45 protein-coding genes (1 of these 45 running past the window's edge) are annotated in these 57,671 nt (G+C 72.0%); 18 read left to right on the plus strand and 27 right to left on the minus strand.

The features are described 5' to 3' along the window. Positions 1-421: the 5' portion of a hypothetical protein gene (locus ACFRIC_RS01085; protein ID WP_382778858.1), read on the minus strand. The gene continues 686 nt to the left of window position 1, outside the view; 421 of the gene's 1,107 nt are visible here — the first part of the coding sequence; its start codon is at positions 419-421; its stop codon lies beyond the left edge, outside the window. 590 nt (positions 422-1,011) lie between these two features. Here ACFRIC_RS01085 and ACFRIC_RS01090 point away from each other — a divergent pair. After that, on the plus strand, positions 1,012-2,514 hold the full coding sequence (locus ACFRIC_RS01090) for an FG-GAP repeat protein (RefSeq protein ID WP_382778366.1): 1,503 nt from the start codon (positions 1,012-1,014) through the stop codon (positions 2,512-2,514). Positions 2,515-2,618: 104 nt separating this feature from the next. On the opposite strand, the gene ACFRIC_RS01095 is transcribed toward ACFRIC_RS01090, so the two are convergent. The 3 genes from ACFRIC_RS01095 to ACFRIC_RS01105 form a co-directional block, all read right to left on the minus strand. Continuing rightward, positions 2,619-4,301 (minus strand): protein kinase, encoded by a 1,683-nt coding sequence (locus ACFRIC_RS01095; RefSeq protein ID WP_382778367.1) that lies wholly within the window; start codon positions 4,299-4,301, stop codon positions 2,619-2,621. A gap of 163 nt (positions 4,302-4,464) precedes the next feature. Continuing rightward, positions 4,465-6,951, minus strand: coding sequence for an ABC transporter permease (locus ACFRIC_RS01100; protein ID WP_382778368.1), 2,487 nt, complete (start codon positions 6,949-6,951; stop codon positions 4,465-4,467). Beyond that, a complete protein-coding gene (locus ACFRIC_RS01105) occupies positions 6,948-7,766 on the minus strand; it encodes an ABC transporter ATP-binding protein (RefSeq protein ID WP_382778369.1) in 819 nt (272 codons plus the stop codon). Before ACFRIC_RS01105 ends, ACFRIC_RS01100 begins: the two co-directional genes overlap by 4 nt. A gap of 1,015 nt (positions 7,767-8,781) precedes the next feature. Between ACFRIC_RS01105 and ACFRIC_RS01110 the strand changes: the two genes are divergently transcribed. Both ACFRIC_RS01110 and ACFRIC_RS01115 read left to right on the plus strand, forming a co-directional pair. Continuing rightward, positions 8,782-9,663 (plus strand): phosphotransferase enzyme family protein, encoded by an 882-nt coding sequence (locus ACFRIC_RS01110; RefSeq protein ID WP_382778370.1) that lies wholly within the window; start codon positions 8,782-8,784, stop codon positions 9,661-9,663. A 185-nt stretch (positions 9,664-9,848) separates the two neighbouring features. Beyond that, on the plus strand, positions 9,849-11,615 hold the full coding sequence (locus ACFRIC_RS01115; RefSeq protein ID WP_382778859.1) for an ATP-binding cassette domain-containing protein: 1,767 nt from the start codon (positions 9,849-9,851) through the stop codon (positions 11,613-11,615). 166 nt (positions 11,616-11,781) lie between these two features. On the opposite strand, the gene ACFRIC_RS01120 is transcribed toward ACFRIC_RS01115, so the two are convergent. After that, positions 11,782-12,600 (minus strand): SAM-dependent methyltransferase, encoded by an 819-nt coding sequence (locus ACFRIC_RS01120; RefSeq protein WP_382778371.1) that lies wholly within the window; start codon positions 12,598-12,600, stop codon positions 11,782-11,784. Between the two features lie 96 nt (positions 12,601-12,696). After that, a complete protein-coding gene (locus tag ACFRIC_RS01125; RefSeq protein WP_382778372.1) occupies positions 12,697-13,218 on the minus strand; it encodes a hypothetical protein in 522 nt (173 codons plus the stop codon). Positions 13,219-13,432: 214 nt separating this feature from the next. Between ACFRIC_RS01125 and ACFRIC_RS01130 the strand changes: the two genes are divergently transcribed. Next, complete coding sequence (locus tag ACFRIC_RS01130; RefSeq protein WP_382778373.1) at positions 13,433-14,254, plus strand: hypothetical protein; 822 nt, start codon at positions 13,433-13,435, stop codon at positions 14,252-14,254. An 83-nt stretch (positions 14,255-14,337) separates the two neighbouring features. On the opposite strand, the gene ACFRIC_RS01135 is transcribed toward ACFRIC_RS01130, so the two are convergent. Further along, positions 14,338-14,847 (minus strand): hypothetical protein, encoded by a 510-nt coding sequence (locus ACFRIC_RS01135; RefSeq protein ID WP_382778374.1) that lies wholly within the window; start codon positions 14,845-14,847, stop codon positions 14,338-14,340. A 166-nt stretch (positions 14,848-15,013) separates the two neighbouring features. On the opposite strand from ACFRIC_RS01135, the gene ACFRIC_RS01140 reads away from it, so the two are divergent. Beyond that, entirely contained in the window at positions 15,014-15,817 is an 804-nt protein-coding gene (locus ACFRIC_RS01140) for an aminoglycoside 3'-phosphotransferase (RefSeq protein WP_382778375.1), read from the plus strand. Between the two features lie 196 nt (positions 15,818-16,013). On the opposite strand, the gene ACFRIC_RS01145 is transcribed toward ACFRIC_RS01140, so the two are convergent. The 3 genes from ACFRIC_RS01145 to ACFRIC_RS01155 form a co-directional block, all read right to left on the minus strand. Then, on the minus strand, positions 16,014-16,136 hold the full coding sequence (locus ACFRIC_RS01145) for a hypothetical protein (protein WP_382778376.1): 123 nt from the start codon (positions 16,134-16,136) through the stop codon (positions 16,014-16,016). A 343-nt stretch (positions 16,137-16,479) separates the two neighbouring features. Continuing rightward, positions 16,480-17,151: a transcriptional repressor LexA gene (lexA, locus tag ACFRIC_RS01150; RefSeq protein WP_382778377.1), complete on the minus strand. Its 672-nt coding sequence runs from the start codon at positions 17,149-17,151 to the stop codon at positions 16,480-16,482. Positions 17,152-17,296: 145 nt separating this feature from the next. After that, on the minus strand, positions 17,297-17,485 hold the full coding sequence (locus ACFRIC_RS01155) for a hypothetical protein (protein ID WP_382778378.1): 189 nt from the start codon (positions 17,483-17,485) through the stop codon (positions 17,297-17,299). Positions 17,486-17,584: 99 nt separating this feature from the next. Here ACFRIC_RS01155 and ACFRIC_RS01160 point away from each other — a divergent pair, with 99 nt between their 5' ends. Further along, entirely contained in the window at positions 17,585-18,646 is a 1,062-nt protein-coding gene (locus ACFRIC_RS01160; RefSeq protein WP_382778379.1) for a LuxR C-terminal-related transcriptional regulator, read from the plus strand. 111 nt (positions 18,647-18,757) lie between these two features. Here the strand turns inward: ACFRIC_RS01160 and ACFRIC_RS01165 are convergent, their stop codons facing one another. Beyond that, the gene (locus ACFRIC_RS01165; RefSeq protein ID WP_382778380.1) at positions 18,758-20,656 is read right to left on the minus strand and encodes a BTAD domain-containing putative transcriptional regulator; all 1,899 of its coding nucleotides are present in this window, start codon (positions 20,654-20,656) and stop codon (positions 18,758-18,760) included. Between the two features lie 413 nt (positions 20,657-21,069). Between ACFRIC_RS01165 and ACFRIC_RS01170 the strand changes: the two genes are divergently transcribed. The 7 genes from ACFRIC_RS01170 (at position 21,070) to ACFRIC_RS01200 (ending at position 28,368) form a co-directional block, all read left to right on the plus strand. Continuing rightward, positions 21,070-22,164 (plus strand): radical SAM protein, encoded by a 1,095-nt coding sequence (locus ACFRIC_RS01170; RefSeq protein ID WP_382778381.1) that lies wholly within the window; start codon positions 21,070-21,072, stop codon positions 22,162-22,164. Beyond that, positions 22,161-22,853: an iron-containing redox enzyme family protein gene (locus tag ACFRIC_RS01175; protein ID WP_382778382.1), complete on the plus strand. Its 693-nt coding sequence runs from the start codon at positions 22,161-22,163 to the stop codon at positions 22,851-22,853. Before ACFRIC_RS01170 ends, ACFRIC_RS01175 begins: the two co-directional genes overlap by 4 nt. After that, positions 22,846-23,055 carry an aroma-sacti cluster domain-containing protein gene (locus ACFRIC_RS01180; protein WP_382778383.1) on the plus strand — a complete coding sequence of 70 codons (210 nt, stop codon included), beginning with the start codon at positions 22,846-22,848 and terminating at the stop codon, positions 23,053-23,055. The genes ACFRIC_RS01175 and ACFRIC_RS01180 overlap by 8 nt, the downstream gene beginning before the upstream one ends. 53 nt (positions 23,056-23,108) lie before the next feature. Then, positions 23,109-26,255 carry an AAA family ATPase gene (locus ACFRIC_RS01185; protein ID WP_382778860.1) on the plus strand — a complete coding sequence of 1,049 codons (3,147 nt, stop codon included), beginning with the start codon at positions 23,109-23,111 and terminating at the stop codon, positions 26,253-26,255. After that, positions 26,252-27,112 carry a S8 family serine peptidase gene (locus tag ACFRIC_RS01190; RefSeq protein ID WP_382778384.1) on the plus strand — a complete coding sequence of 287 codons (861 nt, stop codon included), beginning with the start codon at positions 26,252-26,254 and terminating at the stop codon, positions 27,110-27,112. Before ACFRIC_RS01185 ends, ACFRIC_RS01190 begins: the two co-directional genes overlap by 4 nt. Further along, positions 27,109-27,720, plus strand: coding sequence for a GAF domain-containing protein (locus ACFRIC_RS01195; protein WP_382778385.1), 612 nt, complete (start codon positions 27,109-27,111; stop codon positions 27,718-27,720). Before ACFRIC_RS01190 ends, ACFRIC_RS01195 begins: the two co-directional genes overlap by 4 nt. 135 nt (positions 27,721-27,855) lie before the next feature. Beyond that, entirely contained in the window at positions 27,856-28,368 is a 513-nt protein-coding gene (locus ACFRIC_RS01200) for a GNAT family N-acetyltransferase (RefSeq protein ID WP_382778386.1), read from the plus strand. On the opposite strand, the gene ACFRIC_RS01205 is transcribed toward ACFRIC_RS01200, so the two are convergent. The 5 genes from ACFRIC_RS01205 to ACFRIC_RS01225 all read right to left on the minus strand — a co-directional run bounded on the left by ACFRIC_RS01205 (position 28,354) and on the right by ACFRIC_RS01225 (position 34,716). Then, positions 28,354-29,475, minus strand: a complete 1,122-nt coding sequence (locus ACFRIC_RS01205) for a glycosyltransferase (protein WP_382778387.1) — start codon at positions 29,473-29,475, stop codon at positions 28,354-28,356. The two genes, ACFRIC_RS01200 and ACFRIC_RS01205, sit on opposite strands and share 15 nt — an antisense overlap. 1 nt (position 29,476) lies before the next feature. Beyond that, positions 29,477-31,621: a prolyl oligopeptidase family protein gene (locus ACFRIC_RS01210; protein WP_382778388.1), complete on the minus strand. Its 2,145-nt coding sequence runs from the start codon at positions 31,619-31,621 to the stop codon at positions 29,477-29,479. Positions 31,622-31,673: 52 nt separating this feature from the next. Beyond that, entirely contained in the window at positions 31,674-33,140 is a 1,467-nt protein-coding gene (locus ACFRIC_RS01215; RefSeq protein WP_382778389.1) for an MFS transporter, read from the minus strand. Next, positions 33,137-34,333, minus strand: a complete 1,197-nt coding sequence (locus tag ACFRIC_RS01220) for a radical SAM protein (protein WP_382778390.1) — start codon at positions 34,331-34,333, stop codon at positions 33,137-33,139. The genes ACFRIC_RS01215 and ACFRIC_RS01220 overlap by 4 nt, the downstream gene beginning before the upstream one ends. 104 nt (positions 34,334-34,437) lie before the next feature. Beyond that, complete coding sequence (locus tag ACFRIC_RS01225; protein ID WP_382778391.1) at positions 34,438-34,716, minus strand: hypothetical protein; 279 nt, start codon at positions 34,714-34,716, stop codon at positions 34,438-34,440. 368 nt (positions 34,717-35,084) lie between these two features. Here ACFRIC_RS01225 and ACFRIC_RS01230 point away from each other — a divergent pair, with 368 nt between their 5' ends. Both ACFRIC_RS01230 and ACFRIC_RS01235 read left to right on the plus strand, forming a co-directional pair. Continuing rightward, entirely contained in the window at positions 35,085-36,347 is a 1,263-nt protein-coding gene (locus tag ACFRIC_RS01230; protein WP_382778392.1) for a cytochrome P450, read from the plus strand. Between the two features lie 213 nt (positions 36,348-36,560). Beyond that, positions 36,561-37,298, plus strand: a complete 738-nt coding sequence (locus ACFRIC_RS01235; RefSeq protein ID WP_382778393.1) for a hypothetical protein — start codon at positions 36,561-36,563, stop codon at positions 37,296-37,298. Positions 37,299-37,330: 32 nt separating this feature from the next. On the opposite strand, the gene ACFRIC_RS01240 is transcribed toward ACFRIC_RS01235, so the two are convergent. Beyond that, complete coding sequence (locus ACFRIC_RS01240) at positions 37,331-38,407, minus strand: Lrp/AsnC family transcriptional regulator (RefSeq protein WP_382778394.1); 1,077 nt, start codon at positions 38,405-38,407, stop codon at positions 37,331-37,333. A gap of 109 nt (positions 38,408-38,516) precedes the next feature. Between ACFRIC_RS01240 and ACFRIC_RS01245 the strand changes: the two genes are divergently transcribed. Continuing rightward, positions 38,517-39,731 (plus strand): M20 family metallopeptidase, encoded by a 1,215-nt coding sequence (locus tag ACFRIC_RS01245; protein WP_382778395.1) that lies wholly within the window; start codon positions 38,517-38,519, stop codon positions 39,729-39,731. Then, on the plus strand, positions 39,728-41,263 hold the full coding sequence (locus ACFRIC_RS01250) for an MFS transporter (RefSeq protein WP_382778396.1): 1,536 nt from the start codon (positions 39,728-39,730) through the stop codon (positions 41,261-41,263). Before ACFRIC_RS01245 ends, ACFRIC_RS01250 begins: the two co-directional genes overlap by 4 nt. On the opposite strand, the gene ACFRIC_RS01255 is transcribed toward ACFRIC_RS01250, so the two are convergent. From ACFRIC_RS01255 to ACFRIC_RS01300, 10 genes are all read right to left on the minus strand, one after another. Continuing rightward, a complete protein-coding gene (locus ACFRIC_RS01255; protein ID WP_382778397.1) occupies positions 41,169-44,774 on the minus strand; it encodes a helicase HerA domain-containing protein in 3,606 nt (1,201 codons plus the stop codon). The two genes, ACFRIC_RS01250 and ACFRIC_RS01255, sit on opposite strands and share 95 nt — an antisense overlap. A 93-nt stretch (positions 44,775-44,867) precedes the next feature. Continuing rightward, positions 44,868-46,160 (minus strand): hypothetical protein, encoded by a 1,293-nt coding sequence (locus ACFRIC_RS01260; protein ID WP_382778398.1) that lies wholly within the window; start codon positions 46,158-46,160, stop codon positions 44,868-44,870. After that, positions 46,157-47,881 (minus strand): dynamin family protein, encoded by a 1,725-nt coding sequence (locus tag ACFRIC_RS01265; protein ID WP_382778399.1) that lies wholly within the window; start codon positions 47,879-47,881, stop codon positions 46,157-46,159. The genes ACFRIC_RS01260 and ACFRIC_RS01265 overlap by 4 nt, the downstream gene beginning before the upstream one ends. Before the next feature lie 5 nt (positions 47,882-47,886). Beyond that, the gene (locus tag ACFRIC_RS01270; protein ID WP_382778400.1) at positions 47,887-49,932 is read right to left on the minus strand and encodes a dynamin family protein; all 2,046 of its coding nucleotides are present in this window, start codon (positions 49,930-49,932) and stop codon (positions 47,887-47,889) included. A 113-nt stretch (positions 49,933-50,045) separates the two neighbouring features. Continuing rightward, positions 50,046-51,608, minus strand: a complete 1,563-nt coding sequence (locus ACFRIC_RS01275; protein WP_382778401.1) for a hypothetical protein — start codon at positions 51,606-51,608, stop codon at positions 50,046-50,048. Continuing rightward, a complete protein-coding gene (locus ACFRIC_RS01280) occupies positions 51,598-52,173 on the minus strand; it encodes a hypothetical protein (protein WP_382778402.1) in 576 nt (191 codons plus the stop codon). Before ACFRIC_RS01280 ends, ACFRIC_RS01275 begins: the two co-directional genes overlap by 11 nt. Then, positions 52,170-52,937 carry a hypothetical protein gene (locus ACFRIC_RS01285; RefSeq protein ID WP_382778403.1) on the minus strand — a complete coding sequence of 256 codons (768 nt, stop codon included), beginning with the start codon at positions 52,935-52,937 and terminating at the stop codon, positions 52,170-52,172. The genes ACFRIC_RS01280 and ACFRIC_RS01285 overlap by 4 nt, the downstream gene beginning before the upstream one ends. 112 nt (positions 52,938-53,049) lie before the next feature. Then, positions 53,050-53,994: a sigma-70 family RNA polymerase sigma factor gene (locus ACFRIC_RS01290; RefSeq protein ID WP_382778861.1), complete on the minus strand. Its 945-nt coding sequence runs from the start codon at positions 53,992-53,994 to the stop codon at positions 53,050-53,052. A gap of 222 nt (positions 53,995-54,216) precedes the next feature. After that, positions 54,217-54,975 (minus strand): hypothetical protein, encoded by a 759-nt coding sequence (locus ACFRIC_RS01295; RefSeq protein WP_382778404.1) that lies wholly within the window; start codon positions 54,973-54,975, stop codon positions 54,217-54,219. 277 nt (positions 54,976-55,252) lie between these two features. Then, entirely contained in the window at positions 55,253-56,191 is a 939-nt protein-coding gene (locus ACFRIC_RS01300; RefSeq protein WP_382778405.1) for an alpha/beta fold hydrolase, read from the minus strand. 383 nt (positions 56,192-56,574) lie between these two features. Between ACFRIC_RS01300 and ACFRIC_RS01305 the strand changes: the two genes are divergently transcribed. Then, on the plus strand, positions 56,575-57,513 hold the full coding sequence (locus ACFRIC_RS01305) for a class I SAM-dependent methyltransferase (RefSeq protein ID WP_382778406.1): 939 nt from the start codon (positions 56,575-56,577) through the stop codon (positions 57,511-57,513). Positions 57,514-57,671 lie beyond the last annotated feature (158 nt).

Genomic DNA, 57,671 nt, shown 5'->3' on the forward strand with positions numbered 1-57,671 from the left:
CCGCCTGCCAGAGTGAGCAGTCGTCGATTCGGTTCGCCACCGGCAGGCCGCACGCCTCGCAGGCCAGGTTGGGGCTGTCTCCCCAGTCGAGGCCGCAGCAGTAGCCGCCCGCGTTCTCCGGGACGAGTACTGTGCCTCGGACCTCCCCAGGTGCGATGACTATCGCGCCGGGCGCGCCTTCGGACAGGGCGTGGACCGGTGCGTAGACGCCGCGGTCCGCCGCCTCGTCCGGATCGAGGTTCTCCCAGCTTCGCCACGGCGGCCCCCAGGGCTCCGGGTCCACGGCGAACGTGCCCGACTCCATGAGCACCGGGAGCTGAATTCCGTTCCCGTACTTCTGACGGGCGTGGGTCGGCAGTGCGACCTGGGACAGCGGGACGGTCAGACTGGCGCCACACCCCGCACACGAAAACGAACAAATGTCCTCCGCTAGAGAATCAGCGGGCATCGTCGCAGCCGAGCAGCGGACCAGCCAACGGGTTTTCGCGGACCGGCCAGCAGGCTTTCGTTCCCCGCCAACGGGCTTTCGTGCCCCGGCCAACAGGTTTTCGTGCCCCGGCCAACAGGTTTTCGTGCCCCGGCCAACAGGTTTTCGTGCGCCGGAACGCCAGGGCAGCGCGCAGCGCTTGGCAGCCGTGCGTTCGCCGACACCGATCCGCGTCTTGCTCCCGCGCTGTGTCCCCCGGCCCCGCTCCACCTCACACAACACCACACCCCACCCACGCTCTGTCCCGCCCCGCCCAGAAAGGGTCCGCGACCCACCTCCCTCGCACCGACTACAACCCTGGACGAACCTCGGGTGTCTTCTGGGTGGGCGGATGAAGGCGTCGGTCTCAACACGTCCTCCGACGGGGGGACTTGCATGACCGCAGCCGCCGTCCGGCGAGCCTGGAGTCATGCCGGTCCCCCGGCCCCATCAGCACTGTCCACCCCATGGGCACCGTCCACCCCGTCCGTCTCGGCCGAGCCGGACGCCGCAGGCAGTTCAGGAACCCAAGGAGGTTCGCTCCTGTGCGTCACATCAACAGTGCGGTCCTGACGGCCGTGGCGCTGTTCGCCCTCGGGGGCGGAGCGGTGATCGCGGCCCCCGCGGCACAGGCCGCGACGCCCTTCCCGTCCATCGGCTGGCAGCAGCACAACTGCGACTTCGACGGCAACGGATTCGACGACGTGCTCATCGGCGCCCCGGGTGCCACGGTGAACGGCGCCAAGTCCGCCGGTTACGTCTCCGTGCAGTACAGCTCGTCGAGCGGTCTCAGCACTACCAAGAAGAGCGTCCTGCATCAGAACACCTCGGGCGTTCCGGGCGCCGCCGAGGCCGGTGACGGGTTCGGCGGCGCCGTGGCCTCCGGCGACCTGAACAACGACGGTTACGACGACGCGATCGTCGGCATCCCAGGCGAAGACCTCGCCGGGCTGTCCGACGCGGGCGGTGCCGTCGTCTTCTGGGGTTCGCGGAGCGGCCTGCACGGGTCCGACAGCAGCTGGCTGGAGGACACCGACCACCTACGGGCCGGCGCGAACTTCGGTCTGGCCATCGAAGCCGCCCGGTACTTCGCCCCGGACCCGGCGAACCCGGACGCCAACCCGCGCGACAGCATCGCCTTCCTGGAGAACGACACGCTGCTGTTCTTCACTTCCGCGCCGACCACGGCGGCCCGGCAACTGAAGACCGTGGAAACACGGGTGCACGCTCGGGACCTGAGCCCGTCGGACACCGGCTTCGCGTTCCGAAGCCTCAGCCACGGCAACTACAACGAGGACTCCTGGGCCGACCTGGCGATCTCCGGTGTCACCACCGGCGACCAGCCCGGCGTCGGTGCCACCCAGGTGCTCCACGGCGCGCCCGGCGTCGACGCACTCGGTGACGGCGGCGCGTTCGAAGGCGGCCCCGCGATCGTCTCCAGCGACTTCAACCACGACGGCCAGGACGACCTGGCCATCGGTGACACAGGCGCCGGGTCGGCCGTCGGCGGATCCGTCTCCGTGTACCTGGGCAAGGGCGACCTCTCCGGTCTCGACCCGACCCCGGCGCAGACATGGACGCAGGACTCCCCCGGCGTCCCCGGCACGGCCGAGCCCGGCGACCGGTGGGGTGCCGAGCTGTCCTCAGGTGACACCGACGGCGACGGCCGCCCGGACCTCGCCATCGGGGCGCCAGGGGAGGACGTGGGTTCCGTGTCCGACGCGGGTGCGGTCTGGACGCTGCGTGGCGCGCCGGGCGGGCTGACGGCATCCGGCGTGCGCAGCTTCGACCAGAACTCCTCCGGGGTTCCCGGCACGGCGGAAGCCTCGGACCGCTGGGGCGCCCAGGTGCGGCTGATCGACGCCAACCACGACGGCCGCTTCGGCCTGCTGGCGGCGGCACCGGGCGAGAACACCGACGACGGCTTCGTATGGGTGATCCCCGCGTCGTCATCGGGCCTCACCGCCAAGGATTCCTGGACGTACGACGGGGCTCGTCTCGGGGCGCCGACGGCCAACGCACGCTTCGGATCGGCGATCGACGAGTAGCGGAAGCCGCCTGAAGGCCTGCGAGTTCGGCCCCTTCGTCTCGGAACTCACCGGCCTGGACGCGGCTTACGGGCCGGTGGGGAGTGCGCACCGGCCCGCGTTGGTCAAGGAGCGGGCGTGGGCGCGGATTTCGGACCCGACAGCCGGAACATACTCGCCACCAACGCCGCACAGCCCAGGACGAAGAACCACGAGCCAGACTGGAGGAAGCCCAGACCCCGCTCCCCCACGATGCCCAGTGTGATGTAGAGGGCGAGGAGTCCTCCCACGAACGTGGCGGTCAGGTAGTGCAGGCGCCGGACAGTACGAGGTACCGGGCCCGTCGGGAAGCGACGAAGCTGGGCGAACACGGCAACGCAACTGGTGATCGCGAGGCCGGCCGCGGGCACAAAGGGCCACGTGCCGCCGAACGGCCAACCGGGCCACCACAACCACCAGTCGCTGAAGAGATATGCGAATACGGACGCATGGCCGCCGAACGGCAGGTATAGCGCCAGCCCGAACGCCATACAGGCGACCGACAGGAAGAGGGCGCGGCGCACTGCCCAGGGGTGGGGCGCGCGGAATGGTGTGACGGACGTCGCCGAGGCCTCGACCGCACTGCCGGACGCGGGACGGGCGCCGGGCGCCTTCGTCGCCCTCGGCGGCCGAGTCGGCGATGCTGCCGCCGCGGCGCTGCGCGGTGGCTCGGAGGAGCCCGTGGAGGGTGCGGGCCCCGGAGCAGCGGGCGACGGCTTCGGGCGCGCCGGCTTCTTGCGGGTCGGCGTGTTGCCAGCCGGCTTGCTACGGGACGCGGATGCCGCCGCCTTTTTGGGCTTCCTACGCGCAACCTCTCCCGGAACAGCCGGCTTTGACGTCAGAGGCGTCGATGCGGCCACCGCCGGCACGGCAGCCCCGGTGACCGTGACCGCAACAGCCGCCGCCACCTTCTCCGGCAACCACACCAAGGCGTCGCTGACAATCTCGGTAGGCGTGTAGCCCAAGTCGCCCGCCATGTCAGCAAGTTCGCCGATGAGCGCGGCCACGTCCGGCCGCTGCTCCGGATCCTTCACCAGACAGCGGGCCACGATCCCCAGGCCCTCGGGCAGCCCGTCCAGCCGCGGTTCCTCGTACGCGATACGGAAGTTGAGCGACTGCGCGGACCCCGTGCCGAACGGGCCGACGCCGGTTGAGGCGTAGGTCAGGACGGCGCCGAGGGCGAACACGTCGGTGGCGGGCGTCACCGGATCCCCGGTGAGTTGCTCGGGCGACATGAATCCGGGCGTGCCCACAGCGGTGCCGGTGCGCGTCAGCACCGTGGCCTCGGCCGCCACGGAGATCCCGAAATCGACGACCCGGGGTCCGTCGGAAGCGATGAGCACGTTCGACGGTTTGAGGTCGCGGTGGATCAGACCGGCCGCGTGGATGGCCTCGAGCGCTTCGGCCAGTCCCGCTCCGAGCGCACGTACCGAGGCCACGGGCCACGGGCCGTGCGCGGCGACCGCCTGGTCCAGTGCCATCCCCGGCACGTAGGCGGTGGCCAGCCACGGGGGCGACCCGTCGGGATCGGCGTCCACGAGGGCGGCCGTGAAGAACCCGGTGACCTTCCGGGCGGCCGCCACCTCCCGGGCGAACCTGCGCCGGAACCCGGGATCGTCGGCGAGCTCCGGCCGCACCACCTTGACCGCGACCAGCCGCCCACTGGGCGAACGCCCCATGTACACGCGGCCCATCCCGCCCGCCCCGAGCAATCCCACGATGCGGTACCGGCCCACCTGCCGCGGGTCGGTCGGCTTCAGCCCCTCCATCGGGTTCCCCCTGACTCCCCTGGATCACCGTGCGTGCGTCATTACACACCACGGGATCACCGGGATCGGCAGACATCACCGTCCGTGGGATCACTCCGAGCGAGCGGGCACCTCTCGCCCGGCCGGTTCGAGATCTCAGATCCGAGATCTCAGACCCGAAATCTCATGCCCGTCCGTCACGCAGTACGGCTCGCGCCGGGAGGGTGACGGCGAGGAGGCCGAGGCCGATCGCCGTCGTGGCGAAAGCCCCGTACAGCAGCGGGGGTATGTACGGGGACTCCCCCGTCAGGCCGCGCGTCATCGGGATCAGAGTGGTCACCGCGATGGTCGTGCCCAGGAGCACGCCCGTCGTCGCCACCAGCAGGCCCTCCCAGCGGAGCATCCGCATCACCTGGAGCCGGGTGGCGCCGACCAGGCGGAGCATGCCGAGTTCACGGCGTCGGTCGAGGACGGTCATCACGAGGGTGTTGGCAGCGGCGACGGCCGCGAAGCCGCCGAGGACCGCGGCCATCGTGTAGTTCGCCCAGGCGTTGAGTTCGCTGTCGGTGTTGCGCGCGGCGGCGTAGCCGGAGGCGTCGGTGACCTTGCCCAGGGGCGTCAGGGCCTTGGCGTCTCCGCCCCGTACCAGCAGCGTGCTGTCGAAGCCCGACGTGACGTGGGTGGCCAGCGAGGACCGGTCCATGGTCACCGCCGGGAGGCCGAGGCCGCGCCCGTACACGGCGACGACCTCGGGCCTGGCCTTGGTGCCATCGGGGAGGTAGAGCGGCAGCCTGTCGCCGATCCCGACGTGCGCCGAGGTGGCGAGCGTCTTGTCGATGGCGATACGGCCCCGGCCGACCCGGTCGAGGCTGCCACCCCGTACGTCGAGGTCCTGCACCTTCGCGAGCCGCGCGCCGGAGCCGGAGATGCCCTGGGTCGCGGCGCCTTGGAGCCATCGGTCTCCGCCGGAGCCGACGGGCACCAGTACCTGCGTCTCGAGGAGGCCGACGGCCGCGTCGACTCCCGGAAGGCGAGCGGCCCGGGCGACCATGTCGGCAGGCAGTCCCGCCGGATCCGTGACGACGTGGTCCGCGATGACGCCCGCGCGCAACTGCCGCGCGGCTACGCGAGTTTCGCTCGTGTGCAGGAAGACGAGCGTCGAGGCGAACGCCATGGCCAGCACGATCGGGGTGATCGCGGACGCCATCCGTCGTGCGTTCGTACGGGAGTTGGCGGCCGCCAGTGACACCGCGGCGCTGCCGTCGCGCAGCGCCAGCCCGAACAGCGTGGCGCACAGCCGCGCCACCAGGGGGCCGAGGAGCGCGACGGCGAGCATGAAGAGCATCACGACGCCGAGCGCGGCGTTGGCGGCGTCGTCCCCAGCCGAGCGGGCAGCCAGGCCGGTGAGGAACCCTCCGCCGACGACGGCTCCGATGCCCAGTCCGGTACGGATCACGCCCGGCCGCAGCCGCTCCACCGACGCGTCGGTGAGGGCCTGGCCCGGCTTGGTCCTCGCGGGCCTTCGGCCGGCCGCCCACCCAGCCACCAGCGCCGTCAGCAGTCCCAGGGCGACGGCGACCAGGAGCGGGATGAAGGACACGTGCAGGTAGACGGCTTCCGGAATGGCTCCGCGGTCCTTCAACTGCCCGAACCACCAGTGTGCGAGGCCGATCCCGGGCAGGCAGCCGGCCAACCCGGCGAGGGGTGCGACGAGCAGTGCCTCCGCGGCGACCGCGCGGCGGATCTGCCGCGGGGTGGCTCCGATGGCGCGCAGCAGCGCGAATTCCCGGGCGCGCTGGGACACGGACAGGGCGACCGTGCCGGCCGCCGTGAAGACGGCGACCACGGTGGCGATCCCGCCGAAGGACCCTCCGATGCCGGTGAGCGTCTCCTTGGCGTATCCGAGCCCGTGCTCCTCGACGGCTCCGCGATCGTCGCCCGTGTAAACGTGGGCCCGGGTGCCGGTGAGCGCCTTCTCCACTGCGTCGGCGACGTCGTCGGTGTCCGCACCGGTCCTGGCGAGTACGGCGATCGCGTCGGCCTTCCCCGGGTGCCCGGCGAGCACGGGCGCCTGGGCGTCGGAGAACCAGCCCGTCGCGGCCCTGGGCACGTCACCGGTTCCGGCCTTCGCCAGCCCGGAGACACGGAACTCCGCACGCCCGGTGGCGGTTTCGAGGGCGATGGTGTCGCCGACGGCGGCTTTCGCGGCGGTCGCGTCGAGTACGACCTCGCCGGTACGGGGCGCGGTCCCGGAGACGAGCACGGCACCGGTGAAGGCGTGCGAACCCCAGCCGTGGCCGGTCAGCGCTCGGCCATCCTGACGCACGGGGAACGTGAAGTCCGGTACCGCCGAATTCACTTGGGGTACGCGGGCCGCTCTGCGCGCAAGTACGGCATCCACGCGCGCGACGTCCGGCAGCAGTCCCGGGGAGTCCGACCGGCCGTCGCCGCTGCCCGTGACGAGATGGGCGTACTGGTCGGCGGCCACGACAACCGCGGCCCTCCCATACCGCTCCGCCGGTACCGAGGCTCGCGCACCCGTCTCCAGGAGGATGCCGCAAGCGGAGACGATCAGCGCCGACATCATCAACGCCACGAACGTGCCCGCGAACGAAGCGGGTTTGAAGCGCACGGCCGCCCGGGCGAGGCCGTTGGGGGCGAGCCTGCTCACGCCGCGACCCTCGCCGTCGCGCCCGCTCCGGAGGTGAGGGCGGCCATCCGCGCCGCGATCTGTTCCGGCGAGCCGCGGTCGAGACCGCCGGCGAAGACACCGTCCGCGAGGAACAGCACTCGGTCGGCCCAGGTGGCGGCAGCCGGGTCGTGGGTGACCATGACGACCGTGGCGCCGAGGGAGTCCACCGCGTGCCGCAGCAGACCGAGGATGTCGGCCGCGGTGGTGGTGTCGAGAGCGCCCGTGGGCTCGTCGGCGAAAATGACGTCCGGGCTGGTGACGAGTGCCCGGGCGATGGCGACACGTTGTTGCTGGCCGCCGGAGAGCTCACCGGGCCGACGTCCGGCCTTGTCGGCGAGTCCGACCCGCGTCAGCACTTCGGCGGCGCGGCGGCGGTCCCGGCGCTGTCCGGCCAGCCGCATCGGGAGCAGCACGTTCTGCTCGACGGTGAGGGACGGCAGCAGGTTGAAGGCCTGGAAGACGAAGCCGAGGCGACTGCGGCGCAGCTCGGTGAGCTGGTTCTCCCGCATTCCCGTGATCTCCGTACCACCGAGCCGTACGGAGCCTGCCGAGGGCCGGTCGAGCCCTGCCGCGCACTGCAGGAAGGTGGACTTGCCGGAGCCGGACGGGCCCATGACGGCCGTGAAGGTGCCTCGGGAGAGGGCGAGGTCGATGCCGGCGAGGGCGTGTACGGCGCCGTTGCCGCGGCCGTACTGCCGTCGTACGCCGCGCAGTTCGACGGCGAAGGCGGAGGTACCGCCCTGGACCCCCGTCGGGCCGTCCGTCGTCCGCCGCTTGTTCCCGCGCAGCCTCAATGTTCCGCCCTCTCACGATCTTGTCGTAGCGATACCTCGACGCTACGGATCGCGGTCACCGCGGACCATGGCGGCTACCGGCGGATCGGGGGTGGGGATAACCCGAGGCCGACCACTTCGCGGCGCACACAGACGACGCGATCGGGCTCCGCGCCGCGACTCGGTCTCTCCGCGGGGGCACGGAGACGACGAAGCCGGACTCTTCGCGAAGCACGAAAACACGGCAGCACGGCAGCACGAACCCACGAGTTCGACCTCCTCGCCGAGCACGGACGCGACGGGACCGGCGCCGGGGCGCACGCGTCACCGTCCGATCCGCACCGGGGCCGGGGCCAGGGCCAGGGGGCTGACGTTAGCCGCCGTTGGGGCGGTCGGCGGTCCGCCACTCCGGAATCCGACCACGTCGCCCGCACGGTCCGGGCAGTTCAAGCCATCTCGCCGACCGCTCAACTCCGGGGTCGGGCCGACCGGTTCGAGAATCCTTTCTCCTGATTCCCTCCCAGGCCGTTCGGCCGTCTCGAGGACCGGTGCCCGACGCCGGATCGGCCGCTCGGATTGTCCGGATCCCGGCATCGCACCCGCCCGGTTGTCAGTGGCGTGACCCAGGGTTCCGTTCCTCGGCCCATCCACGTCCCACCGAGGAGACCGGTGCTTTCGACGCCCTCCCGCAATCCCCCGTTCGGGTCACGCCTTCGCCGCTGTCCCCTGGCCGAGTGAATCGAACGGGCGTCAGCGCAGCGCCCACTTGCCCGCGGCGCCGAATATCGAACCTGCGCTCGGACCATCGCCCGGTCCGCCCCGTATCGACCCCGTGACCAGCCGCGTTGTCCGGGGTGCTCCACCCGATCCCTACCGAGGAGAAATCCGTGAATCCCGTACGCTCCCTTCCCGCCGCCCACCCCGCGTTCGAAAATCCTCCCGCCGTCTGCGTCAAGCGCGTGGTGCACCAGCGCCCGGCGGACGCGCGCCGCGCCCCGTTCGCATCGGCATCACGACCGTCACCGAGGTGGGGGGCATGAGCGACGCGAAGGCACTCCCCACGGCTCTGCGCGGCTGGGCCGAGTGCGAGATCGGGGCCGTCGCCGAGGCCCGGGACGCTTCCCACCCGCGGCGGACATCCCGCGTGTGGGAGCTCGTACGCCGCGACGGCTGCCGGTTCTACCTGAAGCTCTCCCGCACGGCGCGGACGTATGAGAGGGAGACGTTCGCCCTGCGGCACGCTGTGCCCGCGCTGGGGGCCGGACGAGCGCCTCAGCTCCGGGCGTCCAGCGCCGAGCACTTGGCGCTGCTGACGACCGCCGTACCCGGCCGCCCGGTGCACGAACTCGCGCTCACGGCGGCCGAGGAGTACGAGGCGCACCGGCAGGCCGGTCTGCTCCTGGCCCGGCTGCACGTGGCCGGTGAACTGACCGGTCCCTGGCGTGCCGAGGCCGAAGGAGCACTGCGTTCGGCGGCGCAGGGCGTGGAGCGACGCCTGGAGGATGCCGGCGATCGACTGACGGAGGCGGAGTGCACTCTCGTACGTGCTCTGACCGAACAGCTCCGCTGGGTGGGGCCGTTGCCGCTCGGCTTCATCCACGGTGACGCCTGGCCCACGAATCTGGTCTGGTCGGGGCGGGTGGCCTGGGTCGACTTCGACCGGTCCCGATTCGCGCCCGTCGTCCAGGAGTTCGTCGCGTCGGCCTGCGGGGTGTGGGCCGACAGACCCAGGCTGCGCACCGCCTGCCTGAGCGGGTACGGACGTGAGCTGACACCGCAGGAGCTCCATGTGCTGAAGTTCCTGGCCGCCGTGGACGCGGTGAGCGCCCTGGACCGGAGCCGGAAGCACGACGATCCATGCCTCGCCGCACGCGGGCGTCGCACCCTTCACCGACTCATGACGGGAGTGTTCGCGTGAAGCGGCTCCGCGGAACCGACCGACAGCCCACGGCCACCGAGCCACAGGCCCTGTCAGCCCCCGGAACCGGGGCGGCGGCCGTTCCCGGCGCCCGTTCGGCGGCCCCTCAGCCCTCGGCTCCTCCCGAGCTGGACTACAACGGGCGCAAGCACCGCCGGGCCATGGACGACGCCACCTTGTGGGAGATGGCCCGCCGCATCCCGATGGCCCTCGCCCAGTCGGCCCGGCTGGCCTGGTCCGTCGACCGACGCATGACGATCACGATCCTCGTGTGCCAGGTGTTGTCCGGCCTCGGCACAGCGGTCATGCTCACCGCGGTCTCCAGGGCGCTGCCCCACCTCGCCACGGCCGACCCTCGCACCGGGCTCCGGCAGGCCTGGCCGGCCCTGACCGTCGCGGTCGTCGCGATGGCCGCCGGAGCGGGGATGTGGATCCTCGCGGACTGGGCGACCCGCCGTCTCAATCCGAAGATCGCCTCGGCCGCCGATCTCACCCTCGTCGATCTCCACATGAGAGCCGAGCTCTCGGCGTACGACACCGAAGGGTTCACCGACCGCAGCCAAGCCGCGGAGATCGGCGCGTTGCGCGCGGTCGACCTCGCCGACGACGCCAAGACGCTCACCAACGGCTTCGTCCAACTGGTGTCCGCCGCGACCGTCCTCACGTCCCTCCACCCTTTGCTCCTGGGCGTGTTGCTGCTGTCGGTCGTCCCGAGGGGCCTGGGCGGAGTCATCGCCGCGCGCATCGACTACCGCGTCCACGACCGCACCCTCTCCGCCCGCAACGTGCGCGGCATGATGCGCTGGTGGCTCACCACCTCCGAGCTCGCCGACGAACTGCGCGCCAACACGATGCGCCCGTACCTGCACTCCTGGTACCGGGCGATGTGCGACCGGGTCGAGGGACGCGAACTCCAGGGAGCTCGCCCGTACTTGCTGGTGACGCTCCTCGCGGCCTCCTTGGCGGGTCTGTTCACGCTCGGCATGTGGGCCTCCTTGGCGGCGCTCGCCATCTCGGGAGCCATGTCGACGGCGATCGCCGGGACCGCCGTCGTCGCCTCCCAGACGGCGGGCCGCGCCCTCAACTCGATCGTGCGCTACGGCGCGGTGATGTTCCACCACGGCCTCTACCTCAGCGACTACTACACCTTCGTCGACGAAGTCCGCTCCATGACCACCGCCCGCGGCAGCGCCCAGGCGAAGGCGCCGCGGCAGATCCGTCTGTGCGAGGCGGAGTTCACCTATCCGAACAAGGAGGCCCCTGCCCTGCACCCGGTCACCCTCACCCTCAACCGAGGCGAGGTCGTCGCGCTGGTCGGCGAGAACGGCGCCGGCAAGTCGACGTTGATCCGCCTGCTCACCGGACTGACCGTGCCGACCGGCGGAACCGTCCGGTGGGACGACACCGATCTCGCCACCGCCGACGCCGAGTCCGTCTGGCGGCACGTCGGCCTCGTCCCGCAGAAGAACGGGCACTGGCCGCTGCGTGCCCGGGAGAACATCACTCTGGGCCAGCCCCGTGAGCACGGCGACGAACGCGTCTGGGACGCCGCGGAACGCGTGGGGATGGCCAAGGCCCTGCAAGGGCTCCCGGATCGGCTCGACACCCTGCTGGCCCGCTCGGTATGGGGCGGACACGAACTGTCCGGCGGGCAGTGGCAACGTCTGGCCTGCGCGCGGGCGATGTACCGCGAGCCGGCCGTGCTCGTCCTGGACGAGCCGACCAGCGAGATGGACGCCCGCGGTGAGCACCTGATCTTCCGCGAGCTCCGCGCGATGGCCCCGGACCGGATCACGGTGGTCGTCACCCACCGTCTGGACAACGTGAGGATGGCCGACCGCGTCATCGTGCTCGACCGAGGACGCATCCGCGAGGAGGGCACGTTCGACGCCCTCGTCGCCACCGAGGGAAGCCTGTTGGGCGAGCTGTATGCGCTCGCCCAGGACCGCTGACTTCCCTCAGCCTCAGTCGGCGGGGCCGCGTGCGGACGCGGCCCCGCTCTTGACCCGCCGCGGGGGGCTGAGTCGGAGCCGTCGGTGCTGCTGTGTCCGGAGACAGTCCGGCACGGCGGCACCCGGCGCACGGACAGCGTGCTGTCGCCTGCTGTGTCTGCTGGCGTCAGGGCTTGCGGGCCATTCCCGCGGCGATGAGGTGCTCCCAGACGGTGAGTTCCCTTTCGCCGCCGTCGCTCCACGGGTTGTCGACCGCGGTGGGCCGCCACAGCGAGGCGGCCACGACTCCGGGGTCGAGGATCTCCAGGCCGTCCAGGAGGGACGCGATCTCCTCGTCGGTGCGCCAGCGGCCACGGCCGAACGTCTGCTGGAGGACTTTCTCCGCCTCGGCCGTCTCCGGGTTGTTGCCGGAACGGAAGTGGCTGACGAAGAAGTAGCTTCCGGAGGGGACGCGGTCGCGCCAGAAGCGGACGATCGCGGCGGGGTCCTCCTCGTCGTTGACGTGATGGAGGATGGCGCTGAACACGACGGCAACCGGGCGGTCGAAGTCGATCATCTCCCGGGTCTCGGGGTGGTTGTAGACGGCTTCGGGGTCACGGACGTCCGCTTCGATGACCCGGGTCCGGTCGTTCTCCTCCAGCAAGGCGCGTCCGTGGACGAGCACTTGGGGGTCTATGTCGACGTACACCACGCGGGACTCGGGCGTATGACGCTGCGCGACCTGGTGCACGTTGTCGGCGGTCGGCAGACCGCTGCCCAGGTCGATGAACTGGGTCACCTCGGTGGTCGTGGCGATCTCCGCGACCGCCCGGGTCAACGCGGACCGGTTCGCGAAGGCGATCGCCACGGAGCCGGGGAGGTCGCGTTTGAACACGTCGCCGATCTCCCGGTCCACGGCGTAGTTGTCCTTGCCGCCCAGCAGGTAGTCGTAAACACGCGCAATGCTGGGCTTGGTCGCGTCGATCGAGGTGCCTTCGCTCGTCATGAAGACCATTTTTCCCTGCGAAGGAACCCGCTGCCCAGCACTTTGGACCATCGAACTGGCAAGATCTGCCCTTTCGTTCGGCCCGTCGGCCGCGATTCAGTCGTCGGCCGCGACGAGGAGCGTGATCTGCCCGGCCGAGCGGTCGATGAGCACGAACTCGTGAAACTCGGTGTGCACACCGCCCCAGTCGTGGAACGACTCTTCACCGAGCTCACGCAGATGGTAAATGCGCTCGGCTGCCGCCAGCCGCTCGAATACCGCGCGCTCCAGATCCGCCGCCAGGGCAGCGGGAGCGTCCCCGAACTGGTTCGCCCACTCCCGCAGGATGCGGTCACTCGTCTCACGGCCGACGGATTCGTACACCTCGGGGGCCATCGCGCTCAGCCAGTACGGGCCGTGCCGGAGCCCCTCCGGCTGTACTCCACCGCCGGCGTAGTCGTCCCGAAACTGTTCATGCGCGATGAGTGTGGCAAGGAGCGCCCGGTCCTCGACGGACTCCGCAGGAAGCCGCAGACGCTTGATATCGACCCACCTGAAGGCATGGGACCCCGAGTCCGCGAACTTGTAGTGACGAAAGTTGATGAAGGTACTGTCCTCGTGGGTGAGCTCGTTCTGCACGTCTCACAGCCTAGGCATCCATGCACGTGACCCAGGACCCGGGACCTGTCAGTCACATCCTGGTCACCCGGGTACATCGCGCCTGGTCACCGGGGGCGGAGCAGCGCCCACTGCCGATCTCTGGATGATCTAGAGTTTCGGCGGCGGGCAGCAGGCCCGCCGCTCAGGTATTCGATTTCAGGGGTGGGGATTGATCACTGCAAAGTCTGCTGCTGTGCAGCGGAAGAGACCGGCGGCCGTTCGGCGCGTGGCCGCCGTGGCGGTGTCCGGGGGCATGGCGCTCGTGGGCATGGGTCTCACGGCGCCTGCCGCGCACGCGGCCGAAGGCGACATCTCGTTCTCGAACGTCGTCATCAACAACGGCAAGCCCATCGTCGTCGGTACCAGTGCCGAGGTCGAGGTCCCGTTGACGTACACGGTGAAGAGCAACGTGGCGCTCGACGACTGGTGGGTCGAGGCGTACCGCAGCAACGGCTCCACCAAGTACCTGCTCGCCATCTCCACGACCCAGTGGAGCTGCAGGACATCCTCCGCGGGGGGCTACACCTACCGCGACTGCGACGAGACGATGACGATCGACCCGGACGGCATGCCGGGCGGCAACGGCGGCCACCTCGTCAACAGCGACGCCGCCGTGTGGAAGACCCTCGGCACGGGCATCAAGAAGAACGGTGGTTACGACACCGATCTCCTGTCCGCGACGGTCCGCCTCCAGCGTGCCTCGCGCATCCAGAGCACGAACGCGTCCCCGGAACCCGTCGCCAAGGGCAAGGCGATCACCGTCACCGGCACCGTGCAGCACGCCAACTGGAGTCAGCACCGCTACGACAACTACGGCGGCCGACTGGTGAAGCTGCAGTTCAAGCCCGCCGGTTCCAGCGCCTACGCGACGGTCAAGACGGTCACCGCCGACAGCGCCGGTCACCTGAAGACCACCGTGACGGCCTCCCAGGACGGCACCTGGCGCTGGAGCTACGGCGGCAACACCACCACCGGTGCCAGCAACTCCTCCGGCGACTTCGTCGACGTGACCTGAGAGCCCGAACCACGGTCACCACGCCGAACCGCACCAGCGAAGGCCCCGCTCCGGCGGGGCCTTCCGCGTGCCGATGGGCACGTTCAGGTCGGTGTATCCGTGGGTCCGGTCGGGGCCGCCGGACGCCGGACCAGCCGCAGCGCCTCGGCTGTGACCTCGGCGTCGATCTGCGCCAGCGTTCGGTCGCCGTACTCGAGGGTGTCGTAGTCGTCGTCCAGTCCGGCGAGCGTCTCGACAAGGGGCAGCTCGTGTCCGAAGCGCGAGTGGATCCGGAACGCCAGCTCGCGCGGAGTCATCTCCCCGGCCAGCATCCGGGCGGCGAGGGCCCGTACTGCGGCCTCCTGTCCGGCGACACTGCCCGCCGAGTAGAACGTGAGCCCCAGTTCATCGAGTGCCGGGGGCAGGAGATCGGGGACGTCGTAGTCCGCCTCCCCGCGCGTGCAAGCGGCCAAGATCCGCAGGGCGGGAGTGTCGAGGCCGGCGACGAGCGCTTCACAGGCGGCGGCGACGACATCGGCTGCGCGGATCTCGCCCATGCTCCAAAGAACGGCACGATCCTGAAGCTCGCGGGCGGCTGGTTCGGTCGACGACATCTGTGCATGGTGCCTCAACGAGAGGTGTAGGTGCCCCTGCAATATGGCCGGCACCCCAGGGTTCCGCAGTGACGAGCCTGTCACGTGTCACGGCGGCTTCGGCGGTCGCACGCGCGCACGCGTAAACCGTTCGCCTCCCACCGGCCCTTCTGGCGAGACTGTGCTGATGACAGCCAGCGCGCCCACAGGACATGTCGAGGCTCCACGCATCGTCACCGAGTTCGCAAAGGGACGCCCCACACGGGCCGTGTGGCGGAACGAGCTCGGTGGGCTGACGTTCCAGGTCGGCTCGGGGCATACGCGGCAGTTCGTGAAGTGGACGCCGGCCGGCAGCGGAATCGATCTCGCGGACGAGACGGCACGGCTGCGGTGGGCGGCGCCGTTCACCGTGGTGCCGCGCGTGCTCGGTGAGGGGGCCGACCCCTCGGGGTCCTGGATCATCACCCAGGGGCTCCCAGGGCGGATGGCGGTCGACGATCGCTGGAAGCGGGACCCCGGCACCGCCGTACGCGCGATCGGCTCCGGGCTGCGGGCCCTCCACGACGCCCTGCCCGTCGCGGACTGCCCGTTCGACTGGTCCGCCGACCTGCGGCTGGAGCGGGCGCGGTCGCGAGCGGCGGCCGGCCGGACGCACCCGGCGGACTGGCATGAAGACGTGCAGAGCTTCGGCACGGTCGAGCGCGCACTCGGCGCCCTCGCCGACATTCCGTCCGTCGACCGGCTCGTGGTGTGCCACGGGGACGCCTGCGCTCCCAACACCCTCGTCGGTGCGGACGGCACGTGCAGCGGACACGTCGACCTGGGCGCGCTCGGTCTCGCGGACCGTTGGGCCGACCTCGCGATCGCCACGTGGAGTACGCAGTGGAACTACGGTCCGGGCTGGGAAGAGCCGCTGCTCGACGCCTACGGGATCGAGCCGGACCTGGAACGGATCATGTACTACCGGCTGTTGTGGGAACTGTCGGACTGAGCAACGGGTCCGCCGCCGAATCCGGGTACGGGACGATCCGGGGCCGGGTCACTCCCGGGTCGGGACATTCCGGGATCGGGACGTGCTGGGATCGGGACGCTATGGGATCGGGACACTCCAGGCCGTCGCCCGCCACCTGCCCGGGCCCCCGGCCACCAACCGCCTCCCCGCCCACACCGACGGCCAAGCCCGGTCGTCAGCACACGTCGTGCCGGAAGACGTTCTCCGGGCAGTGCGTGACCCGGTCGCCGTCACCGTCCGCGAACCGCGCCCCATAGGTGAAGGAGAGCACCAGGAGGCCGAGCAGGCCCAGGACCATGACGCTACGAGGGATCCGACCACCCGGGCGGGGCCGCGACGAGTGGCCCCTGCGCCGCAGGCGGTCTTCCAGCCACCGACCGCGCTCCGATGACGTCGGCCTCCGCGCATCAGCCGGGACGGCGGCCGACGCGCCAGACGGCGCTCCGGATGTCCGGCCGCATGAATGCGTGCTCGCGGACTGGGTCTCGCGACCCGGCACGTCCACCACTTCCTCATGGCAGACCGTGCAGACGTACGAAGTCATGCGCCCCCCTGATGTCCGGCCCAGGGTACCCAACGGCCCCCGCCGGGGCCGGTGTTGCCGCATCCGCCCGGTCGGCGATGGCCAGGACCGGACACAGCTAGAGCAGACGCAGAACCCCGACCACCTTGCCGAGGATGCGGGCGCCGTCGCCGGGGATCGGGGCGAAGGACGAGTTGCGTGGCATCAGCCAGACCTGGCCGTCCTGGCGGTGCAGGACCTTGACGGTGGCCTCGTCCTCCAGCAGTGCGGCGACGATGTCTCCGTGTTCGGCGCTGTCCTGCTTGCGCACGGTCACGATGTCGCCGTCGCAGATGGCCGCGTCGATCATGCTGTCGCCGGACACGGTCAAAGCGAACAGTTCACCCTCGCCGACCACCTGGCGGGGCAGGGAGTAGACGTCCTCGACCATCTCGTCGGCGAGCAGCGGCGCACCGGCGGCGATCCGTCCGACCAGCGGCACCTGGGCCGGCTCCGAGCTGCGGGTGGCGAGGTCGGGTGCCCAGGAAGGGCGTACCCGGTAGGCGCGCGGGCGGTGGGGGTCGCGGTAGAGGACTCCCTTGTTCTCCAGCGCGCCCAGTTGGTGCGAGACCGAGCTGGTGCTGGACAGCTCCACGGCCTGACCGATCTCCCGCATCGACGGCGGGTAGCCCTGCCGGGCGACGGCCTCGGTGATGTAGCGGACGATCGCCGCCTGGCGAGCGGTCAGCTCACCTTCGACGGCTTGCACGCCCGGGGGTCGTCCCCGGCGTACTGGCGCACTGTTCTCCATCCCCGGGCCCCTCCGTGTCAAGATCCTCGCGGAACCTGACTTTAACCCGCCATCCAGTGCATACGGAACGCCGGGAGGGGAATTCCGAGCCGCGGTGACGCGAAACAGGCTTCCCGGTCCTGTCGGCTCCCGAGGACGGGGGTCCTCACCAGTGCGGTGTCGGCACGCTCGGTGAGCCGTCGTCGCCCTCGCGCACGGGACGCGGAGGCTCGTCGAGGATCTCGCGGGCCGTGGTTCCCTCGCCGCCGGCTCGACGCTGCCGGCCCCGCACCCAGTTGCCGAGCGGGGTGAAGCGTGCGAAGAGCAGGACGAATGCGCCTTTGGCCGGTTTCACAGTGATTCCTTCCAAGTGGGTCTGGGAAACTCCGTCGCACATCTGAACAATGGACACAGCAGCGAGCCACTGTGGTCTTCTGGCTGATGAGGGGGTCGGGTGGGCGGCATCGGTGAGGACGGCGCGGTTCCGGACATTCGTACGACGGCGGGGTGGCCGTCGCACGAGACGCAGTTGTCCGAGGACGCCGTCCGGGTGTTCCGGTGGGTGAGCGACCAGGGGTCGTGCGACGCCGGGACGCTGGGCGCGGGGCTCGGGCTGCCGGAGAGCCGGGCGGCCTCGGCGGTGGCGACCCTGACCGAACTCCTGCTGCTGCGCCGGCTGCCCGGGAACCCCGACCAGTTCGTGGCGGTGGCGCCGGACGCGGCCCTGGCCGCGCTGGTCGCGCCCAGGGAGGCGGGGTTGCGCCGGCAGCTCGCCGAGATCGATCGGCTGCGGGCAGAGCTTTCCCTCCTGGCGCCGTTCTATGCGGAAGGCCGGCGGCAGTGGCAGGGGCGGGCACCGCTGACGGAGGTCACGGACCTGAAGACGGTCGTGGGAATGATCACCGAGGCGACCATGCGCTGCCGGAAGGAGGTCCGCACCTGCCATCCCGGCGGCGGCCGCTCCCCCGCGCTCCTTGAGCAGGCGTTCATACAGGACCGCGACATGCTGCGCCGGGGCATCCGCATGCGCACGCTGTACCAGCACACGGCCCGATACCACCTGCCCACCCAGGAATACGCACGGCGCATGACGGACGAGGGCGCCGAGATCAGGACACTGAGCGAACTGTTCGGCCGCATGGTCGCCTTCGACGGGGAGACCGTGTTCATTCCGCACCAGGACGACCTGGACGCGGCGATCGTCATCCAGGAGCCGTCCACGGTCTCCTATCTCTGCGCGACCTTCGATCACGCCTGGTCCCTGGCCGAGCCCTATCACCCGGCCTGGACGGAGAGTTCGGCGCGGGACGAGGTGAAGCAGGCCATCGTGCGGCTGCTCGCCGAGGGCATGAAGGACGAGATGGTGGCGCGGCGGCTGGGGATGTCGCTGCGCACCTGCCGCAAGCACATCGCCGAGATCATGGAGCAGTTGGGCGCGGCCAGCCGCTTCCAGGCCGGGTATCTCGCCCGGGTGCAGTCCTCCGGTCCGGCCTCGGCGGCCACGGGCGGGGCCTGAGCGCCCCGCCGGTGTGTGCCTCGGACGGCTGCGGGCCGGACGACTCTGAGGCGGGTACGGGACTGAGGCGTGGCCGCGAAGTCTCGCCCTCCCTGCGTCGCCCGGCACGCCTCAGCACCGCTCTCCTGACGTGGCCGCCTGTTCTCGCGCGAACAGCAGGGTCAGCCAGGGAAGTTCGTAGCGCATCTCCTCCGGAGCCGCGGCCAGGTGCGCGGTCACCTCGGGCAGGGAGGGCGGGGGCAGCACGCCGACGTCGATCAGTTCCTCCAGGGAGCGTTGCGCGGCCCGTCCGTCGGTGCCCAGGGCACGGGCGGCGGCGGGGAGGGCGAAGGACGCGTCCGGCAGTGCGGCCAGTGCGTTGAGCGAGTCGCGGGCGGGGGCGGGCAGTCGGGACCAGGCGCCGGCGAGCCGGGCGCGGACCCCGAGGCCCCCGGACGCGAGTTCGTCCAGCGCCTCCTGAGGATGTTCGAGGCGGTCCGCGTACTGGCCGAGCGGCATGTGGCGCAGCACGGACAGGCGGTTTCCGGCCGCTCGCAGGGCGAACGGGAGGTGTCCCGCGGCGGCGACGATCCGTACGGCCGCGGTGTGCTCGGCGGTCAGCCGGGTCCGTCCGACGATCGCCCCGAGCAGGTCCAGGCTTTCCTCGCACGACAGGGGCGGCAGTTCGACCCGGTGCGCGGACTCCAGACGGGGCAGGCGTTCGCGGGAGGTGACCAGTGCGGCGGCGGTGCCCGCGGGCGGCAGCAGTGGGCCGACCGCGGTGGCGTCGGGGGCGTCGTCCAGGAGGAGCAGGATGCGGCGGCCGGACAGCCAGGAGCGCCAGACGGTGGCGGCCTCCTCCCGGTCGGCGGGCAGCCGCTCGGCGCAGCCGAGGGCGCGGGCCAGCTCCGTCAGCACCGACGCCCAGGGGCGCGTCGAGCCGTCCTCGGCGCACAGCCGGGTGGCGACCACTCCGTCCGGGAAGTGCGCGGCGAGGCGATGCGCGGCGTGTACGGCGAAGGCGGTCTTGCCGGCGCCGACCGCGCCGGTGATCAGGACCGGGGGGCCGCCCTCGGTCTCCAACCGGGCGCAGACGGCGTCCAGTTCCTCGGTCCGCCCGGTGAAGTCGGCGAGGTCCGGCGGGAGGAGCAGCCGTGCCCCGGTGGTGCCGCCGCGCGGGCGGGGCGGGGCCATGTCGTCCAGGAGGGAGCGGTAGGCGCGTTGCAGCGCCGCGCCCGGTTCCAGGCCCAGTTCCCTGGACAGCCGCTGACGGCAGTCGTCGTAGGCGGCCAGTGCCTCGGTTCTGCGGCCGACGTGGTGCAGCGCGGTGAGCTGGGCGGCGCGCAGCCGTTCGCGCAGCGGGTGGCGGCTCACCATGTCGTCCACGGTGTCCGCGACCGGGCCCGGGTCGCCGATCTCGAGCTGTGCTTCCGCCCATGCCTCGTAGACGGCCAGCCGCCGGGCACGCCGGCGTTCGACGGCGGCGCGCAGGACGTCGGCACGGGGGGCCAGGTCGCTGAAGGGGTCGTGGCGCCACAGGTCGAGCGCCTGGCGGTACGTACGGGCCGCGTGGCTGGGGGCGCCCGCGCGTGCCTCGGTGTCGCCGTGCCGGGCGAGTTCGTCGAAGCGGAGGGTGTCGCATTCCTGTGCGGTGAGGTGCAGTACGTAGCCGCCGGGACCGTGGCTCAGCCGGCCGAGGTCGTCGGGGTCGAGTACGCGGCGCAGGGTCGACACGTACGCCTGGAGGTTCTTGCGGGCCGTGCGGGGCGGGTCGTCGGGCCAGACGGCGTCGGTGAGTTCCTCGACCGACACCGGGGCGTTGGGGCGGGTGAGCAGGACGGCCAGGACGAGGCGCTGCTTCAGCGGCCCGAGCGCGAGCGGCACGCCGCCGCGGGTGGCCCGCAGGGGGCCGAGGAGGGTCAGTCGTAAGAGGGGGGAGGCGGCGGATTCCCCGCCGATGCCGTCGGCCGGCTCTCGCGGAATTCCGGGATCCGACGCCACGCCGCGGCTTTCCGTGAGGGCATCAGCCATGTCGGCCTCTCAGCCCCTTCCCCAGCCGGTGTCGGGGTCTTCGGAGTTCTGACAGAGGAAAGGAATTCTGTGCACGAAAGCCTCCGAGGAGCCGCAGGGGGTGAGGGAATCCGTGAGGAGCCGTGAACCTTCGGGAATTCGCTCGAATTCCTTCGGCCTTCACAGGATGCGCACGGGCCGGTTCCGGGGCCATGGACTCGAGGATGGCTCAAGGTGCATGCAGCAACGCACCCGCCGGGACGGAAGGCGAATAAGGGAACAAAACGCACTGAATCCAGCGAGCGTGACCAGCCCGTCGCCGTGACCGCTCGAGCCCGCTCCGCGTACCGGCCTCGAACCGCCCGCGAACCGCGACCGAACCGGTGCCGCGCACGCTGGGCCCGCACGTCCCGGTGGCCTACGGAGGTGACGAGATGCGACTGGCCGAGATCATCGCGCTGCGTCCGCTGCCGGCGGCCGGGCTCCTCGCCACGCTCACCAGGCGCTGCCCGCTGAGCTGCGCGCACTGCTCCACCTCGTCGGGGCCGCGCGGCGAGGACACGCCGGCCCGGGCGCTGCGCCGTTTCGTCGGCGGTTTCACCGCCGAGGACCGTCCGGAAGTCCTCATGCTCACGGGTGGCGAGCCGCTGCTGCGGCCCGCGCTCGTGGCCGACCTCGCGGCGCTCGCGGCGGCGGCCGGTACGCGGACGTCGGTCCTCAGCGGCATGTTCTTCGCCGCCGACGGCCGGGTGCCCGCGCGCATCCTGGGCGCGCTTCGGAACGTCGACCACTTCTCGGCGAGCATCGACGTGTTCCATGAACGTGAAGTTCCGCGTGCCGGGGTCTTTCGCGCGATGCACCGCATCAGGGAAAGCGGAATCGCCGTGAGTTTCCACGTGGCGGGCACCGACCAGGACGCGGCCTATCTCGCGGACATCACCGCGTCCATTCGTTCGGAATTTGACGACCAAGCGGCCGTTCTCGTGAATCACATACGACCCGTGGGGCGGGCGGCGGGCTGGGCGGCCGCGCGGACCGTGCCGCTCCGGGGTGCCGAGCCCCCCGGTCCCCTCCGGGGCACCGGGCCCGAAGGTGCCTCCGCGACACCGACCGCACCGTGCGCGATGGCGGCCTGGCCGACCGTGGCCTTCGACGGCACCGTCGCGGCCTGCTGCAACCAGCGGGTGGTGGACGGCCGCCCCGTACCCGAGCACCTGCGCCTCGGCCACATCGCGCGGGACGACTGGGCCGCGATACGGCGCCGGTGCGTGGAGTCTCCGGTGCTGCGCACCATCCGTACCGCCGGAGTCGGGTCGTGCGCGGACTGCCGCAGCCTGGCCCGGCGTCCGGCGGCTCTGGAGGCGGCGGAACGGTCCGGAGCGCGCCCCGCCGCGGGCGCGATGGACCTGCTCGGCGCCCGCCTCCAGCACGACGCCGGAGCCGCGTCACTGCTGCGACGGTACGGAAGCGACCGGTACGCACCACTCGTCCTGCTCGGCGGTCCGGGAGACGAGGAGGAGTCCGCGTGAGCACGTACGCCGTCGCGAGTCTGCGCCTCGAACTCTCCCTCGTGGAACCGGTGTTGCGGGCAGCATCCGCCCGCATGTGGCGTTCCGACCCGAGACTCCCCGGCCGCTACCGGCGCTACCTGCGTGCCATGCACCAGGTGATCCGCGCCTCCGTTCCGCTGTTGGAGCGGGCCGCCGCCCGCTGCGAGGCGCTGTCCGGGGACCCGGTGGCACGGACCCTCGCTCCCTACCTGCGGACGCATGCCGAGGAGGAACGAGGGCACGACGACTGGCTGCTCGCCGACGCGGCGGCGACCGGGGCGTCGCCGGACGAGCTGACCGGCACCGCGCCGCCGCCCCAGGTGGCCGCCCTGGTCGGCGCTCAGTACTACTGGCTCGAGCACAGCCATCCGGTCGCCCTGCTCGGCTACATCGCGGTACTGGAGGGCAACGCGCCCGCGCCCGGACTGGCCGACCGCCTGGCCCGCGAGACCGGACTGCCGGACGACGCGTTCGAGACCGTACGCCTCCACGCGGACCTCGACGACGGGCACAGCGCCGACCTGGACCGGCTGTTGGGGCGGCTGCCCCTGGACGCCGCGCAGCGTTCCCTGGTCGCCGTCAGCGCGCTGCACACGGTCGCCTCCCTCGCCGAGCTGTTCGACCGCATCACCGCGGCACCAACCGAATGGGAGAGCACCGATGACTGACTCCGCACCCGATCACGACCGTCTCCGCGCGCTGGAGGACGCCGGGTTCCCGCTGCACAGCCTCTCCCCCGAACAGCGAGAGGTGCTCCAGGACCTCAGCGCGCAGGAGTTGACCCTGCTGCTGGACCTGAAGCATCGGCTGGACGCGGCCGAGCCGGAGGTGCAGGCACACAGCGAGATCGCCGGCGGAGCGCTGTTCTGATGACCGAGGCGACGACCGGAGCGACCGCCGGCCAGGTGACCGGCGGTACGCGCATGAAGTGCCCGCGGTGTCCCGAACCCCCGCCGGACGGCGCGGCGTTCTGCCCCCGGTGCGGAACGGCGTGCGTGGCCGCGGGCGACACCGCCGCGGCCGAGGAACGCCGGGTCGTGACCGTCCTCTTCTGCGACCTCGTCGGCTCGACGGCCCTGTCCGGCCGGCTCGACCCGGAGACCTTGCGCACGGTCACCCTGCGCTACTTCGCGCTGATGCGGGCGCGGATCGAGGAACACGGCGGCACGGTGGAGAAGTTCATCGGCGACGCCGTGATGGCGGTCTTCGGTGTGCCCGTACGCCACGAGGACGACGCCCACCGGGCACTCGCCGCCGCGCGCGGCATGGTCGGCGGCCTCCACGGGCTCAACGCCGAACTGGAGCGGGCCCACGGCGTACGCCTCGCCGTCCGCATCGGCGTGAACACCGGTGAGGTGGTGGTCAGCGCCGATCCCGCCGCCCGGCAGGCCCTGGTCTCCGGCGAGGTCGTCAACATCGCGGCCCGGCTCGAACAGCACGCGGGCGCGGGGGACATCCTCATCGGCCCGGCCACGCTGCGTGCCGCCGGTCCCACGGCGGTCACCGAGTCTGCCGGATCCCTCTCCCTCAAGGGAGTCGGGGCCCCCTTCCCGGCCCACCGCCTGGTCGCCCTGCACGAGGACGACCCGGAACGGGCCCGCCGGTTCGACACCCCCTTCATCGGACGCGAGCAGGAGCTGGCCGAACTCCGGCTCCTGTCAAGCAAGTTGGAGACCGACCCGCGTTCGTACCTGGTGACCGTCTACGGCGAGGCGGGCCTCGGCAAGACCCGCCTGCTGCGCGAATGGCTGCGGGACTCCCCCGCGTACGGCGAGGGCCGGTGCCGCCCCTACGGCGAGACGGGCTCCCTGTCGCCGCTCGCCGAAGCCGTACGCCAGGTCCTCGCGGCCGTGGGCGAGGACACCGCCCTCGCCCAACTCCCGTCCCCCGAGCGGACGGAGGCCGAAGAGGCCCTGCGTCTGCTGCGGACCGGCCTGTTCGCGGACGGCACGCCCAGCCCGTCGGCGGACGACACCCTCATGGCCCTGGCCTGCCTCCTGGACGTGCTGTCCCGTGAACGGCCCGTGGTGCTCGTCCTCGACGACTGCCACTGGGCGTCCGAACCCCTCCTCGACATGGCGGACCGGCTGCTGGACGAGCTCGACCGCTCCCCCGTGGCCCTGGTGTGCGTCGCGCGTCCGGAACTGCTCGAGACCCGTCCCGGCTGGGGCAGCGGGCGCATGCGGTCCGCGTCGCTGATGCTCACCCCGCTCAGCCGGGAGGAGGCCGCCGCTCTCGTCGGCGAACTCGTCGAGGTGGCGGCCCACCGGCAGGGCGTCCTGGAGGGCGCGCTCGAGCGCGCGGAGGGCAATCCGCTCTACCTCGAACACCTGACGGCCATGTCCGCCGAGTCCGACGACCTGCCGCTGACCGTGCACGCCCTGCTCGGCGCCCGCATCGACGCGCTGCCGCCGGAGGAGCGCACGCTGTTGCAGGTGGCCGCCGTCCTGGGACGGGAGTTCCAGCGCGCCGACCTGACCGAACTGGCCACCGCCGAGGAGCCCGCCGGGCCGACGGAGCCTCCCGGCGGTCTGCTGCGCGGCCTCGTACGACGCCGCCTCATCGAGTCCGGCGGCCGCTCCCGGTCCGCCGGCTCCCTCCTCCGGTTCGGCAGCGCCCTGGTGCAGGAGACGGCGTACCGCGGCATGGCCAAGAAGGTACGGGCCCGGCGCCACGAACACGCCGCCGGCGTCCTCGTCCGCCACGACGCGGGTGACGCCGCCGTCGGCTCCCACCTGGCGCGCGCCCACCGTCTGCTCACCGAACTGGGCATCAACGACGACGACACCGACACCCTGCGCGCTCGCGCCGCGGATCTGCTCACCCGGGCCGGAGCCGCCGCCCTGGCCCGCTCCGACCTCCCCTGGGCGGAAGACCTGCTCACCCAGGCCTCGGACCTGGCCACCCCGGGCGAGCCCGTCGCCCGCGAGGCCGCCCGCCGGCTCGGCGAGACGAAGGTCGCCCGCGGTGAGCCCGAACGCGGCCGGGAACTGCTGGCGGACGCGCTCGACGCGGCGGACCGGGCCGGTGATCCGCTCGGCGCCGCCCACGCCCGGCTCGCCCTCACCGCGCTCGACCCGCGCCACGGGTCCGCGGCCGAGGTGGCCGAGGCCGCGCTCCCCCTGTTCACCCGGGCGGGCGACGACCAGGGCATCGCCGGCGCCTGTGTCCGGATCGCCCAGGACCGTCAGCGGCGCGGACTGCACGGGGAGGCCGAGGAACTGCTCCACCGGGCCCTGGACCACGCCGACCGCGCCGACGCCGAACCCGAACGCGCGCTGGCGCTCGGCGCGGTCGGCATCTCCCTGTGGCGCGGACCCACCCCGGTCGCGCGAGCCGTGGCCCGCTGCGAGGAACTGCTGACGGCCCACGGGTCCGGCCGGCCGACCGTCCGGGCCACGCTCGGCTGCCCGCTCGCCGTACTCCTGGCCCTGCAAGGCCGGCCCGAGGAGGCGCACGAACGGCTGGCCGAAGCGGCACGCCTGGCCCGCGGCCTCGGCTACGCGGAGAGCGCCCTGTTCATCCCGCTGTTCGCCGCGGAGGTCGAGGCGCTGACCGGTACACCGGCCCGGGGTCTGACCCTGCTCGACGAGGCGGCCCGCGCGGGACGCGAACTCGGCGCCACGGGCGCTCTTCCCGGCATCGCCCGGGAGCGGGCGCGGATCCTGCTGGACCAGGGTGAACCGGCGGAGGCGGCGGCGCTGCCTGACCCCGAGGCGTCCGGCCTGCCTCCCGCCGAGTCCGCCGACGCGTACGGACTGCGAGCCCGCGCCCTGGCCCTCGCCGGTGAACCGGACCTCGCGCGCGCCTGCGCGGACCGGGCCGTCGCGGCGGCCGGCGAGACGGACTCCCCGCTCGTACGCGGCACGGCCGCCCTCGACCGGGCTCAGGTGGTGCGCGTGCTCGGTCCGACCGGCGAGGCGGCGCGGGAGGCGCACACGGCGCGGGAGTACTTCGCCGCCAAGGGACACCGGCCGGGCACGGACCGCGCGTCCGCGCTCGCCGACGAGATGACGGCCACGGTCCGGGACGCGGAACGCCCGGCCCGACGGGAAGGCGGGACCGCATGACCACAGGAACGGCGGCAGGGCTCACCTGGAGCCTGCGTGACCGCTCCCCCGAGGACCTCACGATGCTCGCCGACACGGTGCCCGATGTGCCCGCCGACCCCTCGGAGTGGTCGGACGGCGCCGGGGTGCGAGTGTGCGTGGTCGATACGGGAGTCGAGTGCGGCCATCCCTCGGTCGGCACCGTCCAGGGCTCCTACGAGGTGGCGCCCGCCCCCGACGGAGGCCTGCACGTCGTCGACAGCGGACGGCTGCCCGACGGCGCGGGCGACGGCTGCGGGCACGGAACCGCCTGCGCCGGCATCGTCCGGCGTGTGGCGCCCGCCTGCGAGCTGCACAGCGTGCGGGTGCTGGGCGAGGGCTTCACCGGCACGGGCGAGGCCCTGCTCACCGGGTTGCGGTGGGCCGTCGACCAGGGCTTCGACGTGGTCAACCTCAGTCTGTCCACGACCCGTCCGAAGTTCCTGGAAACGCTACGGGCCCTGGCCGACCAGGCGTTCTTCACCGGGACCACGCTGGTGGCCTCCGCCCACAACACCCCGGTGGAGAGCTTCCCCTGGCGGTTCTCCTCCGTCATCTCGGTCGGCACGCACCGCGAGGACGACTCCGGGCTCTTCCTCTACAACCCGGCGCCACCCGTCGAGTTCTTCGCCCCCGGCCAGAACGTGCAGGTGGCCTGGACGGGCGGCAAGACCATCCGCACCACGGGCAACAGTTTCGCCACCCCCTTCATCAGCGGGATGTGCGCACGCCTGCTCGGCACCCGCCCGAAGCTGACACCGTTCCAGATCAAGCACGCGCTCTACCTCTCGGCCGCGAACGTGCGCATCGGCGAACCAGGAACCCGAGGTGAATCATGACCCAGTCCCCCGGACTCGTCCCCGCCACCGGCGTGGACCCAGCGACGCGCGTCGGCAGCGCGGAGCACGATCTGCTGCAGTCCGTCGTCGACACCGCGCGGGCCATCTTCGGCGCCGCGGCCAGTTCCGTCCTGCTGCACGACCGGGAGACCGACGAACTGGTCTTCCAGGCCGTGGCCGGGGAGGGAGAGGAGTCCCTCGTGGGCTCGCGGTTCCCGGCAGGCCGGGGTCTGGCGGGCTGGGTGCTCGTCTCGGGTGAACCCATGATCGCGGACGACCTGCGGGAACAGAGCATGTTCGCCAAGGACGTCGCGAAGTCGACGGGGTACGTGCCCGACGCCCTCATGGCGGCACCCCTCGCCCACCGCGACCGGGTGCTCGGCGTGCTCGAAGTGCTCGACCCCGCCGAGCAGTCCCGGTCCAGCCTCTCCGAACTCGACCTTCTCGCGCTCTTCGCCCGTCAGGCCGCGGCGGCCCTCGCGGTCATCGACGACCGGCGCCACGAGGAGACTCCGTCGGCGGTCCGCGCGCGGGGCCTGGAGCTGGTGGCCGCGCTGCGGGACGTACTCCTGGAAGGGGTGCCGCCGCAGGGGGCACAGGAAGGGTGAGGCGAGGCGGGGGCTGCCGCACATCTCGTGCGGCAGCCCCTTCCTCACGTCCCGCCATGGCGCTGGGACGGGCGCAGTCCGGGCGGGCGAAAGTGGTTTGCGGACTCGGATCGCGCGTGGGTAGCGTCACCGACCGTGACCCCGACCCTGCGCACCGAGCGGCTCCTGCTGGAGCCTTACGTCCCCGAGGACGAGGACCACTTCGTCACCCTGTTCCAGGACTCCAGGGTGTCGCGGTGGATGGGGGACGGCCCGTCCTCCGAGGCCGAGGACCGGGCCCTGTTCGGGCGGATCTTCACGAAGGTCTATGCCCAGGACCTCTTCGACGTCTGGGCCGTCCGCCGCGACGGACTCCTCGTCGGCCATGCCGAGATCAAGCCGACCGACACCGTCGCAGGCCACGAGATCATCTACGCTCTGGCGCCGGCGACATGGGGGTCCGGTCTGGGCACCGAGCTGGCGGAGGCGATCGTCGCCCATGGCTTCGAAACGCTCCAACTGGCCGAGGTGTACGCCACCGTGGCCGCTCCGAACCAGGCCTCGCTGGCCCTGCTGCGCCGAGTCGGTTTCGAGCATGTACGGGACATCGAGGAGGAGGACGGGGGCACCACCCGCGTGCTGGCCCGCTCTCGGTCAGCGTGCCGCTGATTCCACGGCGTCGGCGGCACGGGTTTCGCTCTTGCCGTCGGTGAGTTCGGCGCCGATCTCCTCGGCGCGCGCCCGTAGTTGAACGTCGTGAGCCGTCTCCTCGACGGCGGCCCGCAGGTCCGCGGCGGCGGTCCCGGGCTCCGGAAGCCTTCGGGCGACGCCGGCGCGCAGGCAGGCGGCCGCAAGGACCTGCTGCTCCGAGCCGTTGGGGGCGACGAGCAGAGGCTTGCCGTGGAGGAGGGCGGCGAGTACGGGCGCGGAGGTCGCGTTCGTCAGGACGAGGTCGGCCCGCTCGACGAGCCGGCCCATCCAGGGGCGGCGACCGACGATCAGGTCGGCGTCCGCGGCGGCTTCGGGGGCGCCCGAGCGTCCCAGTTCCACGACGGCCCGGTAAGTGCCCCTGGTGAAGGCCGCGTTGAGTCGCGGCCACAGGGAGCCGCCGCCGAAGGTCCGGCCGAGATGGACGTAGGCCAGGGGCTTGGAGTCGGGGAGCGGTTCGGCGGACGGGGGCTCCGGTTCCCACCAGCAGGGGCCGACATGTCGTACGACCGGGGGGAGTTCGGCGTCGGCCAGCTCCAGGACGGGGTGGCCGCGCAGCAGGAAGCTCGTACCGAGCAGCGGGGTGTCGGAGTGGTGGTCGTGTCGTGGCGCGAGGCCGGCCACCTCTCGTACCGCCCGATAGTGCTTCAGCGTCTCCGTCAGCCGCCACATCCGGTCGTGCGTGTCCGCCGGCCCGGCTCCTCCGCAGCGGTAGGGCCACAGGTGTGCGGCGAGTCCGAGCACGACGACCGGCAGGCCGGCGGCCTCGGCGGCCACGAGCGCGCCGTGGTTGAGCACCGAGGTGAGCAGGACGTCGGGCCGCAGCCGCCGGACCGCCCGGGAAACCTCGGTGTACTGCTCGGAGCCGCGTACCGACCAGTGGGCCACGGACAGGGCCGCGTCGTCGGTGGCGGCGGACAGGTCCAGGCCTGCCTCGCTCACCACCGGCGCGGCTCGTGGCCCGGCGAGGACGTGCACCGTGTGGGAGCGGCGGCGCAGTTCGCGGCCCACCGCGAGTGCGGGATACAGGTAGCCCGGGTCGCCGAGCGGGCACAGGAGCACGTTCATGTCAGTGGTCTCCCGGCAGTCGAAGGCCCAGGTGGTGGGCGAAGAAGGCCATGACGTCCGCGTAGAGGCGGGCGCTGCGCGAGGAGGCGCGGGCGCCGTGTCCGACGCCGCGCTCGGTGCGCAGTACGACCGGTGCGTGACCGGTGGCGGCCCATTGCAGTGCGGCGCACATCTTGCGGGCGTGGGCGGGGTCGACTCGTGTGTCGCCTTCGAACACGGCGAGCAGGACGGCCGGGTAGGGCGCGCCCTCGCGTACCTGGTGGTAGGGCGAGTACGAGAGGAGGTGCGCGAACTGAGCGGGGTCCGCGGCGCTTCCGTACTCGTCGCGCCAACTCGGGCCCATGCCCGACCGTTCGTAGCGCACCATGTCGAGCAGGGGTGCCGCGCACACGACGGCGCCGTAGGTCTCCGGGCGGCGGGTCAGCGCCGCGGCGGCCAGCAGACCGCCGTTGGAGCTGCCGAGGACGCCGAGCCGACCGGGCGCGGCCCATCCGTCGCGGAGCAGGTGGTCCGCCGCCGCGTCGAAGTCGTCGAAGGTGTTGTGCTTGTGCTTGCGGCGTCCGGCGCGGTGCCACTCCTCGCCCTCTTCTCCCCCGCCGCGCACGCAGGCCACCGCGTACACGCCTCCCGCGCGCACCCAGGGAATGGCCTGGGGGGTGAATCCCGGGGTCATGGAGGCGCCGAAGCCGCCGTAGCCGGTGAGGACGGCGGGGCGGGGTCGGTCGGGGTGGCCCGTGGGGGACATGACGAACACGCGCACTTCGGTGCCGTCGCGGGAGCGCACTATCTCCTGGGTGACGTGCACGCCCTCGACGCGGGCCGCTTCGGGGGAGCCGCCGGGCCAGGGGCTCAGGTGTCCGGTCACGGCGTCGTAGTGGAGGACGACGGCGGGCGTCGTGTGGTCGGTGTAGGCGAACCACAGCTCGTGGCCTGGTTCTTGACGTGCGGTCAGTGACGTGACCGTTCCCCGTCCCGGCAGTGGTACGGTCCCGGTCCGGGCGCCGGTCCGGGCGTCGTGCAGCGTCAACTCGGCCACGGCGTGCCGGGTTCGTACGACGACCAGGAGCGGCCGGTCCAGTGCCGGACCGTCGAGGACCGCGAAGTCCTGCAGTACGGCGTCGGGTTGCTCGGCGACCAGGGTGCGCCAGTGGCGCGGAGCTGACTCGCGCGGGTTCGTGGCGTCGCGAGGGACCGTGACGATCCGGCCGCGCGGGGCACCGGCCGTCGTCCTCAGCATCAGCGGTCCCCCACCCGGCCTCGGACGGACGGCGGTGTGGCCGTCGGCGGCGTGCTGAAGGCGGCGCAGCTCGGGCCGGTCGGGTCCGGTCCGGGTCAGGTCGGCGGTCCACAGGTCGGTGTGCGGGGAGGTGCCCTCACTGGCACCGATGATCAAGAGCCGGCCGTCGGGGGTGGTGGCGACGGTGTAGTACTGGGTGTCGGATCGTCCGGCCCCGAAGACCTCCACGTCCTCCTCGGCCCGCGTGCCGACCTGGTGCAGATACACGCGGCGACGGGGTCCGGCCCCGGCAGGCCCGCCCCCGGGAGGCAGTCGGCGGACGTAGTAGAAGGCCCGGTCGCCCGGCAGCCAGGCCACGGGCGAACGGCGCACCCGGTCCACGGGTCCGTCGACCGTCTCTCCCGTCGCCGTGTCGAGCACACGCAGTACCGAGTGTTCCGTACCGCCCGAGGAGACCTGGACGGCCACGAGGTCGCCTTCCCAGGACGGTTCCCAGGTGTCGAGCACCGTCGTTCCGGCCGGATCGGCCACCAGCGGGTCGAACAGGATCCGTGTCCTGCCGGCTTCGCGGACGGCCAGTGCGGCGAGTTCGCGCCCGGGTTCCCTGAGCATGTGGAACTCCCGTGCCCCGCGGGCCACCGGCGGACGGCTCCCGCCTCCATCGAGCAGGGCGGTGATCTGCGCGAACAACGGGTCACGGGCCGGCCAGCGGGCCTCCTCCTCGGCGTAGAGCAGGTCCTGGACGGCGCACCACGCGGTGGTGGCGGGGTTCAGCGGGTTCTCGAGCCAGCGGTAGGGGTCGGCCACCCGCTGTCCGTGGACGATCTCGACCGGACCGCCGCGTGGGGCCGGTGGGTAGGTGTACGGGGCGGGCGCCGGCCTGGCGTCGCGGGGCGGGGACTGGGTCATCGCGGCGCTCCAGGGGGACGGATCACGTCGGTCGCGTGCGGGGGGGCGGGGCTCAGGCGTCACCGGTGCCGCGGCGTCGCGCGGGGGACGCAGGGGACGGGTCCTCGGGCTCGGGCCCGCCGGGAGGAATCGCCTCGCCGTGCGCTTCGACCGCGGGCCGGTCGGCGTTGCCCGTGCCCGTTCCCGCCCCTGCGCCTGCGCCTGCGAGGGCCGGAGTGTCCGGAGGGGAGGAGGGACGGTGGGTGTCCTCGAACTCGGGCAGGTCCGCGGGACCGGCGGCGTCGGCGGGTCCGGAGGTGTTCTTCGCCTCGGCGGTCACGGCGTCGAGGCTCGTCTCGCGCAGCAGAGGTACCGACGAAATCAGGGTGACGAACGCCGCGGTGCCGGCGAGGGCCAGCCAGGTGTGGCTCGCCCCGAGGGAGTCCACGAAGGAGCCCGCGAGGAGCGGTCCGAGGGAGGCGAGGCCGGCCATCACCAGTCCGGTCGCGGTGCTGACCCTGCCGAGCAGGTCGCGTGGGGCGAGCGCCAGCATGGCGCGGCCCACGACGATGCCGGCGGGCGGGCTGAAGAAGACGACCACGACCAGCACGGGGCCGATCGTCCAGGGGTGCGTGGTGGTGGAGAAGACGGCGAGGCCGATCGCCCAGACCATGCCGATCAGCAGGAACAGACGAGCGGCGGGGATCCTCTTGATCAGTCGTGGGGCCGCGGAGGCGCCCAGCATCGCCCCGATGCCCGCGCAGCCCATGACCGCTCCGATCGCCGTCCCGCCCGCGCCGCTCTGCCGCAGGGAGACCACCATGGTCGTCTGGGCCGCAGCCGAGACGACGTTGATGCCCGCGGCGAACAACAGCGCTGCCAGGAGCGTCCGTTGTCGTGTCAGCCAGCGGAGTCCGGCCGTGAGCCGGTCGTCGCGGTCGGTGGCGGCGACCTGGTGAGGGGGTTTGGTGGCGATCCGCAGCAGCAGGACGGCGGACACGCCGTAGGAGAGGGCGTCGGCGGTGAACGGCAGCATCGGGTCCATCGTGTAGAGCCAGCCGCCGAGGAACGGGCCGATGAGCGAGCTCGTCGCGACGGCGGCCTGGCTGCGGCTCAGTGCGTCGGTGAGGTCCTTCTCCGGGACGACGTCGCGGACGGCGATCGTGGCGGCGGGTGCGAAGAGCGCGGTGGCCGCGCCCTCGACCACCGCGACGCCGAGGAGGTGTGCCTGACCGAGGCCTCCCAGTGCCGACGCCAGGGGAATGCTGGCCAGCGCGACGAGCCGGATCAGGTCGGTCCCGACCATGATCATCTGCCGGTCGATCCGGTCGGCGAGCTGACCCGCCGGAAGGCGCAGCAGGGTCCGGGTCACCAGGGAGAAGGTCGCGACCGTACCGGCTTGCGCCGCGCTGCCGCCGATGGACAGGACGAGCAACGGGAACGTGAGCAGGGACAGTTGTGAGCCGAGCGTGGACAGCGTCGTACTGAGCCAGTAGCGGCGGAAGTCGGCGTTGGCACGCAGGATGCCGGCGCCCTTCATCGCAACCGCCCCACGGCGTGGAGGCTGTCCAGGACTCCGGCGTCGACCCGGTCCTGGAACACGACGCGGACGGCCGCCTCCTCGTCGTACTGGTAGTGGTCGTGGCAGCTCACCCAGCGGCCTTCGGTCTGCTCGGCGTCGAGGTAGCCGTCGGTGATGGTGCCGACCTCCATGCCGGGCTTGCCCGCGGTCTCCCAGCAACTGGCCAGCACACCGTCGGCGTTGACGACCGCGCCGTAGCGGCCGTCGGTGAAGGAGCAGGCCTGGCAGGGAACATGGGCGCGCGGTCGGGCCACCGTGAATCCGAGCTCCAGCGCGCGGGCGTGCCAGCGGACGAAGTCGTCGACGAGGCCGTTCTCGTGCATCAGGTTGTTGGCGTAGCCGACGCCGACGTCCCCGACGCGGGCGAAGTGGATGCCGCAGCGGGCGGGGTCGAGGTGGGCGCCGAGCCTTTCGACCAGGTCGTCGACGCCGTGGCGGTTCAGGTGGGAGACGTTGACGCGCAGCATCCAGCGCAGGGAGGTCTTCTCGATGGCGCGGGCGATGTTGGACACGATGACGTCGAAGGTGCCGCCTCCGGAGCGGCGTACCCGGATGGCGTCGTGGTCGGCGCGGTCGCCGTCGAAGGTCACCTGTACGGAGCCGAGGCCCGCCGCGTTGAGTTCCTTGGCGATCAGCGGTGTGAGCAGGGTGCCGTTGGAGGTCATCGACGCGGTGAGGTCGCCCAGTTCGGCGGCCCTGGTGAGCAGGTCGCGGCAGCCTCGCGGGTTGAGGAGCGGTTCGCCGCCGAAGAGCAGCAGCGACAGCCTGTCCATGTCGGCGGCGGCCATGCGTTCGCGGGTGAAGTCCAGTACCTGGCCGACGGCTTCGGGCGTCAGCCGGGCGTGCTGGATGCGCGGCGGACGGCTTCCTCCCTTGGGGTCCTGCGCGGTGTTCTGGAAGCAGTAGCCGCATCCGAGGTTGCAGTCCGTGCTGGTCAGTACGGTCAGCGAGTACGAGTTGTACGGCTTGACGTCGTACAGTCCCGCCTCTCGGAGATAGTGTTCGGCGGAGGGCCGCAGGGTGCCGTCGGGCTCCACCTGGCCGGGGCGCATCAGCGCGTAGCCGCCGGCGCCCAGGAACCACCACCCCCTGCGGGACTGGATCAGACGGGCCCCGGCGGCGGGGACGGCGACGGACTGCGTACCGGGCACGGCAACCTCCGGAGCGAGGGCGGGAGTTGGAGGGCGGGCGCGGCCCGGCCGCGGCGGCGTCAGGCGCCACCGCGACCGGGAGGACCGCGCCGGTGGTGAGCCGATCAGGCGTTGTGCTCCTGGTGGACGACGCACCAGGGGGTGTCCTCCTCGTCCTCCTCGGAGTGGGCGATCACCTCGGGCTCGTCCACGGCGGACTCCTGGTGGACGCCGCACCACGCGACGTTCGACGCGGAGTGCGCGACCACTTCGGGCTCGTCGACGGCGGACTCCTGGTGCACCCCGCACCAGCCGACGTTCGACGCGGAGTGCGCGACGACCTCGGGAGTCTCCTCCGCGGGGGTCTCGGTGGTCTCCTCGTTGGGCTCGACGTTCTCGGCCATGTTGGTCCTCCATACGACGGGCGTTCGGGACGACGGACGGCAGCGGTTCGCCGACCGGCAGGAAGCTAGGAGGAGGGGGTTCGGCACCGGTTCATGGCTGGTTGGGCCGTGGTGAAATGCCTGGTGGGGACGGGGAACCCGGGGGTCCCTCCGCATCAGGACGTCTCTCACCAACTGGCCGGGCCGGCACGACCACATGAGGGCCTCACGCACGAGCATCGCGGGGCCGCCGGGTCGTACGGGGCCCGGCGGCAAGGCGGGGCGCCGGCGGCCGCATACCGGAATCCCACCGGATCCCAACCGGCGGGCAACCGGCCGTTCCTACGGTGGCCGCCGCACACTCCGCGACCGCGAGAGGACGCCTCCGTATGGACACCGAGCCCGTCGTCACGGCCGCACCGTCCGCCCCGCCGGCACCCGCAGCGGCACGGCGGCAGCGGCTGCCGGAGCCGCTGGGGGCAGGGTTCCTGGCCCGTCCGGAGGAGACGCTGGCGGAGATACGGGAGACGTGTCCCGTGGCGCGGATCAGGACGCCCGCCGGACGGCCGGCGTGGGTGGTGACCCGTGCGGAGGACGTACGGGCCGGATTCCTCGACCCCCGGCTCTCCTTGAGCGGCGGCCATGTCCCCGACCCCGACGTACGCCGACGCGCTCTGGACGTGACGCTGGTCAACTACGACCCGCCGGACCACACGCGGATCCGCCGCCTGGCGACACCGGCACTCACCCCGGCGCGCATGGCCGCCCACCGCGAACGCATCGAGCTCAACGCGCTGGAACTCCTCGACGCGGCGGACGCGGCGCGGGGGCGGGGACCGGTCGAGCTGATGGGCGCGTTCGCGCGGCCGTTCGCGTTCCGGTCATTGTGCGAGGTCTTCGAGGTGCGAGAGGAGGAACGGGCTTCGCTGTACCAGCCGGTGGCGCTCCTCGCGGACAAGGCGGGGTGCTCCGCCCGGGCCGTGGAGGAGAGCGTGGCCCGGATCGACGCGTTCGTCCGCGGCGAGATGGCCCGCCGCGAAGCCGCTCCGGGTGACGACGTCGTCTCCCGCGTCCTGGCCGCCTGGCACCAGCAGGGCGGCGCGACCGAGGACGAGGTCGCCTCGCTCCTGGCGATGCTGTTCCTGGCCGGATTCGACAGCACCGTTCAGGCGATCGGCATGAGCCTGGTGGCGTTGCTCGGCCACCGGGACGTACAGGACTCGTTGCGCGACGAACCGTCGAGGATTCCGCGTGCGGTGGACGAGTTGCTGCGCTGGGACACCCCGGGCCCCTTCGGCACCAAGCGGGTGACGCTGGAGGACGTCCGATTCGGCGACACGGTCATTCCGGCGGGCAGCGGTGTCCTGCTCTCCGTGGCCTCGGCCAATCACGACCCGCGCTGCCACGCCGACCCCGGCACACTGAACCCGGACCGCACGACCGCCGCACGCCACCTGTCCTTCGGCCTGGGTCCGCACTACTGCCCCGGATCGGCGCTGGCCCGCCTCGAGCTGACGGTGGCCCTGACCGCGATCCTCGGCCGCTGGCGTCGCCTGGAGCCGGCGGTGCCGCTGGACGAACTGGCATGGGGCGGCGGCTATCTGCACCGGCGACTGGCCGCGCTGCCGGTCCAGCCGGGCAGCCGGGCCTGAGGAGCGGCGGCACCGGCCGACGATCAGCTCCGGTCCATGGGGAGTTGCCGAGGCGCCCGCGAAGCCAAAGGCTCTCCATGTGGATGCGGCGCCCCGGCCACGTACGTGAGTACTCCTACTCAGGACATCAGCCGTCGCCGACACCAGACTGAACCGGTGACGAGAACCGGTGCGGGTCATGGACGGCGCGGTGTTGTCGTGGGGTGTGTCGCCGTGGTGGCGAGCATGGCCTTCGGCCTCTACTGGATCAGCCCTTTGCACGACCCGGAGAACACCGGCCGGGCACGGGCCGACGCGGGCCGTAGGGCGGCGACGGTGGAGGACGCGCTGCACGCCAACTTCAGCTCCCCGCTCGGGGGGTTCAGCCGCAGCAGTGAGCCCGTCCTCGATCGCGTGGCGGACCGCTTCGGCGGCACGTTGATCGACGTTCGATCCCATACCAGCGGCCGGCGCCGGGACTTCGAGGTCCTGATGTCCGTACCGGGCACCGCCGCCCCGAAGTTCAGCTTCGACGCCGAGGAGTCGACCAGGGTCCTCGTCTGCTACGAGTTCTCCTGGCAGGGATACGTGTACACGATTGAGCACAAGGCCATTGACTGCCCGAAGGAACTCCCGGCATCGTCTGACGCTCTCGGCTCGGGGGACGACTTGAACCGGCTCGCGTCGCGCATCATGCAGCACGGCTCCTCGGCGGCGGCCAACTCCCCCTCCGCCAGATCGGCCGTCGAAGACACACTGCGCGAGGCCGACGTCCCCTCCGGTACCCACCGGTCGATCACCATCTGGAACGACATGGCGGTCTTCGCCGTCGGCTCCACCCACGCGTGTGTCTTCGGCGTCCTGGCCTCCGAGGGGCTGTACGCCTGGCGGGCACCATGGGCGGCGCGCTGCACCACGGACGGCGCGTACGAGGGGTACGCCCTCACGCAATGGCCGCCGATCGGCGGGTAGTGCCTCGAAGCCAGGGTCGTGGTGCGGGCGTCTCAGTCCGGCGGGCCCGGGGCGGTGGCGGGATTGCGCATCCGGTTCAGCAGTTCCCTCTCCGCGGCGCCCGCCTCCTGGTCGTCCCACAGGTCCGAGAACGGCACCGTCCGCAGCCGGCGCCCCTCCGGGTCCAGTACCTCTCCGGCGTGTTTGAGCTGCCAGAGCGTCATGGCCCGGTCCGCGATGGTGAGTTCGGGGAACCGCTGCGCCAGCGCGGCCTCGAACGACTGCACGTCGCCCATGGAGCGCAGCCACGCCGTGACCATGAGGTTGTGCGGGCCCGACAGCGTCGCGCACAGGCGGGTCTCCCGCATCCCCGAGAGCTGGGCCGTGATCCTCGCGGTCTCCGCGGCGGGGGCGATCCCCCACAGCGTGGTGCTCACCGGCCAGCCGGACACGGAACGGGCGGCCTCGCAGCGGTACGAGATCGCCCTGGCCGCGTCCAGCCGGTCGAGCCTGCGCCGGACCGTGGTCGGGCTCAGTCCGCTGCGCTCGGCCAGCCGGGCGACGCTCTGCCGGCAGTCCTGGGCGAGCAGCAGGATCAGGTCGAGGTCGGACTGGTTCAGGACCGCGCCCGTCGTCGGCCGGTCGCGGTCCGCGCGCAGAATGCCGCGGCGCTCCTCGGCCAGCCGGTCCAGTCGCCAGCGGCTGCCCTCCGTGTGGAGGGCCGTGGCCAGTTGGGTGCGCGTCGCGGCGATCCCGTCGAGCCCTCCCAGCCGAAAGCCCACGTAGCGGGCGAGCTGGGCCTGTGAGCGGAAGACGGCGGTGAGCATCAGGTCCCGCGCCCCGGTCGTGTGCTCGATGTTGAAGAGCGGAGCGTCGTCCAGGATCCGCTCGCACACCTGGTGGAGTTTCCCCGACACGCAGTCGACCTCGATGAACGCCACGATCAGTTCGCCGATGAGCGCGGGGCTGGGGTGACAGCCGAGCCAGGCGAGGCCGGAGTCGGTCAGCCGGGCCCAACGCCGGGCGGCCGTCGTCGCGTCCACGTCCAGCGCCGCGCCGATGCGCCGCCAGTCGGCCCGCGGCGCGTGCTGGAGGGCCGTGATCAGGAGATAGTCCAGCTCGTCCAGCATGTCCGGGGTCCTTTCCGTACGACGGCGGATCCCTGCAAATGATCATGGTTGAACGGCTGATGCCGTCGTTCCGGGACCGGTGCGTGTCCGCCCTCGCACGATACCGGCCATGTTCCAGCACTCAGACGCCGCCGCCCTCCTCGACGACCTCACCGACCTCCGCCGTCGGCTCCACCGCGATCCCGAGATCGGCCTGCACCTGCCACGCACCCAGGAGAAGGTCCTCGCGGCTCTGCAGGGGCTCCCCCTGGAGATCACCCTGGGCAAGGGCCTGTCTTCGGTCACGGCCGTGCTGCGGGGCGGCAGGCCGGGTCCCGCCGTACTGCTGCGCGGCGACATGGACGCTCTGCCCGTCCACGAGGACACCGGACTGTCGTACGCCTCCGAGAACCCCGGCCTGATGCATGCCTGCGGCCACGATCTGCACACGGCGGGCCTGGTGGGTGCGGCGAAGCTCCTCGCCACCCACCGCGAGGAGCTCGCCGGGGACGTCGTGTTCATGTTCCAGCCCGGCGAGGAAGGCGACGGCGGCGCCCGCATCATGGTCGAGGAAGGCGTGCTGGACGCGGCCGGCGAACGGGTCGTGGCCGCCTACGGCCTGCACGTCTTCTCGACCCAGGTCCCCATGGGCGTCGTCGCCACCCGCCCCGGCACCATGCTGGCCGCGAGCGACACGTTCGACGTCACCGTGATCGGCCGGGGCGGACACGGTTCGATGCCGCACCTGACCCGGGATCCCGTGGCCGCCGCCGCCGAGATGGTGACCGCCCTGCAGACCCGGATCGCGCGCGAGATCGACGTCCAGGACCCGGCGGTGATCACCGTCGGCACCTTCCACGCGGGCACCGCCCGCAACGTGATCCCGGACACGGCCGAACTCGGGGCGACCGTGCGCACCTACTCCGAGCGGACCCGCGACCAGGTCCAGGGCATGGTCGAGCGCACCCTCCAGGGCATCGCGCGGGCCCACGATGTGGACATCCGGCTCGACTACACCCGTCAGTACCCGGCCACCGTCAACTCCGCCGACCAGGCCGCCTTCGCCCTGGACACGGCGCTCGAACTGTTCGGCCCGCAAAGGGTGTTCGAGGCGCCGCGGCCGGTCTCCGGGTCCGAGGACTTCTCGTTCGTGCTCGACGCGGTACCCGGCGCCTTCCTCGCGGTGGGCGCGTGCCCACCCGACCGCGACCCCGCGACCGCGCCCGTCAACCACTCCCCGCAGGCGGTGTACGACGACCGGGTGCTCCCCGACCAGGCGCTGCTCCTCGCCACACTCGCCGTGCGCGCCCTCGACCGCCACGCGACAGGGGGTCGGTCCGCATGACGGAAGCCTCCGCCTCCCCGGACGAGGCCCGCCTCGGGCCGGACCCGGCCGCGCCCGCCTCCGTCACCGCGGTCGTGGGACTGCTCGTCCTGTTCGAGCTGATGAGCGGGTTCGTCCAGACGGGGATCACCCCGCTCCTGCCGGAACTGGGCGAGTACCACGGGGTCGGCGACTCCGCGCTGAACTGGATCGTGTCGGTCCAGTTGCTGGCCGGAGCGGTGATGGTGCCGGTCTTCGGCCGACTCGGCGACCTGTACGGGCATCGCCGGATGCTGCGCGCGGCCATCGCCGCGGTGGCCGCCGGCACCCTGCTGGTCGCGCTCGCACCGGCCTTCCCCGTCCTCCTGCTCGGGCGGGTCTTCCAGGGCGCGCTCGTGGCACTCCTCCCGCTGGAGATCGCCCTCGTCCGCGACCGACTCCCGGTCGAGCAGGCTCGCCGGGCGATCGCGAGACTCGTGGGCGCGCTGACGCTGGGCAGCCTGCTGGGCGCCGTGGTCATGGGCGCGGCGGCGAAGGCCGTGCACAGCGTCCAACTCGTCCTGCTCGTACCGGCGTTCTTCGCGCTGCTGTGTGTGCCGGTGAGCTTCCTGTTCATACCGGAGAGCGTCCAGAGGGCCGTCGGCCGGCTCGACCGGCCGGGTGCCGTTCTGCTCGGCCTCTCGCTGCTCTCTCTGCTCGGCGGTGTCTCCCGTGTGGACCACGACGGCTGGGTGTCGGCGGGTGTTCTCCTCCCGCTCGTCCTCTTCGCCGTCCTGATCTCGGTGTGGGTGCGTACGGAACTGCGGTGCGCGGCACCGCTGGTGGACCTCAGGGCCATGAAGGGCCGCGGCGTGGCACGGCTCTACCTCGTCTCCTTCTTCTTCGGCGTCATGTACTTCGGCAGCCAGTCGCCCAACGCGACCTTCCTGGCCGCCGATCCCGCGACGGACGGCTACGGGTTCGGGCTCTCCGCGCTGGACATCTCACTGGTCGGTCTACCCGGGGCCGTGGCCGCGCTGGTCACCTCCGGCTGCACCGCCTTGATCGCCCGGCACCTGGGCTACCGGACCACGCTCATGACCGCCTTCGGCCTGATGGCGGCCGGCTTCCTCGGCCTTGGCTGCCTGCACGACACCGTCGTGGAGATGGCGATCGCCGTGGCGGTCTGCGGCGCCGGTGTCGGCGCCGCGCTGGGTGCCATGCCCACCGTCATCGTGGAGGCCACGGAGCCGGAACACACCGGCGTCGCCTCGGCCCTCTACAACAACGTGAAGACCGTCGGAGGAGCGGTCTCGGGCGGCCTCGTCGCCACGGTGCTGGCAGCACGGACGCGGCCCGGCGGGACGACTCCGTACGAGGGTGGCTACACGACGGTCTGGCTGCTGTGCGCCGCGTGCGGCCTCGCCGCGATCGCGGCGGTGGCCGGGCACGCCAGGGGCGACGGGAGGTTCTCGGCACTCAGCCTCCCGCGTCCGGGCGGGACGGGCCGGCGATCAGCGCCTGCAGCACGTCGTCGGGGATCGCCCGACTCCCCTGGGACGCCGACTGGGTGACCAGGCAGTAGAGCAGGTGCCGGCGATCCGTTCGGTCGGGGAGCGCGGTCCAGGTGGGGTGCAGGGCGGGGTCCTCGGCGGCGGCCCGTTCCAGGGCGCGCACGCGCTGGGTCGTCGAGACGGGCGCGGCGGCTCGGGCCGCGAGTGTCCCGCCCAGGGCCGGCAGGTGCCGGGCGGCCTGGGGTTCGTACAGGCAGCGGGCCGGGCACTGGGCGCAGCCGGGGTGAGGGTTCACCGGCCGCTCGGCGACCTGCGCGCGCAGGGAACGGTGGGTGTCCGTGAAGGACCTGCGGCCAGCCTTGTCCAGTGTGCGTGCCGTCAGCCAGGCGGCGCACAGACGCGCCAGGGAACGGGATGCGTGGTCGACGGCGAGGAGGCGGTCGGGGGCGGGCAGCGGGCCCGGACCGGGGCGGTTGGCGGGACTGTCGGCGGCGGGACCGCGGACGGAGCCGTCGGGTCCGAGGAAGCGGAGAGTGGCGTCGCCGGCCCGGGCGCGGTCGTCCTCGCGGGCGCGCAGCCAGCGGTGACCGGCCTGTGTGGACGTGCAGTAGAGGCGTCCCGTGCGGGTTTCCTCGTCCGGGACACGGTTGCCCGCCTGCCAGGCCTCCCGCCACACGGTCCAGGCGTGCCAGGCCTGCTCCGGATCGGCGTCCCGCAGCACCGTCTCGAAGAATGCCAGGAGCGCGGGGTGGGTGGGGACGACGTGACGAGCGGTCGGCCGGTAGGTGCAGGGGCGGGAACACTTCACGCAGGCGGCGTTGCGGTGGAGGTACGTACGGTCGGCGGCGCTGTCCGGCACGACGCCGGGCGCGGGCTCGGGGTATCGCGGGGTGATGGTGGTCAGCGCCGCCGCGTGCATGCGGTCGTCGTGCACCACGGCCTCGCCGGGCGGAAGGACGGCGAGGTGTCGGCTCTGCGCGTCATCGAGGTTCGTGGCGGCGGCGACGGCGGCGCGGTCGTCGTGGGCGGCCAGCCGGTGCAGGATCTTGACGTTGGAGTTCTTGAGCGTCTCGGGGGCGAGTTTGGAGGGGATCTGATCGGCGACGATGAAGCCCTCGCCGTAGGCGCGCATCTCGGCGAGCAGATCGGTGAACAGGGTGACGGCCTTGGCCTGGGCGTCGGGTGACTCGGCTCCGCCCGCCCTGACTCCGGCCCGCAGCAGGCGGTGCGCCTCCTCGATCAGGGTCAGATGGCGCAGGCTGCTCGGCGCGTCGGGGCGGGGCAAATGCTGACGGGCTTCGGCGTGCTCGTACAGCAGACTGAGCAGCAGGGCCATGACGAAGGCCTTCTCCTCGTCGTCGCCGAGATTGCGCAGTTCGATCACGCAGGGCCGCTCGAACAGCTCGCGCGGGTCGAGGCTGCGCCGGGTGTCCAGGGCCATGCCCTTGGCGCCGACCAGGAGGCTGCCGATACGGGAGCGCAGCGCGGCGCCCATGTTCTGGTGCACCTCGGGGCCGTACCCACGGCGTTGCAGCACCTCCTCGATCTTGTCGTGCAGGTCGCGGAGCCGGGGAGTGAGGGCCGCTCGGTCCTCGACCGAGGGGTTGGTGCCGAGGACGTCGTTGAGGGAGGTGTGCAGGTTCCAGCCGCGCTCCTCGTACACCTCCAGGAGTGCTTCCTCCAGGACGTAGGACATGCCGGCGAACATCGGGAAGGCCGCGTTGAAGACCGCCTTGAGCAGGTCGATGTGGCGCAGCAGGGGAACGGAGTCGACGGGGGCGAGAGGGTTGAGGCGCAGGGGGAGCACGCCGTCCGCGCCGATCGCGTAGACACGCAGCCGGCCGCGGAGTTCGGGGTGGTGGGCGAGGGCGCGGTACTCGGCCTTGACCGGTTCGATGACGAGGAACGGTACGTCGAGTCGGGTGTGGGCCTGGGTGAGGATGCTCTTGGCCGTGGTCGTCTTGCCGTAGCCGGTCATTCCGGCGATGAGGACGTGCCGGTTGAGGGCCTCGGCGGTGAGGGTCACGGGCTGGAGCGGCCGACCGAGCGGGTCGAGCAGTTCGCCGAGGTGGACGGCGGCTGCGGGATCTTCGGGGCCGGGCGGCGCGGTGAGGGCGAACTCGCCCGTCTCCCGCATCGGCACCCCGGCCATCTCGCGCTGGGGTGGTCCGGTAGGGACGGCAAGTTCGGCGGAGGTGACGCACGTTCCGAGGGAGTCGTAGGCGGCGCCGAGCGGATGCGCCGGTCCACCCGACGCGGAGCGCAGGGTCAGGGACCGGGCGCCGGTGATGGCGGCTCGGACGGCCCACGGATCGGGGCGGAGCACGCGGATCGGGTCGAGATCGGTGCCGGGGCCCGTGCAGATGCCGCGCAGGGCACCGGTGACCGCGGCGAGCGTGGTGTCACCGTCGGCGGCCACGTACACCGACAGCCGCCACCAGCCGTCGCCCCGTGCGCCGGTCATCCGGTCGAGGTGTCGCTGGAGGACTTCCTCGCAGGCCTGCGCGTTCGCGTCGAGGACCTCCGTGGTGGCGCCGCGGGTCACGGTACGGCTCGTCGCGGTCTGACGGGTCGTCGAGTGGGACTCCCCTGCCATCATGGCGGGCAGTCGGCTGAGTCCCGTCATCGCGGGACCTCCCAGGCCCGCCCTGCGGCGCCATTTCTCGGTCGCCGCGACGCTTCCCGCCGCGGTGCAGAACGCGCCCAGCACCGCCAGATACCCGGCTCCGGAGCCCAGGGCTCCCTCGGCTCCGCCTTCCGTGTGGCTCTCGCTGAGTGAGGCCGAGACGCCGTCGGCCCGGGAGAGGGACAGGGTGCGCCGAACCTGCGCGTGAGTGTCGCCGCGCAGCCGGCGGGTGCGGTCCAGCGTCTCGTCGAGGACGTCGGTGCCAAGTGGTTCGGCGACGGTCACCAGCGCGTACCGGCGTCCGCCGAGCGCCGCGGCCAGCCGGTCCGTGCTCTGCAGGGCCCGGCCGGCGGCGTCGGGGCGGCCCGAGGGGATACCGGTGACGACGGCGAGCGCGGGTGCGGAGTTGAGGAACGCGGCGACGTCGGACAGGGCGGTCCGGTCCGGACCGCTCGAGCCGCCCAGGGGGAGGGCCGGGCCGAGGCGCATTCCCGGGAAATGCGCCTGCAGCGCGCCCGCCTGCCCGGCGAGGAAGTCGGTGGCGCTGCCACCGCCCCCTCCGGCCGTGCGCCGGCCCCCGTAGAAGATCCGGTGGCCGGTGCCGTCGCCGAACAGGACGGAAACGGTGGCCTGGCCCGGGGTGTGGCAGGCCGTCAGCACCTGGGTCATCGCGGGACCGGGCGGCAGTGGGGTGCGGGAACGGCCCAGGCCCAGCACCTCGTGCAACAGGGGTCGGGCGTCGCCGTCCGGCGCCGGGGTGACCTGCCAGCGGGAGGAGTCGAAGGCGGACAGGTGACGGCGTTCCATCAGCGCGAGCAGGAGATCGGGCAGGTCTTCGGCGGCCCAGGCCGCGTCGAACGCCTCGGCGGAACCGAGGGCCCCGGCCGTGGTGGCACCGTCGGGGGTGCCGGTGGGCAGGGTGGGCGGGTCGGGGAGTGTGGTCATCGGGACCTCCGGCGGTGACGCGCGGGCGGGGCGGGCGACTTCGGGGCCAGCGCTTCTGGCAGCGGGCTGGGGCGTCGTACTGCTGTCGCCGCGCTACGGGCGTCGCCACGGCGGGATCTCGTCGTACGAATCGGAGCCGGGCAGCGTGAGACCCTCCGGCCCGCCGGTGCTCCCTGAGCCTGGGCCGGGGCTGCCGTGGCCGGGTACACCCGGACCGGAGTTCGCGGGAACGGAGCTCGCGGATCCGGCGCGACCGAAACCGTCTTCCGGACTGTCAGGGCCGGCTGCCGAACCGAGCCCTTCGGCGGCGTTCGGGCCCCCGCCACCACCGACCGCCGGCACGGCTCGCACGCGCCCGCCGTGTTTCCCAGCGAATCGTCCCCGCAGGCTCGGCCACCAGCTCGCCCCGTACGCGAGGTCCAGACCGGGATCCGTGCTCTGCCACATGGTGCCCAGGCGGGACGGGAGCACCGAGCGCAGCGGCCAGAGGGATCCCGGGCCGCCGACCACGATCAGCGGCCCCTCTTCCGCTCCGGCGCCGAGGTCGCGTACCGCCCGTTGCACCGCCAGGACGAGACCGGCCGTGGCCGGTCCGGTCTCGGCGCCCGCCATGAACTGTCGTGGCGTCATCTTCAAGGGTGTGTACAGAACGTCCGCCAGCGGCCCCGACCAGGTCACCTGGCGGTCCTGGTCGCCGGTGCGGAGCCCGGTCGCGAACTCGTCCACGCCGTCGAGCGCCGAGAGGATCCGCTGCCCGAGGACGGCCGGGGGGCAGCGATCGAGCACACGCCGCAGGAGGGTGCCGCGCCAGGCGGCCGTCCCCTCGGTCTCTCGCAGGGTGCCCACCCGGGTGACGTGCGGCCCGTCCGCGGTGTCCCGCACGCGGTACGCGCCGGTGAGCGTCCAGGTGTCGCCCACGGCCACGGCCACGACCTCCCGCGCATCCGGGCCGGCGGTGAGCCAGCGGCACACCAGCGCGTCCGTCGGACCGACCGGTTCGGTCTCGGGCCAGCAGGGGTCCGTGCCGGCCTGGCCGAGCGGCGGGACCGCGACACAGGTCCGGTAGCCGTGCAGGGGAACGGGTTCCACCTCCCCGAGATAGCGGGTGAGGCGTCGGTGGAGGCCGGCCCGGAACTCCGGGGACCACGCTTCGCACCGCCATCCGTACAGTTCGCCGTCCGCGTCCGTGGGCCGTACCCCGGCCAGCCGGTGCTCGGCCGCTTCGCTGCCCCAGCGCCCCTGCGCATCGGCCGCGTTGGGAATCGAGCGGCGCACGCCGTCCCCGACCGGGGCAAGCCGGGCGGCCGTTCCTTCGCCCTCGCGCAGCACGACCGTGGTCCGCAGGTGCTGCGGGTCGATTCCGATGACTCCGGCCACGCCGTTCATCTCCCGTCCTCGGCCGGGGCCGTCCGGCCGCACCGCGGCACGCACGCTTGGGCTCCGGCTGCCGTCAGCCGTTCGGCCTGTGCCCACAGGTGGTCGTGCAGCCGGTCGAGCACGGCCAAGGGCGCCGGGTCCGTGGCCGGCTCGAGCACGGGCAAGGGTGTGCAGGCCTTCGTGAACAGGCGTGTCACGGTGGGCTTTCTGGTGTCCAGGACCTGGGCCGCGTCCTCGGCCGCGCGCAAGGCGTCGGCCTTCGCTCCCTCGCGGTCGCGGCTCAGGGCGGCGTCGGCGGCGGACACGGCCCCGGTGAACGATCCGGCGAGCGCGCCGATGAGCGTGCCGATCCCCGGCAGCACCATGGTGCCGATGGCGGCGCCGAGCGCGCCGCCCGCTCCCCCGCGGGCCTTGCCGAGCGGGGTGTCGGGCACGTTGAGGGTCAGCTCGCCGGGGTGAAGCCTGCGACCGACCGCGGCCCGTACGTCGGCACCGGGCGGACGGTGCAGCTGCTCCCGCGCCACCTCCGTGACGGCCGCCATGAGCTCGTCGGCGAGGGCGTCGCAGACCTGCTCGACGCGCCGGCTGAGCGAGGCGGCGTACCGTCCGTCCCGCGACAGGTCGCCACTGTCGCCCATCTCGGCGGCGACCGCGGACCCGCACGCGCGCACCTCGTGCCCCAGCCGTGCGAAGCCGTCCGCGATGAGCCTCGCCGTCTTGTTCCTCATGCATTCGGCGCGTGCCGCCGCCTCGGCCCGCTCCAGCTCGGACCGACGGCGTGCGGCCTCCTTCATCTCCCGGTCGAGCCGGTCGCGGCGCGCGGCGGCATCGTCCGCGAGCCGGGCAAGGGCCTGGGCCGCGCGATGGAGTCGCACCGTACGCACGCTCGGGTGGGTACGCAGGCCGAGGGCGTCCAGGCGGTCCCGTACGTCGCCGAGTCCGAAGTCCGGCCCGCCGGACGCCGCACGTGCCGAGACGAACACGACCTCGGTCTCCGCGTCGCCGAGGGCGGCGATCCGTTCACGGAAGTAGTCCGCACGGCTCAGGAAGCGCTGCCAGCCCGCCGTGGTGTCCTCGGACAGGAAGGCGTTGACGACGAACAGCGCCGCGCCCGTCCCCGTGCGCTCCCGGTGTTCACGCAGGAACTCGGTCTCGCCGACGGAGAGCGGCCGCCTGGAGTCCACCACCCAGACCAGCGCGTCGCCCGCCGCTGCGGTCCGCGCAGCCCGGTCGTGCACGTCGGCGGTGTCGTCGATTCCGGGCGAGTCGATCCAGCAGCAGCCTCGCCCGGCGGGCCCGCCGCCCGTGACGGTCAGCCGGACCTCGTGCACGCCGTGGACGTCCTCGCGGTACTCCCCGTCGGCTCCTACGAGGGAGACGACCCCCGAGAGCGCTTCCCGCCCGAAGGCGAGCTCGACGGTGCCGGCGGCCGTGGCAGCGACGGCCCGCTCCCGTGCACCGCTCACGATCCTGCACGGCACACCTGTCTCGGGGAAGTCGTCCGTGGGAAGGAGGTCGCCGCCCAGCAGGGCGTTGAGCAGCGTCGACTTGCCGCTGCTGAAGTGGCCGCCGAACACGACGGCCGTGCCGGATGCCTGAGCCGTCCGCACAGCTACGCGCACGCTGCGCCGCACCTCCTCCGCGTATGCATCGCCGTGCGACTCGGCGAGTTGCCTCCGCAGTTCCGCGGGCACAGCGGGCCTGCCCGACCCGTGCCAGGGGTACGCCATCGCCCTCACCCCTGCTTGGCGACCGTGAGGGCCGCCTTGAGGGTCGTACGGTGTTCGGCGAGCCGCTCGGTGAGGGCGTCCAGCTCGGTGAGCGTCTTCTCGCGCGCTGCGCGGTCGGCCTGGTTCAGCGCGACGATGTCCTCGACGTTGCGCCGCTCCTCGTCCACTACTTTGCGAAATTCGGTGGTGACGGACTTCTCCATCCCGTCGAGGTTGCGCCGTACCTCCTCGGCGATCTTCGGGAGCATCTCCACACGCATCTTGGGCAGTTGCGTCTCGGCGTCGACGAGCACTTTCTTCTTGGCCTTCTTCACAAGTCCCGAACCGCCGCCGACGATGCTGCCGAGCGCGGCCGCCGCGAGCGCCGCCGGCCAGAACACCAACGAACCCACCAGGCCCGCCGCGGCGAGGCCGAACCCCGCGACCAGACCACCGGCCGCGGCACCGACCGCTCCTCGCAGTCCACCGGCGCCGCCGCCCAGAGCGCTCGGCAGATCCCCGATGAGGACCGAACCGACCGCGGTCAGCAGCCTCTCCTTGGTGGTGACCACACCCTTGCCACTGGCTTCGGGGCGCCAGCCGGACAAGTCCAGGTGGATCTCCTCCAGTTCGGCGCTGATGAGCGCGGCCTCGGCCTCGATCTCCTCGGTCAGGTTCTCCAGTACCGGCGCGATCTCCTCCGGCGCCTGGCCGGTGGCCCACTGCTTGACCCGGTCGTCGAGGTAGCCGCCCACCTCGTCGTACAGCTCGGTGACAAGCTTCTTCTGCTGGAAGACCTTGAGGAACTTCTCGCCTGTGGGTGGCTCCACGGTTTCGAGGTGTCCCGGCAGGTCCTGGAGGATGCGGGCGTGCAACGACTGGAAACTCGCCGACAACGTCGCCTCCGCCTCGCGGCGCGCCCGCCTGAACACCGGGGCCAGCCTGTCGGGGCGGGTCGAGAGTTCGTCGAGACGTGGCTGCACCGCCTGGTACGCCGCGAACAGTTGCTGCTGGTCGGCGGCGACCGCGGCCCGCCGCTGGGCGATGTGCTGCTCGATGCCGTCGGCGAGACCGCCGGCCTGGGTGGCGAACTTGCCCAGGTGGATGTGGAGCCGCTCCCGCCGCAGATATGTGCCCAGGTGTTGCTCGAACGCGGTGAGTCCGGACCGTACGGCGTCCGTCTCGTCGCCTCCGTAGCGGGCCTTGCGGGCGCTTTGGGCGTCGACGAAGAAGACACCTTGAGCGGCGAGGTCCCGCCCAGGGGTGTACTTGGGGCCGCCGCGCTCCTCGTGCACGTACCTGTTCCAGATGAACGCGCGCAGCCGCTCGTCGACGCGACGGCCGTTCCAGAGGTTCACGACAGAGAAGACGCTGGCCCCGCCGTCGACGGCCTTGGCGGCGTTCATCCGCTCGCCCTTGCCCATGGCGGCGCTGGTGCTGTAGACGACGATCGCCACGTCGCAGCGGCGTACGGCGTCCAGGGTGATCGCGTCGAGTTCACCCTCGTCGTCCAGGCCCGGCGAGTCGTAGATCGTGAACCCGTCGGCGCACAGCCGTGCCGGAAAGCCCATCTCGAACTGACGGATGTCGTCGAATCGTGCCTTGTTCTCGTCCCGGTCCACACCGAGCGCGGACTCGTTGAGGTAGCGGTTGAGCGTCCAGGTCTCGCTCTTGCCGTCCTTCGACCAGACACGCACGTACGGTTCGTCGGCGTAGCGCACCTCGGTGAGGATCGCGGTCGCCGGCAGATCGTCCACGATCATGGGACCCTGGTGACCGTGCAGTTCGACCGGGGTGGTCGTACCGCCGAGGAGGGCGTTGAGCAGGGTCGACTTGCCGTTCTTGAAGCGGCCCATGACGAGGATCTTGAACGTGTCGGCACGCAGTTGCCGCCGGGCCTCCAGCAGTCCGGCCGTCGTCTCGGTCATGCTGAGTGTCTGCGCTATCCCGGACAGCCCCTCGATCGCGTCACCGGCTTTGGTGCGGGCGGCTTCGACGGCGGGGCGCAGCTTGTCACCGAGCGTGCTCTTGGCGGGCGTCTGGGGCACGACGATCTCGTCTGACTGCGTCATGGGGACGTTCCTTTCACGGTGCGCGGGGCACCGGCGCCGCTCGCGGTGTGTGGTGCGGAGTCGGCGGGCCGGGCCCGGGGAGGGAGGCAGCGAGAACGGGTGATCAGGCCCGTTCACTTTCCGGTAGCCGCCCGCAGACGGTCCCGCAGTTCGTCGAGGCGTTGGCGTGGTGGGGCGAGGGCGGTGCCGGGTGTCGTCCCGGCCGACTGCCGCTCGGTGCGGGCCACGGCGGCGGCGAGTTGCCGGTCGAGGCTGTCGAAGGTGGCGGCGGCTTCGGCGCGCGCCTCCTCGGCCGCGCCGCGCAAGCGTTCCCGAACGGCTGTGCGGATCTCTCCGACGCGCCGGACCACGTCCCGGCGGGCCTCGCCCGCCGCCCGTCGCGCGGTCTCCTGGTCCGAGAAGTAGGCGCTGGCCGCACCGCTCGCCGCGCCGGCCGTGCCGAGTGCCAGGGTGAGGATGCCGTCGTCGCTCGCCAGCATGCCCGCGCCCGCGCCGATCACGGCGCCGACCGCGGCACGCGACGGCCATGCGGAACGGCGGACCTGAACCGGGCGATCACGTCCGGAGGGCACCGCGGAGTCGATGCCCGCGAAGTCGAAGAGAGCGCGCCCACCGCTCAACAATGCTTCCCTGAAAGGCGCTTCACCCTCCGTGACATCATCGACCAGCTCCCAGTCGAGTTCGTCGGCGAGGCGTCCGAGGTCGCCGTGGTCCTCTGCGACACGGCGGGCGGTCAGCTCGCGCGTGGACTCGGCCCATCCGAGGAGCTCCTGGTCCAGCCGGGCGGGCACCGGGCGGTGCCGGTCCTGCCGCTGAGGAACCTCGCGCAGGGCGCTGAGCAGCTCCTGCTCCAAGACCTCCAGGGACGCCTCCAACTGACGGGCCAGGGTGGCCCGGTCCTCGTCGAGCCGCTTGAGCCAGCGTCGTCGCAGGTCGGCGGTCTGCGTACGGAGCCGGGTGAGGCGGCGCTCGGCCGTGCGGGTTTCGCCTCCCGGCTGTCGGTGCTCCGCGGCGTCCGCGGCCCGTTCCATGAGATCCAGCATGTGTGCCGCCCGCGCGAGCCGGAGTTCGGCACCCGCCGTTCCCGGCCCGTCCAGCCATGCGGTGAACCGGCCCGCGTCCCGGGCGAGTTGTGGGGTGAGGAAAGCCGCGGGCTCGGCGGAGGAGTCGGCCCACAGCAGCACCCCGTGCTCGGCGAGGTCCTGTCCGGCCCACGAGAGCGGTGCGTCGGTGAAGAGAGTGCGCCAGACGCCCCGCTGGACGAGATCGAGGTCGTCGGGACCGTTCAGGATTTCGGCATGCGTCAGCACGACCAGGCCGCTGCCGGATGCCCTGCGCACGACGGCGGCTGCGGCCTCGACCGCCTCGGGCGTCAGCAGTTCACCACAGCGCAGGACGGCCAGGGCCCGGTTGGGGCGCAGGGCGAGACCGGTATCGGCGACGATGTCCTCCAGCGGAGTCACGTCGATCCGTGGAGCGCCGGGTCGTTCGGCGAGGCGGCCCCGCAGCAGCTCGGCCCCGCAGCCGCCGGCGGCAGCGAAGAGCCGTACGGCGCGGTCGTCGGGTGCGGGCAGGCCGGCCGCGAACGCGATGGCGGTGCTCCAGCCGCATTCCTCGGCCAGCGCGAGGGCGTCGGCGATGATCCGCTCCGCGGGGGCGGGCCCGTCACCGGTCATGGCGGGCCACCTCCGGCGAGGGGTCGACGCCGAGCCAGCCGAAGAAGTCCGGCGCGAGTTTCGTGTACCAGGGCAGTAGTTCGGTACGGAGCACGAGCGGCAGCAGCTCGCCCAGTTCCTCGCGCTCGTCGCCGGAGGGCGCCTCGCCGCGCAGGAACCGGGGGGCGGCCTGCGCCATCACCTCGTCGAACATGCGCAGCTCCTCCCGTACGGAGGCCAGCGGGCGGCCGACGGAAGCCAGCGTCAGGGGTCCGGTGAGCGCGGCGTCGGTGAAGCCCTCCGCGGTGGTGAGGTTGTAGGCGAGCAGGGTGTGCCGATCGGCGTCGATGACCCACCAGCGGTCGGGGGCCCCGAGTACCTGCGGACGGCCCGGCTCACGGCGGGAGGGCGCGGCGAAGGCGGCGTACCCGGCGCGTGTCCAGCGCAGGGTCGGCAGCGGAAGGGAGACGAAGTGCCCGACCGGCACCTCGTCGCGGATGAGCCGGTGCGTTGTGAACTCCTTGCGGACCTGGTCGTACGGGGTCGACCTGTCCGGGGCGGGCTGCTCAGGGCGGGAGTTGTTCACGGTGTCGTCCTCGTCGCTCGCTGGTGCTGTTCCGCTGTCCGCGCCACGTCGGTGGCCGCGTCGATCGTGTCACCACGGCCGGTACCGACCAGATCCGTGACGACGGCGAGGCCTCCGGCCTCCAGCCAGCCCGCGCTCAGGTCGGCGGCACTGACGAAGCGGGCGGCCTGGCCGGTGCCGCTGTCGTTGATGTAGAACCCTTGGATCCGACCGGTGGCCGGGGCCCTGGCGACACCGGTGACCTGTACGGCATGGTTGGCCTGCCCGTAGTCCCAGTAGTCGGCGTCGTCCCACAGCACACCGGCGTTCGCGGCGATGATCGCGGCGCGGCCCTCTTCTAGCACCGTCGCGAGCTCCTCCAGCGAGCGGTACTCCAGGACGGCCGCGGGGACCCCGAGATCGCCGAGGATGCGGGCCTGCTGCTCCATGGTGGTGCCGCCGCACTCCGCGGCGACGTCCGAGACGTGACACAGGCCGTTCCGGAGCGCGTGGTCCACGACGTCGTGCTCGGTGACCTCGATGCCGAACCAGCGCAGGACGCCCTCGCAGGCACACAGTCCGCAGGTGCCGAGGAAGCCGTAGTCGTTCTGGCCCTGCAGGTGTCCCGACTCGGCGGCGCCCTCCACGTCACCGATGACCAAGGTCTCGCTGCCGTCCTCGAGGGTGTCGAGGTGGCGCGGGACATCGCCGTCACGAACGTAGGGCGCCTCGGGACCACCTGGGGCGTCGGACCCCCACAGGCGGGCGGGAATGCCCGTTTCCATGTGCGTCTCCCATCGGCCGGAAATACCGCTTGTTCAGACCCGGACCAGACGCCGTCCTTACAGATATGACGGTTCGTCAGAGAAATTCTCGGTGAAGTGCGCTGACGTCGGACTACTCCGGCATGCCGAGGTGCTCGACGACCTTCGCGCAGGCACCGCGCAGGGCGCTGCGCCAGCCACGCGCCCGGTAGCCCGGGCGCTCACGCAGCACCAGAGCGCGGAACGCGGCCTCCTCGGCAGGACTCAGCGGATCGGCCTCCTGCACGGCCGCTGCCGCGCAGGCCGCGGAGAGCGCTGCGACGCCTCCGAACCTCTCGGGCCGGCCCAACAGAAGGAACACCCGGAGCTTGGGCACGGCGCGGGTGTGTGCCACGGCGCAGTTGACGGCGCCGACCCCGAGGCGCTCGGCCAGCCGCTCCCAGCCGTCTTCGGGGCGGAGCAGCCGGTGCCGCACCACCTCGAACTCCAACTCCCCGAGCACGCCGGCCTGTCGTGCTTCCAGGACCGCCGCTCCGAGCCATGAGGTGTCGGCTGCACTCGTGTCGGGTTCGGCGACGAGTAGCGTCGCGGCCGCATCGTCCCATCCGGCCCGCCGCGCGCGCTCCTCGGCGGCCTCCACCGCCAGTCGAGCCGCCTCGCGCCGGGCTATCGCCATCACCCAGGTCAGGAAATGGGCATCGCCACGAAAGGACGGATATCCACGCCAGGCCCGCAGGGCAACCCGTTGGAACAGATCCTCCGCGTCCTCTCTGTTGCGAGTGGCACGGCGGCAGTACGCCCCGACCACCAGTCGCGCCTCACTCCAGGCCAAGGCGAACTCACGCTGCGAAACCGCCCTCACCGACATCGCCCACCCCCCACACATCCCGCCCCCGGGAGCAGCAGAGTGCCTCACGTCACACATGCAGGAAAATGGGTCCGCCGAATCTTCCCCGACTCGCCGGCGCGCGTGAGGCCCCGCATACGTTGTCCACCGTGCGTGTCGCGCCGTCCGCAACCGACCTAAAGACAGAGTCTGTTCGAAGATTCGCCCTGTCCGATCGGATCCTGACCGCATGCAGCCTGCTTTGCGGCCGGTGGTGTCCACTGTGCCGTCGGGGCGCTGTGTCGGGCTGTCCACAGCCGAGCCCCATCAAGACACGACTCGGCCCTCTTACAGGCCAACTCACGCTATTCACACGCTGGTTCGGTTGCGGCAACCGCCGCGCTCGACGTCTGTAAGGAGTCCGGTGGACGCGTCAGGTTCACCGGTTCGGGGTCGGTCCGAACGGTGGACGTGTCAGGCTCGCGGTGCCGGGTCGGTCCGGACAACGGACGCCTGGGAGAAGTTGGTGGCGGCCACGATCTCGGGTGGGCGCACATACCCGGCGACGCTCTCGACCCGCACGACGAGCGCGAGCGGGGCTCTCGTGTCGTACGCCTTCGCCAGCTTGCGTATCTCGGCGCGGGCGAAGAGTTGCGTCGCTCCCGATGTAGCCAGGGTGTCGCAGCCCGCGATCATGAGGAGACGGCTTCCGGCCGCGAAGGGGTTGCGTGCCAGAAGGATGATCGCGTGGTCCACGAATGTCGTCGCCCCGCTCTCCGACCGTCCGTATTCCTCGCCGTCTGCCACACCCACGATGCGGTAGTCGTCGGAGAACTGGCGGAAGGCGTACGGGGCGTTGAGCCGGTCGGCCATCAACTGCCAGACCCCGTTGTGCGCCGGCCCACCGATCACGACCAGGTTCTCCTCGGCGTCCGACGCCATGGCGAAGGCCTTGGCCCTGACCGTGACGGCCTCGTGCAACCGCAGGTCCTGGGAGAGGAACTGCCGGAGATTCATGGCGGCGAGGGCATCCGCCTCATGGATCTTCGGATAGGCGGGCGAGGCCCGGCCGGACTCCCCCACGACCACCACCACGCGTCGGCCGCGGTCCAGCCGCCACACACGCGCGGCCGGGGCCCGCGTCCGGGAGTAGTGCACCAGGGCGCGCCCCAGCCAGCCGACGGCGAACGCGAGCAGCGAGGCCACGAGGTTGACCGTCAGGTCCTCCCCCACGACCGCCCCCTACCGTCGCCCGCCCTCACTCCTGAGTCTCGACAAGCAGTCTGCACCACGGAAGTGGCCGAGGAGCAGGGATCGGCCATCGGCGTTCACCGGCCGACCGACGCACGTCCGGTGCATCCGATCGGCGACCCCGGCCCCGCTTCCGGATCTCCGCCGGTGGCCGCGCCGGGACCTTCACAGTCCCACTGACCGGATGAACGGTTCGTGGCTGGCGCCCATCGGTCGGGGGGCCTACTCATGCTCGCTGGGCAGTGTTCGAGTGGTGGGGTCAGTGCTGTGTCGCGACCATCCGTTCGATCTCCTTGAGCACGAGCTCGGGACGGCCCTTCGGGACGTCGTGGGAGCTGCCCTTCGCGGTGACGAGCGTTCGGTTGGGCCCGTCCTGGACGAACGAGGCGGCAGCGTCCCGCCAGCGCTGAGCGTCTTCGGGAGAGCCGTCGAACGGGGTCTTCTCCGAGACGATGACGGTTGCCGGTACCGCGTTCGGCCAAGTAACCTTGTGGAACGCCTTGTTCGTCGCGACGAAGCTCGCCGCGGTGGAGATGAGCTGACGGTTCTGCGGCTTGTCCGGGGCCTTCTTCGCCGCGCTGACCTGGGGCTCGCTGAGTGCCACGAGGCGTGCGATCTCCTCATCCGTGAAGAGGGGCGGCAGGTTGGCGTCGACCAGGACCGCGCCGGACAGCACCTGCGGGTTGTTCCTCGCGAAGTAGGTCGCAACCTCGCCGGCCTGGGAGTGGGACACCAAGGTCACGTTCTTGGTGACCCCCAACTGCCGGAGCCCCGTTTCAAGGTCACTGACGGCACTCTCGACACTCCACGGACCGGGCACCACGTCACTCTTGCCAAGACCGGCCCGGTCGTACGTGATGACGGTGGCGCCGGTGGCGGCGTGCAGCCTGGGGACGAGGCCGTTCCAGTAGGAGGAGTCCTCGCCGCCGCCCGAGTCCAGGACGATGACGGAGCCGTGGCCCGGCGTCACATGGAAGGCCAGACGGTGACCGCCGTTGTCGATCATGTGCAGGCCCGCCGCCGCGACCGCCTGGCCGGTCCCCGGAGAGGCGGACGAGGTTGTGGACGGCGAGGTCGATCGCTGGGAAGCGGAGTCGTGGTCGCCGCAGGCCGTGACGGCGCCGGCGGTCAGTGCCGTCAGGGCCAGGACCGACAGGGCACGGTTCAGGGACCGGCGGCTGGACGTAGAGCGGGACATGCTGATCCTTCGGACGATGGGTGGTGGCGACGATGGGTGGTGGGGCTGTGGCACCCATCATTCGGTGAATCGATTCATCACAGAATCCGGCTGGCCCGCGTGTCGGGGATGCGGCTGACGCGAGGGAGAGCGGTGGGGTTAACCCCCGCAAGCGATCACCGGTCTGGTGGCACGCCGGGGCTGCATGTCTGTCTGTCTATCTATCTGTCCGCCTGCCTGCCTGCCGCTGACGGCCAGGGATCGGCCCGGAGAGCAAGAGTGCCTGGCATTCTCAAGTCTCGGTATGCCGCGCCGGACGGCTTCCTGACGTGACCACCGCGTGTCGGCTCCTGGCGGCGTACCGCCTTCAAACGGGCGCGCAGGATCGGGTTGAATAGGGATCCGTGAGCGAGATCGAGCGTGCGGCGAGTCGGACGGCGGTACTGGTCTGCCAGGGGCGGGCGGTGGCGGACGGGAGAGTCGCCGTCGGCCGGTTCTCGGATCCGGTGGCGGTGCGGATGCTGCGCGCCGAGGAACGTGTCCCCGTGGACGAGGTGCGGACGGGGGTGCCGCCCGAAGGCTGGCAGGCGCGCTCACGGTACGAGAGTGTCCGGGCGTGCGCCGAGGTGATGGTGCCGCGTACGGTCGCGATCGATGAGTCCCTGCGTTCGCGCGTGACCGGTCAACTCGTGATCCTCGGATCCGGTCTGGATACGCGCGCGTGGCGGCTTGCCGAGCTTGCGCAGACGGACGTGTGGGAGGTCGACCATCCGGCCTCTCAGCGGGACAAGCGAGCCCGTCTCACCGAGGCCGCACAACAGGCCCTGGGGTCGGAGGAGAGCGCTCGCCCAGCGGTCGAACTGCCACTGGCCGCTCGATCCGTGCGGTTCACACCGGTCGACTTCGCCGTCGACGACCTCGGCACGGCATTGGACGGCGCCGGGCACGACCCCTCCGTACCCACGACTTGGCTCTGGGAGGGCGTCGTCCCCTACCTCACGCGCGACGAAGTGCGCGCCACGGTGGCCGCGCTCGCTGCCAGGACAGCTCCCGGCAGCGTCCTCGTTGTCAACTACCAGACGCCGTCTACGAGAGCGTCCGTGGGCCGACTGCTGTCCCGAGTGATCGGCGGTTCCATCACCTCGGGCGAACCATGGCGCTCGCTGTGGAAGCCGCAGCGGATGGCCGCTCTCCTCGCGGAGCACGACCTGCGGGTGGTGTCCGACAACGACCTTCAAAGCCTCACAGAGGCTCTCGGCGAGGCGACGCAAGGGCGAACGTCATTGCGGTCGGGTCGCGTCGCCATTGCCGTGGCCGAGAGTGGGGCCGGCCACGAGGACTGACGGTGCCTAAGGGGCGCGTGGGGCGATTCGGGCACGGCCCGGCCCGTCCAAGAGCACCTCGCCACTGCCGCTTCAGTGAGCGTTCGTGTCACCGATCCTCCGGTCGCCGCTAGGACTTGCCTCCTTGGAACTCTGACGCCTCGGAAGAGGGCTGATTA

Origin of the sequence: Streptomyces sp. NPDC056738, assembly GCF_042790435.1 — a bacterium.
GTDB lineage: Bacteria > Actinomycetota > Actinomycetes > Streptomycetales > Streptomycetaceae > Streptomyces.

Excerpts from the sequence above, each read along its gene's own strand:
- ACFRIC_RS01240 (WP_382778394.1), bottom strand. The coding sequence starts at position 38,407 with ATGCTGGACGAGCTGGACTATCTCCTGATCACGGCCCTCCAGCACGCG.
- ACFRIC_RS01290 (WP_382778861.1), bottom strand. The coding sequence starts at position 53,994 with ATGCGGTCAGGATCCGATCGGACAGGGCGAATCTTCGAACAGACTCTG.
- ACFRIC_RS01120 (WP_382778371.1), bottom strand. The coding sequence starts at position 12,600 with ATGACGAGCGAAGGCACCTCGATCGACGCGACCAAGCCCAGCATTGCG.
- ACFRIC_RS01195 (WP_382778385.1), top strand. The coding sequence starts at position 27,109 with ATGACCCAGTCCCCCGGACTCGTCCCCGCCACCGGCGTGGACCCAGCG.
- ACFRIC_RS01135 (WP_382778374.1), bottom strand. The coding sequence starts at position 14,847 with ATGTCGTCGACCGAACCAGCCGCCCGCGAGCTTCAGGATCGTGCCGTT.
- ACFRIC_RS01265 (WP_382778399.1), bottom strand. The coding sequence starts at position 47,881 with ATGGCGTACCCCTGGCACGGGTCGGGCAGGCCCGCTGTGCCCGCGGAA.
- ACFRIC_RS01190 (WP_382778384.1), top strand. The coding sequence starts at position 26,252 with ATGACCACAGGAACGGCGGCAGGGCTCACCTGGAGCCTGCGTGACCGC.
- ACFRIC_RS01300 (WP_382778405.1), bottom strand. The coding sequence starts at position 56,191 with ATGTCCCGCTCTACGTCCAGCCGCCGGTCCCTGAACCGTGCCCTGTCG.
- lexA (WP_382778377.1), bottom strand. The coding sequence starts at position 17,151 with ATGGAGAACAGTGCGCCAGTACGCCGGGGACGACCCCCGGGCGTGCAA.
- ACFRIC_RS01110 (WP_382778370.1), top strand. The coding sequence starts at position 8,782 with ATGAGCGACGCGAAGGCACTCCCCACGGCTCTGCGCGGCTGGGCCGAG.
- ACFRIC_RS01205 (WP_382778387.1), bottom strand. The coding sequence starts at position 29,475 with ATGAACGTGCTCCTGTGCCCGCTCGGCGACCCGGGCTACCTGTATCCC.
- ACFRIC_RS01170 (WP_382778381.1), top strand. The coding sequence starts at position 21,070 with ATGCGACTGGCCGAGATCATCGCGCTGCGTCCGCTGCCGGCGGCCGGG.
- ACFRIC_RS01230 (WP_382778392.1), top strand. The coding sequence starts at position 35,085 with ATGGACACCGAGCCCGTCGTCACGGCCGCACCGTCCGCCCCGCCGGCA.
- ACFRIC_RS01215 (WP_382778389.1), bottom strand. The coding sequence starts at position 33,140 with ATGAAGGGCGCCGGCATCCTGCGTGCCAACGCCGACTTCCGCCGCTAC.
- ACFRIC_RS01145 (WP_382778376.1), bottom strand. The coding sequence starts at position 16,136 with ATGGTCCTGGGCCTGCTCGGCCTCCTGGTGCTCTCCTTCACCTATGGG.
- ACFRIC_RS01165 (WP_382778380.1), bottom strand. The coding sequence starts at position 20,656 with ATGGCTGATGCCCTCACGGAAAGCCGCGGCGTGGCGTCGGATCCCGGA.
- ACFRIC_RS01285 (WP_382778403.1), bottom strand. The coding sequence starts at position 52,937 with ATGGAAACGGGCATTCCCGCCCGCCTGTGGGGGTCCGACGCCCCAGGT.
- ACFRIC_RS01225 (WP_382778391.1), bottom strand. The coding sequence starts at position 34,716 with ATGGCCGAGAACGTCGAGCCCAACGAGGAGACCACCGAGACCCCCGCG.
- ACFRIC_RS01115 (WP_382778859.1), top strand. The coding sequence starts at position 9,849 with ATGGCCCGCCGCATCCCGATGGCCCTCGCCCAGTCGGCCCGGCTGGCC.
- ACFRIC_RS01275 (WP_382778401.1), bottom strand. The coding sequence starts at position 51,608 with ATGACCGGTGACGGGCCCGCCCCCGCGGAGCGGATCATCGCCGACGCC.
- ACFRIC_RS01140 (WP_382778375.1), top strand. The coding sequence starts at position 15,014 with ATGACAGCCAGCGCGCCCACAGGACATGTCGAGGCTCCACGCATCGTC.
- ACFRIC_RS01260 (WP_382778398.1), bottom strand. The coding sequence starts at position 46,160 with ATGAACGGCGTGGCCGGAGTCATCGGAATCGACCCGCAGCACCTGCGG.
- ACFRIC_RS01095 (WP_382778367.1), bottom strand. The coding sequence starts at position 4,301 with ATGGAGGGGCTGAAGCCGACCGACCCGCGGCAGGTGGGCCGGTACCGC.
- ACFRIC_RS01245 (WP_382778395.1), top strand. The coding sequence starts at position 38,517 with ATGTTCCAGCACTCAGACGCCGCCGCCCTCCTCGACGACCTCACCGAC.
- ACFRIC_RS01255 (WP_382778397.1), bottom strand. The coding sequence starts at position 44,774 with ATGACCACACTCCCCGACCCGCCCACCCTGCCCACCGGCACCCCCGAC.
- ACFRIC_RS01180 (WP_382778383.1), top strand. The coding sequence starts at position 22,846 with ATGACTGACTCCGCACCCGATCACGACCGTCTCCGCGCGCTGGAGGAC.
- ACFRIC_RS01185 (WP_382778860.1), top strand. The coding sequence starts at position 23,109 with ATGAAGTGCCCGCGGTGTCCCGAACCCCCGCCGGACGGCGCGGCGTTC.
- ACFRIC_RS01250 (WP_382778396.1), top strand. The coding sequence starts at position 39,728 with ATGACGGAAGCCTCCGCCTCCCCGGACGAGGCCCGCCTCGGGCCGGAC.
- ACFRIC_RS01270 (WP_382778400.1), bottom strand. The coding sequence starts at position 49,932 with ATGACGCAGTCAGACGAGATCGTCGTGCCCCAGACGCCCGCCAAGAGC.
- ACFRIC_RS01210 (WP_382778388.1), bottom strand. The coding sequence starts at position 31,621 with ATGACCCAGTCCCCGCCCCGCGACGCCAGGCCGGCGCCCGCCCCGTAC.